Here is a 56988-nt window from a genome sequence, read left to right as displayed (position 1 = left end):
TTTTACGTTTGCGGCCCAGCAGGAAGCGGGTGACGGGGGACCAGCCCAGCACGGTGGCGTGGGCGAGGTGGAAGATGTCGTGGAAGCGGTAGTCGTCTTCGACGTGGGAGGCGCTGGTGAGGGGGTCACCGGCGGGGGTTCCGTCTTCCCGGGTGAGGACGACGACGGTGCGGCCGTCGTCGGTCGTGGTGGGCGTGAAGGTCAGTGTGGTCTGCCGGGGCAGCTGTTCGTGGGCGGGAGCGCCAGCATCGAAGGGGGTGTGCTCGTCGTGGGGGGTGAGGCGCCAACGGTCCTTGGTCTTCTCCAAGTTGGCGGCGGCGACGTCGTCGAGGTCGAGCCCGAAGCGGTGGGCGAGAGCGGCGACGTACCACAGGACGTCGCCGAGTTCTTCGCGTAACTGGTGCTTGCCCTGCTCGAAGGCGGGTCCGTCGCGCAGGAATTTCTTGTAGGCGGTGGTCAGGGACCCGACTTCGCCGGCAAGGCCGAGGAGAGGGACGAGGACCGGGTCGGTGCCCTCGGCAGGGAGTTGGAGGGTCTTGACGGCCGCTTCCTGGTAGCACTTGAAGTCCACACTCACACCTGTCTGATCTTGGGACAACCCCGTTGGCTTTCCCGACAGTATGTCGTATGCTACGACAGCGTCGTTGGAAATGCAGACGATTGGGGAGAGTTGTCGAACACGGACACACCGAGCATGGACGACATCACCTCGGTCGTCGTCGACTTCCTCGCCGAGTACGAGGGCGTCTCACCCGACGAGCTCCGCTCTGAACTGGAGCAGAGCGGTCGGGAGTTGCCCGTGGACTCGCTGCTGGTGGTCGAGATTCTCACGCGCATTGAGGAGCGTTACCACGTCGCCATTCCCGCAGACCGGGAAGCGGCCCAGGCCACCCGGTCCGTGCGGGCATTCGCCGCGGCGGTACTGGACGCCATCGTTGAAAGGCAGCAGTCATGACCCCTCCTTCGGACAGCCGTGACCGTGATCCTGAGCTGGTCCGGCTCGGTGAACGGCTGAAGAAGACCCGCGACTACCTGAACATGTCCCAGCAGTTCGTCTCGGACTCGACCGGCATCCCCCGCTCGGCCATCAGCGACATCGAGCGCGGCGAGCGGCGGGTGGACAGCCTGGAGTTGAAGAAGCTGGCGCGCCTGTACCGGCAGCCGGTCGCCTACTTCCTGGCCGAGGAAAAGGACGCCGACGCCGGCGAGTACTCCCTGGCCGGTCTGCCGCGGGCACTGGCCCAGCTCACCGACGGGGACGCCAAGACAGTGCTGGAGTTCGCCGAGTACCTCACCCTGCGGCGGGCGGCAGAACGCGAGGAACAGGAGACCGAGGACGGGAGTCCGACGGCGTGAACTGGGCCTTAGCACACCGGATCGCCTCGATCGCCGCCGTCCAGGCACACCGCGACCTCGGCATCGACCGCACGCAGTACGTCCACGTGCACCGGGCACTGGGGGCAGCCGACGTGATCGGGATGGCGCAGCCGATGCCCCGGCTGTTCGGCGTGTACTTCTCCCCCGCCGACAAGGGGCCGGCCGTGATGCTGAACGCCTCGCTGAATGCGGTCACCCAGCGGCACACGGCCGCACATGAGCTGGGGCATCACCGACTGGGCCATCGCACCGCAGCCGATGAGGAGCTTGATCCCGCGCTGCGCTGGGGCAACGGCAGCTGGCCCGAGGAGGAGAAGACAGCGGAGGCGTTCGCAGCGTGGTTCCTGATGCCCCTGCCGGCGGTGCGGGCGGCCCTTGAGCGGATCTGCGGCGGCCGGCCGTCGTCTCCCGAGCACGTCTACCGGGTGGCGCGCGAACTGGGTACGTCGTACGCCGGGACGGTACGCCACCTGGTGAACCTCCGGCTGCTGGATGCCAGCCGGGCCGACCAGTGGTCCAAGATCCCTCCTGCCGGCCTGCGCAGTTCGCTGGCGGGCGGGACCTCGCTGCCCGCGCACGCCCAGGTACACGTGATCACGGCAGCCTCTGCGGGGCAGACGGTGTACGCCGACGCGGGCGATGTGCTGGTGCTGCACCTGGAGAACGCGGTCTTCGACGTCCTGCCCAAGGGGCTTCAGCCGTGGACCAGTGATGGCGCGACGCCGCTGGCGAGCGCCGTGGTGAGCGACGAGCTCCCGCCGGGCGGACAGGGCCTGATCGAGGTCGCGGTGCCGACGCACGGCGCCGCGCTGCGGCTGACGGTGGTGCGCGAAGCCCCGCGTGCCGGGGTCGACGAGACCTGGCCTGCCTGAGCCCGGCTCCCCGGATCACACCCGTATGTGTCAGGAGGACTGATGCACACCTTCACCGTGACCGAACGCGACGTCACCCAGGCCTGGGTCGCCGCCTGCAACAAGCTGGACCGCAAGGACAACCCGGACCGGACCGGCCTGCACACGGTGGTGCGCATCGCCGACCCGACGAACGACGACCCGGTATTCCGCGCCGAACTGGACCGGCTGCGCACCGCTCGCGGGCTGTGGCCGCTGGAGACCGTGGCCAGCACCCTGTTCCCCGCGGCCCTGGCGGCACGGAGTGCCGGCCCGGATGACCTCGCCGAGCGCTACCGGCAGATGTATCCAGTGATCAAGCGGTACCCGGGCAACCACCGCGGCACCTACTTCGGCCGCCTCGTGTCCTACCCTGCGGTGTCCAAGAGCGGCGTCGACCAGCTCGGCACCGTCATCAGCCGCCTGCGGGCCCAGGCCTCAGGCACCAAGATAGCCGCCGCCTACGAGATCGACATAGCCGCAGCCACGGACGCGGAGGAGGCCAGCGCGGACCTGCTGGTCCACACCGCCGGAAAGGACAACAGCTACATCGGCTTCCCCTGCCTGAGCCACATCTCCCTCCAGCTGGACCGCGAGCGGCGGGTGCACGCCGCGGCCCTGTACCGCAGCCACTTCATGTTCGAGCGCGCCTACGGCAACTACCTCGGTCTGGGCCGCCTGCTGGCCTACATCGCCCAGCAGGCCGAACTGGCCTGCGGGACCTTGACCGTGATGGCCGGCCACGCCCGGCTGGACGGTCCCATCACACAGCTGCGCCCCCTGCTGACCGGCACCGGCCGCCTCGCGGCATGACGGCAGCCCGCCGCACGGCCGCCGGCGTCACATGCGGCAACCTCATTGCTCCGGCGGGCCGTTGAGCTGCCACTTGGGCGGGAACCAGGCCGGCATCACAACGGCCTGCCGCCGGTAGGTCTGCTTGATGCGGCTGCGGCCGCTGATCCCGGCGATGTCCGGGTGGGCGACCCGGGCGTACTTGTCGACCTCGCAGAAAAGGTTCTGGCAGTCGATCAGCTGCAGTGGGCGCCCGCGCAGTCCAGCGAAGGCAAGCCCCAGACGGGCGAAGTGCTCGTCCTGCGTGTCGGCCATATAGCGGATGACGTCCGCCTCGATGCCGTCGGCCGCAGGCCCGAAGCACTTGCGGATCCCGTCGCGCGCTCCGGGCCCGGCGACGACGAAGTCCATCTCCGAAAACGGCATCTCGGCCGCATAGTTGAGGTCGATCACGAACTGGTAGGCCAGGAACGGCCCGATCGCCGGGAATCCCAGCAGAACCTGGTAGGCGTCCTGCAGCGTCGGCGCGGACAGCACACGCTGCGGCGCGTCCGCCTTCATCATCATCTCCAGCAGCCGCAGATGGTTCTGGTGCTTGCGCTGCTCGCCGAGCTGCGGCGGGGGCACGATGTAGGCGGCGGAGTACAGCCGTTGCCCTGCGGTGAAGGCCTGTGAGAGCACCCGGTCAAAGGCCCGGTAGTCGTAGGCGTCCCACCGCACCTCTCCCAGTGCGCCGTTTAGCAGCCGCCACGTCGAGGTCTTGTTGAAGATCTTGAACAGCAGGGTCCGGAAGAAGACTTCCTCCCACGCCTGCTCGCCCCGGTAGATCACGCCACCGATCAGGTCCTGGCTGACCCGGTCGGCGGCCCGGAAGCAGTTGGTGAAACGGTATCGCTGCAGGATCGGATCGTCCGTGAACGGTCCCGCTCCCCCGGCAAGTCGCGCCTCGTAGACCTTCTGGCGCGCCGCCGCGAAGCGCCAGTAGGTGTCGAACACCGGCGTCAACGTCAGCGTGCGGCCTGCCACACGGATCTTCCTCACAGGGCCGCGGTCTAAGACCCTCTGCCCTGAACGCTCTTGCAGCACCGTCACCATGGGCTCAATATATATTCAATATAGATCGGTGTCAGCGAGGGGGACGTGTGGAATTGCTGTGGCAGCGTCCACGACGCAAGACGCTGGTCGACTGGCCGGAGGACGTGGACACAAAGCTGGACGTCCTGGTGCGGGCCGCGGCCGCAGCCGGGGAGCAGACGTCGCGTTCGCAGGTGCTGGCCGCACTCGTGACGGCGGCCGAGGTCCGTCCCGCCGTCGTAGCCGAACTCCTCCACTCCTACCGCCAGATGCCCGCCGACGCCCTCGAAGCGGACAACACGCGCGAGGACCTGCCGTCCGTGCGCTCACCCGGACGCACTCGCGGCAGGAAATGACGCCGAGTCAGTTCCGCTTTCTCACTCGAGTCCCTTCGCTAACCCGGTCAACGCCGCCAAACGACATACGGTCACGGCTGCGTTCGCCGTCCCTCGACAGGCGGCCGATCGGATGTCCCGCAGACCTGGGCCGATTACTCGAATGCCCTGACCAACGTCGCCGGGAACAGACCTAGATGGGCCTCAGGGATGACGAGCTCGGCGCCTGGTTTGCTCCGGGCGACGCGGTGCCGGTACAGGGCGAGACGACATGGTCGTTCCTGCATCGCGTCGCCGTCTGCTACGGCCTTGAGGCCGGCGAGCTGCTGGCGTGGGGGTGGTGGCAGTGGGTGAATCCGGTCACCCAGAGCCGCGGCCGCCGCCCGGACGGCGATGTACTCCTGAACGTCATGGCACAAGCACAGGTCGCGGCGTGGGCCGGGGTCCCGGTTGCGCATCTGGCGCGGGCATTGCCGTCGTGGACGGCCGGGCCAGCGTCCCTCGGTGAGCGGGCCCGTGCGGATCGGGGATGGGCACGGTGGCGGGTGGGAGCTCAGGCATGGGGGCCGGTGTCTTTCGGCTGCCGGCTGTGTGCCGCCCGGCGCAGCGGCCGGAGCCAGCGGGTATGGCGGTACGGGCAACGGTGGAATCGGGTGTGTTCCCGGCACGGGCGGTGGCTGCTGGACGTCGGCGATGGCCACGACCTGGAGTATCTGGACGTGGGCGGGTGCCAGGAGCTGGCTGCCGCCCAGGCGCGGTGGCCGCGGGTGGCCCGACGGGCCGTGAGCACGGGAGCGGAGCCGGGGGCTGTGTTCGCGGTGGCTCGGGCGGTGGTGTGCGGATGGTGGCAACAGGAAGCTTTCTGGCAGCGGGAGCATGTGTGGGGCCAGCGCCTTGAGCGCGTCACTCTCGACACAGCCGCAGAAACGAGGCGGCGGCGCAGTGGCCGGCGGCGTGGTGGCAGCTGGTCGCGCGGGACGCGGTTGTTTTCCCCGAGGTGGTAGCGGTGGCGGCCGCATTGGTGGATCCGGCCCTGCGGCTGCTGGTAACGGATGAACGGCCGCTTGTCCGCCGGTCTCGGCGCCATGACCGTTTCATGACCGCGCTCGGAGACCGGTTGGAGCGCGGCTGGCTGAAAGAGGTGGAGTGGCCGGAGAGGCCGAGCGCCCTGCAGACATGGATGAGGGGTGTGGCCCGCGAGCTGCGCTCACCGTCGCGGTCCGCTTCGCCACACAGCGGGATCTGGTGGGTGCCGGCGGCCCACCAGCCTGCCGAAGTGGGAGCGGGGCTACGTCTGTTGGCCACCACTCCACCAGTCGCCTTCCGAGGGCACGCCGGGGTGGCGGGGTGGCGGGCCGAGCTGTACGTGCCTCGACGCGTGGGGCGGGGCGCCGGGTTGAAGGCCGTGTCCGAGGAACGGTTCTGGGAGGGCCTTGGTCACGCGCGCAGGTATGTGGTCCGGCATGGGCATCTGGCCGTCCCCCACGCCGGCGCCCCACAGGGTGGGTTCGACCTGGGCCGATGGCTGGCGAATCTGCGCGCCGCCTCTGCCGGCTTGCCGCCCGAGTTCGTGCGGGCGCTGGCGGAGCTGGACGTGTGGTGGAATCCGCCCTGGCCGATCAGCTGGCAGCGAGCCTGGCACCGGGCCCGTGCTCACGCCCTCGCCCACGGCCTCGTCAGCGGTGATGACAATCTGGCGGGGATGCCGCGCTGGCTCGAGCGGTGGCTGCGCCAGCAGATCGCCGAGTACTCGCGGCTGGCCGCCGAGCAACAGCAACTGCTCGCCCAACTCGGCCTCACAGCCGCAGAGATCGACCGCTTCCACGCCTGGCCCGCGCGGCGCCGCAGCGTGCTGCACGGCCTGGAGGCTGCTCACGACTACGCCGCCCGCCACGGCCACCTGGCCGTCTCCCAGCCCACCTCTCATGACGGGTTCGCCCTGGGCAAGTGGCTCAACCAAGTGCGCCACCGTCAGCGCGCCGCCACCCAACCCACGCGTCTCGGCCGGCGGCTCACTGCCCTGGACACCTGGTGGAACCCGCCCTGGCCACTGGACTGGCAGCGGTACTACTGGGCCGCCCGCCATCATCTCCATGGCCTGCCCGAAGGTGTGGTGTGGTGGACCGGCGCACCGGACGAAGACCAGGCCCGGCAGTGGTTGCACGCGCAGCAGGCATCATGGCATCTCCTCCAACCCGGGCAACAGGAGCTGGTGAGCGGCGCTGCCCGCGGCGGGGTGGCGCGCTGTCGCTTCAGCAGCGGTGCCTCCGCGCACGAACGCGACACCTGAGCCCGTGTACCGGGCTCATCCGAGGCCTCAGAGATCCCGGTCGAGCACGGGGTTCCAGGCAAACCAGTCCAGCGCTTCGGCTCCCAGCTCGTACGGTGCGTTCAGGAGCGCTCGTTCCACCTCAGGCAGATCGTCATGAACGATGGCAGGGGCCCGTTGCAGGATCTCGGAGAAGTCGATCTTGTAGACGGCCCTGAGGCGTTCCACGAACGCGGGATCCTGTCCGCGAAGTCGGTCCATGGCGGCACGTACCCGTGGCTCCCATGCGGGCATCCCGAAGTGGTCAGAGGCACCGAAGCCCTGAAGCGCGGCAAGGAGGAGGAACTCCTCAGAAGAGAAAGTCTCCTGCAGGTACATCAGGTAGTCGATGGACTTCTTGACGTGCTTCTTGATCTCGCCGAGCGCGCCGTATCCGAACTGGGTCAGCGTGCCGGACGTGCCGGGCCAGACGAGCTCGCGGTCGAGGATGCGCTTCTCGAACCGCAGCAGCGCGTACTGCTTGGGACTGTTCACCGCTTCGAGGGCCTGGTGGTAGACCCAGGTGTTGCGGGCGAACATGACGCCATCGTGCAGCTTGTTGCGCCGTCCCCTCGCTCCCGCATGAGCGTCTTCGATGGGCCCGTTGCGCCAGACGAACTCGGTGATACCGACCGCGGCGGCGTTGGCGAGGTTTCCGCTCTCTGCGGTCACGCCCAGTGCGCTCAAGCGCTCCCGTGCATACGTCATCGCGGCTACGTAGTCGTAGTCCCCCACCAGCTCTCCCATCCGCTCCGGCAGGCTCCGCCCACCGCCCTACTCCATCTTCTCGGAGGAACGGGCTCCCAGTGCCGCCTTTCAGCGGTCTGCACACCGCGTTAGTGCCAGTCCGAGAGGGGTTCTCGGCTCAATGAGGCAAGGAGAAGGTGGATGGGGCCTGTTGCAGTCCTCATGGTGGTGCCAGCGGCCGAGGCGGACGGCGACGTGACGCGCTGATGCGGTATGACCGGCATCACGGTGAGAAGGCGCGATACACAGGCCGGGCTCACGGCTGGGTGCGGCTTTTGCGCGGCGGATGGCATGCTGGGCAGCGTTTACCGGTCCCGCCACGGCGGGACCGCTGATCAGGCGTGGCTTTCCACCGTCCCGGACAGCCAGGCTTCGAGCAGGCCCACCGGCACAGTTTGGTGGAGCTCGGTCTGAGCTCCTTCGCGGTCAGGTTCGGCTCGTCGATCACTTCGACAAGCTCGTCGGCGAGGGCAGGGTGCACGTCCTGCAGGGATTTGCCGGGCTTGGGGCGGACCCTGGCTGCGATGGTGCGTCGGCGGGCGCATCGGGGGCATCCGCTCGACTGACCTGTGCGGCGGTTTGGAGGGGCGGGGTACTCGAAGCGGCAGTGTGGTTCGGGGCACCGCCACTGGCATGTCTTGTTCGACGTGGGGAGCAGGTCGAACGCGGTCCAGCCGGGGTGGCCGACGATCTCGATGAGTTCTTCGGCCATCGTCGGGTTGACCTCGGCGAGTGATTCACCAGGGCCGGGCCTGCTGTTGGCCGCGCCGACCCGTGCGTGACCGCACCGGCTGCAGCCGCGGCCAGCAAGTGCCCGGCTGTGCAGTACGGCCTTCCATTCGTAGCCGCACTCCGGCTTCCCGCACCGCCACAGGCACACGTCGTTGCAGCCGGGCGGCATCCGATCAGGCGCCTTGCCCGGGTTGGTGAGGTTCGCGATGAACTCCTCCTCAAGGTGGGGCGCCACGTCCACCGCCGACACCTCTGGGCCGGCCACGGCCTTCTGCCACAGCTGCGCACCCCTCGTGAGCGCCGCGGTGACCTCGGCCGGTGTGAGCTGCCGCCAGGAAAGGCCGCGGCCCCGCAGTACGGCACCCACCGCCTCCGCCCAGCCCTCGGGGTTCACCCCCGGCCCGGCCTCATGGTGGACCAGGCCGGGCACCGGGACGGGCGGCAAACCGCGGCTTCGGATGCGTTCCACGTCGAGTCCAGCGGCGATCGCTGCCGCGGTCTTGGCGGTGTCACGCTCCAGGCTTCCTGGCCTGTTGTGGGTCCATTCCGGGTCCAGGTCGATGAGCAGGGCCGGCTCGGGTAGGTACAGGTCGAAGCGGTCCTGACGGCGCCCGAGCAGGCGGAGCCGGTGGTCCAGCTCCACGTCAAGCCCGCAGGCGGCCTGGACGAGCATGGCGACGTTGCATTCGAACGGGGAGCGGCCATGCCCGGTGCAGTCCGAACAGCCACGCCCATTGGTGCGATTGGCGAGCCTCGCCGGCCAGAAATGCCCCTGAGCGCACTCCCACACGCACAGGTCATGGGACTGCGGGCGCAGGGTGTCCGGCCCACGGTTGGGGCGGCTGAGATTGCGGCGGAACTGCCGTGCCAGCGCAGGATTCAGATCGGCCAGCGATTCTCCCGGGCCAGGAGCCCGGTTGCGGCGCTTCCAGCACTCAGGGCACCCCGAGGGTTTGACGGTTCGGGTGCGAAACTGCAACCGGGCGGGCCACTGGTGACCGCATCCTTCCGCCGAGCAGCGCCACTGGCACCGGTCCGTAGAAGACAGCGGTATGGCCTCCAGCGCCATATCCGGGCTGGACAGGTTGGACACGAACTCGGCCTTCAGCCGAGCCCGAACTGCAGCCACCTCGGTAGCACTTCGCCGTTTACCCATGACGGCAGATCCTGACAGCCGCCACTGACAACGGCCCTTCATGGGTCCAGGCTTCCCAGACCAGCTCCCCCGTCATCACCGACGCCGTGCCCGGTGACACCACAGCGGCGCACCCCATACGGGCGCCCGGGCTCCCGGCGGTTACTCAGAGTATGGTGCGAGTCGGGACACCCCGGCAACGACGAGGGCATCAACTACCCGTTGCCAATCGTCAGCCAGGCCCGCGTCGGCGACAACTCGGCGCAGTTCGATCAGCCATGGTGTCAGGAGATAGGTGCGGTTAGCGATATGGCTGGGATCGGCGAGGACAAGGCTCGCCACCCACGGAAGGCCGACGCGTGCCTGTTCCTCGGCCGGCAGGGGCTTGATGAAGGCGATGAGCTGATCCACGCATGCGACGTGGCCCTGAGCATGGGGCAGCCAGTGGGCGACTGTGTCCTGCCAGGCCAGCGGATCCCACCAGATGATGGGCTTCCCCTGAACTTCCCGGTAGAGGTAGGCGGTTTCGGGGACAGGGTTGGGCAGGAGCGAAGCCAGAGCAGAGTGGTAGTCGCTCCGTCCGGCGAAGGGCGTGTGCCCGGAAGTCTGCAGGGCGATGACGTGGGCGACCACCGTCGGCCACATCCGCCGTGCCGTGGCTGCTCTGTCCGCTGACTCCTCGGCAGCCGAGGACAGCGCGCACAAGAAGCTTTCCAGGCGCGTCGCGTCGTCGGCGTAGGCGTCGAGGTGCTGGAAGACGGGCGCGTCGTCGCCCGTGCCTGCCACCATAAGCAATGCCCGCGCCGCGATCAGGGCGTGGGTGCCGCGACTGTCCATGTCTTGTTCGGCAGCGAGCAGCGCGCGGCGGTGCGCGGCGAGGAGTACCGCGAGGAGTTCGCGGGCCGGGGTCGAAACGCAGATCGACGCCGTCGCTGCCGCGCCGAGGGCCCTGATCGCTGCGTCGAGGCGGTCTACGTAGATGGAGTCGTCGGTGGCTTCGTCGAGTGAGTGCGCGACGGGATCGTCGAGCGCGACGACCCTCCGCCGACTGGTCTGCGGATCCCAGTTACCGAGGATGCAGTCGCGCATCGTCTCAACTGTCAGCTGGAAGGCCGTTTCGTGATGGCAGGCGATGTTTCCGGCTGGGCACGCCGCATGCCAGACAGGGTCGAGGCCGCGGGCCAAGTGCACACGAACCTCGTTGGGGAGGGAACGCGCCAGCTTGCCTGCCGCGGCAGCGGCCTGGCGGTACGTCGTGGAGCCGTCCGTGCCGTCGATCTGGGCGCGGAGCTTCGCGGCGGCGGGCAGAAGAAGGAGCGGCAGTGCCTCTGCGGCAATGCGGTCAGCCCCCTGTTCGAAGTAGGAGTCCTCGGCTTCGAATCGGCGTGGCGATGCCGCGCCCTCCCCGATGCGCAGGAGTGTGTCGACGGCGAAGCGCAATGCGTCGGCGGGCAGTTCAACGCCGTCCACGATCTCCGCGGTGAGTGCCGTCGCGGCCACGACGGCAGGTACGTCCCACTGGCTGGCGGGATCAGGGTCTGGCGGGTTCGCAAGGAGTTCTCGGGCCGAAGCCAGGTCGGAGACCAAGTCGTCCGCGCTGATGTGTTTGTCTGTGCCGTTTCGGGGATCGATGTAGTAGCGGACGCTCAGCCGGATGGCTTCCTGGGCGCGTGCCATTTCCACGTTCCTGACCTGCAACGCTTCGACGACGTCGCTGGGAGGCGAGCTCTTGATCTCCAGGCCGCCTTCCACTTGCTGTGCTTGGTAGGTGTTGCGGTCGAGGCTGCTAGCCCAGGCACGCACAGCCGCGAGTTGTTCTTGGACGGCCGGCTCATCGAGTTCGCCAGGTTCTTCCTCAGCCAGTCGCCTGGCCGTTGCAACAAGTTGTTGCCCGATCAGTCGCAACTCGTCACTGCGCTGGTCGTCAGCGCGTAGCACCATCATCATGGCTGCCTCCCGCAGCGACCAGCGTCGGCGCTCGGGAGCCGCCAGTCCGTCGGCGGATGCCCGCAAGCCGCTCGCTTCTTGGACGACACGCGCGAACTCCAGATGCCAGATCACCGGCTCGGCGAGATAGCGGTCCAGCAGGCGGTCGGCGTGCTCCAGATGGCGAACGAGCAGGCCGACGACCAGGCCGACCATCGCCAGGTTCTCGCAGTCCTCAAGCAAGGTGGCGACCAGTCTGTCCAACGGGACGCCTGCCTCGACCAGTTGGTCACACACCCGTTCCAGAGCTTGCAAGGCGCTCATACAAGGATATGGACCGACGCCGGTTCCGCGGTACCAGAGCCAGACGTGCTCGTCTCCGACGTAGGTCCGGCGAGCCCCTGCGACGTCAAGTTCTGTCCGGTAGGCGTCGAGGTCGTGGTCCTCGATCCGGACACCGTAGGGACGGTGATGGCCTGTGAGGGTGCGTGCGCGCGCCAGTGCGGCGTGGTTGAGCATACGGTTCAGCACCGAGACGCCGTTGCGGAAGTCCGATTGGAACAGCGGCATGAACGGGCCGCGGTACCAGGCCGCAAGGGGAGTCACGCCGAGCCCGCGAGCACCATGGCGCCGGATGCCCTCCTCGTGGAATCCTGACCCGTCTTCGTCCTCGTTGAGGTAGTAGGCCTCGGTCAGCTCGGCAAGGAAACCACGCCGATACATGGCCAGAGCCCGGCCGGTCAGCACTTCCTCGACGGCGGGACCAGCCCATGCTGGCGCGTCGCGCGCAACGCGGCGCAGAATAGCCTCGCCGTCCTCACCGAGATCCGGGCCGAGCAGTGCCAGCAGTTCGACCATGAGCTCATCGGTGATCTCACGGGGGAGCTCAAGACGCCTGCGACGGCGCTCGCGCCTACGGCTGTCTCCCATGAAGACCAGCCGCTGCCTCTCCAGGAACTGGCGCTCGGCTTCGGCTTCCTCAGCTGGCTGGGCTGCCTTGGCCGCAGCCGCGGCTGCCTGCTCGTCGTTGAACCGGCGCTCGGCAGCGGCGCAGGCGGCAAGCAGGCGGTCGTGCAGCCTGACCCGGAGCGGATACCCAGCGGGTGTTTCCGTGATGATGACGGCGTGGAGCCAGTCCCGCAGCATGTCCTGCACGTACTTGCCCTGTTGCCAGGGTTCGTCTTCATCGAGGAGCAGGGCGATGAGGGGCTCGGCTGCGGCGATCCGCACCAGGCCCGCTTCGTTGTGTAGCCGCTGGTGCACGAGACGGATCAGTCGCCGCAGGCCGGTGCCAGGCTCAGCGCGCAGCATGGGCCAGGCCTCGCGCAGGACCGGGTCGGGCGCTCCGAGCGTCAGGAGCGCTTCGCCGGGCACGTCGGCCCAGCGGTCCCCGTGGCCTGCCGTGACCAGGTCGTCGAAGGCCTGCTGCAGGCGGGCGAACCTGCCGCGCAGAGGGGCTTTCGGGGTGTCGGGAGCGGCAAGCAGTGCCTGGCAGGCAAGACGTGCGGCACCGAGCGCCCAGCGCGGCACGCCGGCCTCGACCAATTTCGCCGTGAGGTGGCCGGCTGAGAGGAAGAGCCGGGCGATCGCATACCGGCGCACTTCGTCGTGGGCGAACTGCGGGCCGATGGCGAACGGGTCGTCCATGTCCGTGCGCAGCACCCCGTCCTGGCGCAGTCCCGCAAGCGCCGTGGGATCGATTGCTCCGACGACCTCCAGGGGGTCTCCTTGGCCGAGTTCCAGGGCGGCCAGGCGGAGAAGGGCAATGTTTCGGGCGTCCGGGGTCCCGCGTTCAGGACGCCGGCGGAGCACCAGTCCCGACCACACCTGCTGCATGGCATCGGCGTCGCTGAGAGGGGTGCTCTTCACGCCTCCTCGGACGAGCAGGTCCACCACCACAGGTCGGCGCAGCAGCTCACGTGAGCGCGGGTCTGCCGCGAGAGCCGACAACTCGTTAAAGACTGCGACGATTTCGGCTACCTGGGCATCGGTCAACGGTGGTACCTCGAAGCTGGCGACCTCCCCGACGCAGCGATCGTTGATCGTGTCACGGACCACTTGCTGGGCGTCGTTCGCTGTGACGGCGACAACTTTGACGTCGACCTGGCCAGCCGCGTCCATCAGATAGAGGAAGGGGTCCAGCATGCCCTCGGCGAGCGCATCCGCGCCGTCGATGACAAGGAGGCGCCGGGGGGCGCTCAGCTCGCCGAGTAGCGCGGTGAGCGAGGTGCCGAGTACGGACTCCAATTCTACTGTGGTCGGGGGAAGGTGCCGCAGGTTGATGCAGGCCACCTGCGTGGAATCGGGGTCCTGTGCGGCTTCGGTGAGCGTGCGGACGACGAGGGCGCTCTTGCCCACGCCGGAGTCACCGTGCGCGACGACCGCCGCCGCTGGGGACTCCACGAGCTGGAGCAGCTGACTGGCCGTATCGCTCCGGTCAAGATGCACCGTGCGACTGTCCTCGGTGGCGATCTCGTTGCGCACCGAGGCAAGCGCCCGTTCGTGAAGGTGGCTGAGGGCCTTCCATCCCTGCCGGTGGCGGCGTGTGGTCGAGTCGAGGACCTGGTGCGCGTCGCGCCGCAGAAGACTCAGGTCGACGGTGGCTGCCTTCGGCGGGTACTCGTCAGCCAGGGCAACGAGCCTTTCCAGCAACCGTGTTGCCCCGTAGAGGTCAGTGCCGCGGGCCACAGGGATCAAGGAGTTCGTTACTCGGGCCCAGTCCGATTCGTCCGGTGTCTCGAGTCGAGGCATGAGTACGGTCAGCCGTGACAGCAGTTCCCAGGTACGCTGTTCGACGAGCTGCGGGCTGGGATCGGCGGTCCCGAGCGTGGCCAGGGCGAGTTTGACGAGTTCTTCGATGTGCGTGAGCCGTGTTCGAACGCCGGCCAGGAACTTTTGGTGCGTCCGAATGAGGCCGAAGAAGCTGGGCGCATCCTTTTGCGCGACGGCCTCGGCGGCGAGTGCTGCCAGCTGCTCCGCGTGCTCTTGCGGACCGGCGACAACCAGAGCGGCTCGGTATTCAGGCCCCTCGGCGGGTGCGTTGACGACCTCCTGCACGAACGTGCAGATGAGCTTGGCGCTCGACTCGTTGCTCTTGACGAGATTGGGTGCGCGGCGCATGGCGAGGGCGAGCACCAGGGACGGCTCCGGCTCGTCGGCACGGGCCGCGCGGATGACGAGGTCGTCAACCGAGTGTTCCGGTGCTTGCTGAAAAGCCACGCTGACGACCGACCGACTGTCGCCCAGCTCGGCCGCACCCTCTCCGAGGAGCAGATGGGCAAGGTATTGGACGGCGACTTTGCGCTCGAAGGTGACGCCGCCGCCACCGGTCGCGTACGGGCTCATCCCGGTGGGAGCCGGAGCGTCCGCGGCGCTCACCCGGGTCTCCTCCAGCCACGTGCGCAGCACGTCCTTGTCGGTGTTGAGGCGCCACTGCTTGGCACGCCCGACCTGGCTTGAGGTGGCGAACCCGGCCTCTCTGAGCTTGCCCAGCGCCGCTGTCGCCGTGGTCGGAGACACGTCCAGAGCCCTCGCGACCATCCGGCCGGACATGGGCGTGGCCGTGCTGGCCAATGCCTCCAAGGCCCTGTACGCGCTCTCGCCCAGCATGCCGCGGAGCAGGTCGGCGGTTGAAGTCACACCACCACCATAAGCCTTGATATCCAGAGCAGTTGGACATCAAGAGGGTTTGCGCGGTTGTGAAATCCGGCGAGCGGGCGAGACCCCGCATGGTCTCAGCCCTGGCCGCAAGCCGTGAAGATCTCAGCGGCCAGGCGCACGACCGCCAGTTCCCGCTTGACGCCAAGTCGTATGCCGGTGCCCTGTTCGCCGGTTCGATGCGACACCGCTGCGCGGGACAGCAGACCGCCGGATACCTGCCGCTCGACTGCAGCGACACCTGCGGCATCAACCACACTGGCCTCTACCTCTCCCGACCCGGCATCCCGATCGCGTGGCCCGTCCTGAGTTTCTCAACGCCCTCGGCGCTGACACACCGCTCCCCTAACGATGCACCATCGCCGTCGGGCGAAGCACTCGCCGCAGTCGCCGACGGTGTGGGGGACGCTGAGAGCCAGGGATCCAGGAAGGCGGCATCACGAGGGCCAGGGCGGATGGGACAGCCATCACGGCAAGGTGCAGCTCGCGCGGTTGGAGCGGCGCCCATCGCCCACCAGTTGTGCTCAAGCCACGTACCGAACAGGCAGCCTCACGGGCTGGTCAGAGGAGAGAGCTTCGGTGACGCTCCAAGACCCGTCAGCAGACTGATCCTGGGCACGGCCTTTCCGGCGCGCAGACGTCCCCGGCGTTCTTCGGTGAGCGCTTCAATGGTCGTGTCTGCCCACTGCGTTTTGGCGGTGGCCATGATGAGACCGGACGCGCCGACAGCTGCGCACCCCTCCATGAGCTTGCTGGCCTCGTTTCGCCGCTGGCCAGGGCTCCTGCCGAGAGAGTCGTTGCTCTTGGCCTCCCCCAGCCACAGTTCCTCCGTGGTGGCAAGAGCGAAGTCCATCTCGACGAATCGCTTGTCGTCCTTGAGGAGTTCGAACTCCTCACATACCAAACCTCCTCGCGCCCAGTACTGGTTACGCAGATACTGCGTGGCCAGCAGTGGCACGTCTCCATCGTTCGTGACGAGCTCCAGCACGGCCGGGTGCAGGTCGTAGAACCAGCGGGGCTCGTCTGCGGCTGGCTTCCAACGGTTCTTGGCGAGCTGGTTGTCCCCTCCGCAGCGCCTGCAGCGGTAGCTCTGACTGATCTCGGCGAGGGGATAGAACTCCAGAATGGGGCAGTGATCGCAGCCAAGGATCAGCCCGCGCCGCAGCACACCTTGTGACGTCCACTGGTCGATCTGCTCTCTGCGAGCGGCCAGTTCCCAGCTGCTGTCGTCATGCGCTTCGATGGCCTCCCAGGACAGCACGACCGCAGACTTCAGCTTCCACCAACTGCCTTCCGGGCAGCCGGTGTTCGGGGCGTCGGAGGTGAAGCGGTGCAGGAGCGGCCAACCGGGGCTGGCGGCCAGTGCCTCCAAAGCGGCACGGGACCCAAGGAGCCGCTCGGTGATGGCAGCACGTCTGCCGGCAGGGCTGGGCAGAATGGTGATGTCGTTCGCTGCGGCGGCGACCTGCAGGATGCGTTTGATGCCGGGCCAGGCCAGTTTGGGAGACGCCAGCGAGCCAGCCAGCGAAGCCCCGCTCGGTACGAAGTCGTAGCGGTGCGACCAGTAGGTGATGCCTCCGTCGGCTGCGCGGACGAAAGTCTCCCATGGGCTTTGGCCTGTTGCCGTGACGGTGGACGAGTCCAAAACGACGAGAGGCGGGACCGGGTGGTTGGCGGCGGTGAGAGTGACCTGCCAGCGGTGCTCATTCGGGTTGAGGCCGCGTGGGACCTCCGCAGCGAGAGACAGCGATGTCTGGAGTGAGCCGTCCGATTCCACGGTCGCGGGAAGAGAACGCGGTTGGTCCCAGGCGTTCTTCAAGACCACCATGAACGGATGGGCCAGGTCGATGTTGCCGGGCTCAACCACGTCGAATGAGCGCTTCTCCTCGTCAGGATCAACGGACCTGACAGGCCGCCTGTCCCACCGCGTGTTGATGCGTTGCTGCGTCTCCTCCAAGCTCAACGACGCGCTCGTCACCAGCAGCCGCTCCGATGCGCTGCCGGGAAACAACCACATGTCGCTGAGGCCTGCTTCTGTCCAGGGGATCCAGGTCACCGCGCCTCGGATCTGCCGGAGGGTCTCGGCCAGTGCGAAGTCTTCGGGCCGGTTTCCCAGGACGGCAATGCGCTCCCGGTGCTGGAAGGCTCTCGTGATCGGGACGCACAGCGCTGCCTCGTGTGACCGGGCCGCGTGGGCTCCATCGGCTTCATCTGGGTGCAGTTGCGACAACAGTGCCGACTCGGCGCCGCGGAGAGCTGCCTCCCGCCACTGCTCAGCTGGAATATCTCCGCTGGCGTCGGATGCCTCGATGCCGACATGCATCGCGTAGGCCAGAGCCTCCGGGGTGGTCACGAGAGTCGCCGGAACACCCATGACAGGGGTCGTGGCCACCGCAGCCAGCGGCGTCAGTTCACGTGCGTTGTCGTAGTCAAACAGATGGCTGCACTGGACGTGGTCATCCCGTCGGTTCGCGCCCAGGCGTGAACGAAGGCTGTCGGCAGCCGCCTCAGCCTCGTGCACGACTGTTCCGTTCCACGGTTCCTTGCGCAGCATCTCCTTGAACTGTGCTGCGATGGAATTGTCAGAGATGTTCTTCTCGGCCAGCAGCCGGTCGATAGTGCCGGGGTACAGGGCGTCGAACGTGGTCCACGACGGACCGTAGGCAACCACGTGATCGGGGTGCAGGCGTGCCAAGCACCGGTCTACTGCGGGATGTCCGACCGCGCTGGACGGCACCACCACACTTCCACTGCAGCCCCACACCCACGACAGCCGGGCAAGGCCCGCCGCCGTCCACCGAACCCAGCGCTCATCGTCGTGTGGCACCACCACAACGATCCGAGGCGGCCTGGCCGCATAGGACAGCGGAAGGAAGACGAAGGGCTGTTCAGGCACCCGCCCAGTTTGACATCTCGCAGGCATGGGCTGACATCCGACGGGCCTGATCAAAGCTGTACGCATGGCCGGAGGGCGTCATCAGCGGGCGCAGATAGCGGCACATTCGTGGGGCACGGATGACGGCCGTCGCGGCGTACGCACGGTAAGCGATCTTGGGATGGATCACCCGTACACGCTCACCGACCGGACCCGTCAAGTGCCGGTAGCCGCCCCGCATATGGGTCCGGACCCTCCCCCACCACCGCCCTCTCATAGAGGTTCTCAGTCTAGATGCAGCAGTCTTATCCAACCTGCAAGACCGCAGGTCAAACAGCCCGTCGTGTCTCTAGAACCCGTCGCGATGTATGTGCGGTACCGCAGGTCAACGACAGACGGTCACAGCAACATCAATGAGACCTCACACTCGCGCCATAGACACGGTAGTTGGCCTCGAAGACCTCGCTGATGTGCTCCTTCAGCTCGGCGTCCCGCACGGTCCTGGCGGACGGCGTGACCTGTCGTTTGTGGTGGGCGTAGTAGGTGGCAGGGGCGATCTTGCAGTCGTGCGTCGTCAGCACTCGGCAGATCGGCTCGACGCCGCCGAAGCGGTCCCGGTGCTCGTCGATGAACGCTACGAGCGCGTGTGTGGCCGGTCGAGCTCGGCCGCGAAGAAAGACGCCGCGGCCTTGAGGATCTCGTTCGCCCGCTTCAGCTCGGCGTTCTCCTTCTTCAGCCGCTTCAGCTCGGCCGACTCCTCGGTCGTGGTACCCGGCCGGGTACCGGCGTCGATCTGGTCCTGCCGCACCCACTTGCGCAGCGTCTCGGTCGTGCCGATCCCGAGCTTGGACGCGACCGCTTTCATCGCGGCCCACTCGGTGTCGTAGTCGGGCCGCACCTCGGCGACCATCCGCACCGCACGACGGCGCAGCTCAAGCGGGTACTGGGAAGGACGTGCCATGACTCGATCCTCTCAAACGATCGAGTCCCTACCGAACCCGGAACGGTTCAGGGCGCCCGGAATCCCTCGTACCCGTCCCGCTTCCACGGCCCGGCCGCACGCGCGCGGGACGGGCCGCACGGCGGTCAGGCCGACGCCGGCTCCGACTGCGGCTCGGCGGCCGGGACCAGTTCCGCGACGGCGGTGAGGACGGCCTGCGTCCGGGCCTCGAGGTCGGGTGTGGCGCGGAAGCGACCCTCGCCGTCGGCGTGGTCGTCGATGGCGGGAATCGACAGGGTCGGCTCGGCCGCGCGCAGACCCACCATGGCGAGCACCGGGCGGAGCATCTCGATGGCCGGTGCCCCGCCGGAGGTGCCGGCGCTGTAACTGATGAGGCCCACGGGCTTGTTCTGCCACTCGTGGTGAAGGTGGTCGATCGCGTTCTTCAGCGCGGCGCCGAAACCGCGGTTGTACATCGGCATGACGAAGACGAAGCAGTCCCCGGCGTCGATCGTGGCGCTCCAGTCCTTGGTGTGCTGATGCGCGTAGATCCCGCTCTCCGGATGCTCGGACTCGTCCATGAAGGGCAGCGCGACGTCCTTCAGGTCCAGCAGCTCGACGTCGAACCCGCCCTGCCGGGCGGCGAGTTCGGTGACCCACCGGGCGAGGGGACGGCCGGCCGAGGTGGAACGGACGCTGGCGGAAATGACGTAGAGACGGGGCACGATGCCGATTCCTTCGTCGAAGAGGTGCCGGATCCGGACGGGAGACGGACGGACCCGGGCGGCGCGGAGTGGTGGCGGACGCCGGTACCGACCGCACGGGGCCACGCGGTGCGGGGCGCCTCGCGGCAAGGTGGTTGACATGTCAGCAATTACCGTAGGACAGGGTGGGTGATACGTCAATCACCCTCGGTAGAGTGGTGACGTGACCGAGGAACCCCGCTGGCTGACCGACCGGGAACAACGGGCCTGGCAGGCCTACCGCAGGATGTTCCTGCTGCTCAACGCGCAGCTCGCGCGCGATCTGAGCCGCGACAGCGGCCTGTCCGAGCCGGACTACGACGTGCTGTCCAGTCTCAGCAGCACGCCCGGCCACCAGCGGCGGGTCAGCGACCTCGCGGCCCACATGCTGTGGTCGCGCAGCCGCCTCTCCCACCACCTGGGCCGGATGGAGCAGCGGGGGCTGGTGGCGCGCGAGGAGTGCGCCACCGACGGACGGGGCGCCGTCGTCGCCCTCACCGAAAAGGGGCTGCGCACTATCGAGGCAGCGGCCTCCGCGCACGTGGCGTCGGTGCGCCGGCACTTCGTCGATCTGTTGGCGCCCGAGGACCTCGACGCGTTCGCCGCACTCGGTGAACGCGTCGTGGACCACATCAGGCGCACGGGCGACGGTGTCTGATCCGGACTGGGCGCCCGGGCCGGATCAGGGCGACTCGAAGGCCAGCCGGACCGCGAAACCGATCAGCAGCACTCCTGTGACCTGCTCGATGCGCGCCCGCACCCGAGGCCGGCGCAGCACCCTGCCGAGCCGGTCCACGCTGGACACGTACAGGGTGAACCAGAGCAGGTAGAGGACCGCGAACACCAGGGACAGCAGCAGGGCTCGGGGCAGCACGCTACCCCGCGACGGCAGGAACTGCGGCAGGAAGGTGACGAAGAACAGCGCCACCTTCGGGTTGAGCGCGTTGGACAGGAACCCCTGGCGCAGCATCCGGCCGCCCTCGTCCACGGGGGGCGCTTCACCGTCCCCGGCGGTGTCGTCCCGCGCGCCCTCCCGCACGGTGCGCCGGGAGCCGCGCAGCGTCGCGATGCCCATCCACACCAGGTAGGTCGCCCCCACCACCTTCAGCACGGTGAAGGCGGTGGCGGAGGCCAGCAGCAGGGCCGAGACGCCCAGCGATGCGGCGGAGACGTGGACGCTCAGGCCGAGCACTCCGCCAATCATGGTCAGCAGCCCCGCCCGGCGTCCGCCGGCCAGCGCGTTCCGGGTCATCAGGGCCTGGTCGGGGCCGGGGATCACGATGAGGACCAGGCAGGCCGCGACGAAGGTCAGCACGGTGTGCCCCGCTCCGCGGAGCGGACCGTGGCGAGGGCCGCGGCCAGCGCCCTCTGCACGGGCGCCGGCCGCTCGCGCAGGTAGAAGTGTCCGCCGGGAAAGCGGCGGACACTCGTCCCGGCCGCGGTGTGCTCCCCCCAGGCCTCGAGTTCGTCCGCCGTGATCCGGTCGTCCTCGCCGCCGAACACCGTGAGCGGCACCGGCAGCGGATCCCCCGGGTGCCAGACGTACGTCTCCAGGATCCGGTAGTCCGCGCGCAGCGCACCCGCGGCCATCTTGCGCAGCTCCGCCGAGGCGAGCACCTCCTCCGGCAGCCCGCCGTGCAGGCGGGAGACCGTGTCGAGCAATTCGTCGTCGGGCAGCCGGTGAACCAGTGTGGCCGGATGGGGCAGGTGCGGTGCGCGGAAGCCCGACACCACCAGCCGGCCCGGAAGCGGACGTCCGGCGGTCGCCAGGGCGCGCGTGACCTCGTAGGCGAAGAGTGCGCCCAGGCTGTGCCCGAAGAAGACGAACGGCCCCGTGGCGAGCGGCGCTTGGGCGACGAACGCCTCGACCAGCTCCCGCATCGAGCCGGGCACCGTCTCGTCCAGCCGCGGCATGCGGCCCGGCAGTTGCACCGCGTGCACCCGCGCCGACCGCAGGTCGCGGGCCCAGCGCAGGTACTCGGCGGCCGTGCCGCCGCCGTGCGGAAAGCAGTACAGGTCACAGGCGGCGGCGCGGGGTGCCGCGCTGAGCAGCCAGTTGGGCACGGGACTCACGCTCCCGCCGGCTGCGGTGCGGTCAGGTGGCGGACCAGGGCGTCGACCGTGAAGTTGTCGAAGACCTCCCTGGGCCGCAGCGGGACGCCCAGTTCGTCGCGGGCCTTGGCGCAGATGACCAGGGTGGTGGCCGAATCGACGCCGAGCAGGTCCAGGCCGGCGGCCGGGTCGATCTCCTCCGGGGTCACGTCGAGCAGTTCGGCGAGGAAGCCGGTGAGCCAGTCGGCGACGGAGGCGGGGGTGGGTGCGATGGCGGTGGTGGACGTGTTGCTCACTGTGCTCACCTTTCCTCGGTGACGGGCTCGGACCGGCCGAGGAGCTGTTCGAGATGTCCGTCGAGCGATTCGACGGTGGTGTACTCCAGGACCGTGCGGACGGGAACGGGGATGCCGAACGCCGACTGCAACTGGGCGGCCAGGCGGGCGGCGAGCAGGGAGTCGCCGCCCAGGTCCAGGAAGTCGTCGGCCAGGTCGATCTGGTTCAGGCCGAGCACCTCCTTCCAGATGTCGACGAGCTTGCGCTGCCGGTCCGTACGCGGCGGCCGGGCCGGCCTGCCCCGTACGCTGCCGCGCCGGCCTGCCTGGGCGAGCGCGGTGCGGTCCACCTTGCCGGTGGGGCTGAGCGGCAGCTCGTCCAGCGCGAACATCTGGGCGGGCACCATGTGCCGGGCGAGTCGTTCGGCGGCGAAGGAGCGCAGCTCCTCCGGTGCGAACCGGCGCCGCACCGCGGGCCCCCGGGCGACGAGCACGTCGAATCCGACCGAAGCGGGCCCGCCCGAGGTGGTCAGGAGCGCGGACTGCGTGAACCCGGCCGCGGTCAGCTCCTGCTGCCACTGGGCGCGGTCCAGCAGGCAGTGCGTGCCGCGCAGGTCGGTGTCCTCGAAGTTGTCGAAGCCCTGCTGCAGGCCCATGACCAGGTCGAACCACGGGTGGAAGGTGGTCTGTTCGACGAGCAGCAGGACGCCGCCGGGGGCGAGCACGGAGCGCAGGGCGGCCAGCGTGCGCCGCAGATGCCGCATGTCGTGCAGCACGCTCGCGGCGATGACGAGGTCCGCCGACTGGCCGTCGAAGCCCTGGGCGGCCGGCGGCCGGTCGAGGTCGAACAGGTCGCAGCGGACGAACGGGTACGCGGCGAACTCGGTCTCCGCGCGGTCCAGGAAGTAGCGGGAGACGTCCGTGAAGACGTACTCCGTGCGGTCGGCGGGCAGCAGGGGCAGCAGGTGCCGGGTGAGTGAGCCGTAGCCGGCGCCGACCTCCAGGACGTTCAGCGGCCGGTCGGCGGGCCAGCTCCCGACCATCTCCCGCACCGCGGCGGTCGCGGCGGCGTACGTCGGGCCGAAGAGGCGGGCGTAGACACCCGGGGTGCGGTCGGAGGCGTACAGCTCGGCGGAGTGGACGCTCTGCGTCAGCACGCCCGCCAGGTTCCCGGCGAGGCCGAGCATCCAGTCGGTGACGTCGTCCGGGACGCCCAGTATCTGTCCGAGGGCATGGCGGGCGCGTTCGCACAGCGCCTCCGGGAGCCTCTCGGGCAGTTCGCGGGCCACCTCCAGGCCGCCGCCGGTGCGCCGCAGCTGACCCGACTCCTCCAGGGCGGCCACGGCGCGGGCCAGCCAGCGTCCGTAGCGGGGGGCCACCCCGGCGCCGCGCAGGGCCGCCGGGTCGAACGGATCGCCCGGAAGGTGAGGCAGGCCGAAGGCACGGAAGGCGCTCGCGGTGGCGGTGGTGTACACCTCGTTGAGCGCGTCCCAGACAATGCGCAGCTCCTCGGGCGAGGGACCCTCGGCGGGCCGGCCGGCGGTGCCGGCGAGCGCCTGCCACTGCGCCGCGCTCTGCATCTCGTCGGCCCGCTCCGTCACGAAGAGGGTGTCGTCCTCACGGGCCGGCACGACGTAGCCCAGCAGGCGGGCGGCGCCGTCCTGGTCGGCGGACTTCACCACGACCGCGCTGTCCACGCCCGGATGCCCGGTGAGCGTCGCCTCGATCTCGCCGAGCTCCACCCGGTGTCCGTTGATCTTCACCTGGCCGTCCCGGCGGCCCAGGAACTCGATCGTGCCATCGGGCCGGTAACGCCCGAAGTCGCCGGTGCGGTATAGGCGTTCGCCGGAGCGGGGGTGCGTCACGAAGGCCGCCGCGGTGCGCTCCTCGTCGGCCCAGTAGCCGCGGGCCAGGCCCACCCCGCCGATGTACAGCTCGCCCGGGGTCCACACGGGGCACGGGTCCATGCGGGCGTCGAGCACGTGGAAGGTCTGGTTGCGCAGCGGAACGCCGTACGGAATGCTCTTCGCGCCCCGCTCCACCTCGTCGACGACGTGGTGGATGGACCAGATCGACGCCTCGGTCGCGCCGCCCAGGGAGATGATCTCCGCCTCGGGCCACAGGCCGTGGATCCGGTCGGGCAGGTCGACGGGTATCCAGTCACCGCTGAGCATGACCAGCCGCAGCCGCTCGGGCAGGGCGCCGCCCGCCTCCAGATGCTCGACGAGCATCTGCATCTGCGCCGGCACGGAGTTCCACACCGTCACGCCGTGCTCGCTCATCAGCTTGACCCAGTGCGCCGGCTCCGCGCGCAACTGCGGATCGGGCAGGACCAGGCCGGCGCCCGTGCCGAGCGCGCCGAAGGCGTCGTACACCGACAGGTCGAAGCCGAGTTCGGCGAGGCCGAAGATCCGGTCCGCGGGTCCGACACCGAACCGCTCGTTGATGTCGACGACGGTGTTGAGGGCCGCGTGGTGCTCGATCATCACGCCTTTGGGGGTGCCGGTCGAGCCGGAGGTGTACAGCACGTACGCCAGGTCGCCGGGGGCGGCGGGTCCGGACGGCCGGCGTCCGGCCTCCGCGTCCTGGGGACGCACCTGGTCGGCGAGGATGCGCGGCAGCCCCTCGGGCCAGCCCACCCCGTCGGTCCCGGCGTCGGTGAGCACCGCGACCGCCCGGCCGTCCCGCAGCAGCCCGGCCCGGCGCCGCTCGGGCAGCGCCGGGCCGACGGGCAGGTAGGCGCCGCCGGCCATCATCACGCCGTACGCGGCGGCGATCTGGTCGGCGCCCTTGTGCAGGCCGATGCCCACCAGGCGGTCACGCAGGCCGTCCGTGCCGAGCGCGGCGACCTCGCGGGCCACCGCCTGGGCCTGGGCGGCGAGTTGTCCGTAGGTCAGGACATCGTCGCCGGCCAGCACGGCGGTGCGTTCCGGGTGCCGGGCGGCCTGGTCGAGGAACGCCTCGTGCAGCAACCCCGGGGGGCGCTCGGCGCTCGTGTCGTTGGCGCGTTCACGGGCCGCGAGCTGGTGCGGGGGCAGCTCGACGGTGATCTCCTCGTCCCACATCGAGTCGTCGTCAGCGAGTCGGGTGACCAGGGAGGTGTAGGCGGCGAACATGTCATCGAGCATCCCCTCGGGGAAGAGCTCCTCCACGCAGTCCCAGGTCAGGTCGAGAGAGCCGGTGATGTCGACGACCTGGTGGTCGAAGAACACCTGCGGGGTCTGGCTCACCCGGTAGGAGATGTCGCCGAAGTAGCTCAGGGGCCCGGAGACGTCGGCGGCGGTGCCCAGTCCGCTGGTGAAGACCACGGGCATCGTCTCGAAGCCGCTCTGCAGACCCAGGCGGCGGCGTTCGCGCAGCGCCTCCAGCGCGCTGACCTGCCGGTGCCGCAGGTCCTGCTGCAGTTGCACCTGGGTGGCCTCGACCCGTGAGGTGAGCGTACGGCCCGTCGAGGCGTCCGTCTCCAGCAGGCAGATGGAGGTGAAGTCGCCGACCATCCGGCGCAGATGGGGGTGGACGGTGCGTTTGCCGTTCCCGGCGTCGGCGAGCAGCAGCGGCAGCCGGTTGAAGAGCGTGAGGTTGAGGGTGAAGCGGCGGGAGCCGCCCCATACGGCGAGGACTTCGGAGAAGAGGGCCGCCAGTACCGCGGTGGGGGTCAGCCCCCGGTCCTCGCACCGTTCCTGCAGCGTCTGCCACTTGTCCTCGGGCAGGTGGAACTCACGGTGCGTGAAGCGCGGCCGGTGCACGCTCACCGGCGACTTGGCCAGCGGCAGTTCGGGGGGCGGGGCGAGGGTGGCGGCCCGCGAGGTCCAGTAGGCGAGTGCCTTCTGATAGCGGGGGGCCTGCGAGCCCCGCTCCAGTTCCAGGGCGTAGTCGCGGAAGGTGACCTCCACCGGCGGCAGTTCGAGGCCGGGATCCTGGCACAGCGCACTCCACTCGCTGAACAGCAGGGTGAGGCTGGCCAGGTCGACCATCAGCAGGTCGACGCTGACGTGCAGCCGGTCGTGGTCGGGCAGCCGGCTCAGCCGAAGGTCGAACAGCGGCCAGTCGGCCGCCGAGTACACCCGGTGCGACATCTCCTCCCGCACCTCGAGCAGCGTGCGCTCCCTGTCCTCCTCGGGGGCGGAGCGCAGGTCGGTACATCGGACCTCGAAGGCCGGGACGGTCTCCAGCACCTGCTGACGTCCGTCCGGGCCGACGACCGCGCGCAGCATGTCGTGCCGCTCCACCAGCCGGCGCCAGGCCGCGGACAGCACATCGGGATCGAGGCGGCGGCCCTCCAGTTCGAAGTACGCGTGCGGCGCCACGTTCCCCAGCACGAAGTTGGGGCCTCGGCCGACCCAGTAGGCGTACTGGATCTCGGTCAGCGGGAACGGCTCGAACCGCTCCGCTCCAGGGGCATTGGTTTCATTTCGGACCTTCATGAAGCTCCGTTCCTCCGTCGGGCACAGGTGAGGCGTGCCGGAACCGGCACGATGGGGGTGACGAGGTGGGCGGAGGGTGAGGCGCGGCACTACCGTGTCTTCACGGCCGCCGGGGCCGGCCGCTGCCGCATCTGTCTGCCGGTCAGCAGGCCGGACATGGAGCCCAACACGGTGCAGCCGGCCGCGAGGCCGAGCCAGACGACCGTGGCGCTGCCGGAGGCCGCCAGTGCGACGCCGATCGAGGGCCCGGCGAACTTGCCCGCGCCCATCATCGAGTTGGCCATCGCGGCGGCCCGGGTGAGCTCGCGTTCGGACACCATGGAGATCAGCCAGGGGTGGAACGAGCACGAGTATGCGCACTCACCGAGCCCGAACAGCACGGCGTACAGCAGCAGACCGGCCAGGCGCGGGCCGTACGGGGCCAGGGCGAACAGCCCCGCGACGACATACGACGCGACCCACAGGCCGACCGCGACGCGCAGACCGGTGCTCTCCGGCCGGTTCTCCAGGCGGCGGGTGACCGGCCGCTGGCAGACGACGATCACCACCACGTTCACGAAGATCATCAGCGAGACCAAGAACAGCGGCATCCCCATCAGCCGGGTGCTCACCAGCGGCGCGGTCGCGTCGAACTGGCTGAAGACGAACAGGGCCGCGGTCAGTTGGAAGACGGCGACCGGAGCCATCGCCCGCCACAGCCGCAGCACCGGCAGCGGCGGCCCGTCCTCGTCGTCCTCCGTGCCTGCGGAGGAGCCGGGCATGTGGCGGCGCACCCGCCACAGCGCCGCGGTGAGCGGCAGGATGCCCACCGCGTTCGCCATGAAGAAGTACGGGATGACCGACCGGGGCAGCACCAGCGTCAGCAGGCCGGCCAGCAGGGAGCCCCCGGCGAGGGTCGCGTTCAGCACGGCGTAGCGCCGGGCGAACACCCGCCGCCGCTCCTCCGCCGTGATCAGCGCGTTGACCAGAGGCACGATCGCGGCCATGAAACCGCCCTGCCCTGCGCCGACGGCCATGCCCGCGGCCATCACCGCGGGCAGCGAACCGACGCCGGGCACAGTGAGGTAGCCGGCCAGCCAGAGCAGGGTGCCGGCGATACCGAGCGGGATCCGGCCGACCTTGAGCGCGCCGGTGGACAGCAGCAGGGCGACGGCCAGGTTGGCGCCGCCGCTGAATCCGTAGAACAGCGCCACGCCCGCGGTGCCCACGCCCGGCTGGCCGGCGAGGTACACGGAGGTGTAGGGCATGGCGAGGCCGAGGCAGAACGACGACAGTCCGTGCGAGCCGATCAGCCCGTCGACCGGCCGCCAGCGGCTAGGCCACCGCATGGGTTCCCACCTCTCCGAGCGGCTCGACCTCGGCCGTGACCAGGGGTACGGCCGTCTCCAGAGCGTGGGCACAGGCCGCCTCGTCAGTCCCCGAAGCAACCAGCACGGCCAGCCGGGGGATGACCTGCCTGGGCGGCAGCAGCAGCCGGGTGCCGGGCGCGGCCAGCACCTCGGCGTGCGCGATGCCCGGCACGGCCGCGGCCCGCTCCACGTCCACCCGGCGCACCGTACCGTCGTGGGGCGGATAGCAGAAGCGGACCTCGGCGCAGCCGTCGCGATCCGGCCGCAGGTCGGGGGTGCGGCCCAGGGCGAGTTCGGCCGCGGCGACGACGAGGTCGACGCCGGTGGCCAGCCGGGAGGCGTACGGAATGAGGTCGCCGCCCAGGCGCCCGTTGAGCTCCACCAGGCGGGGCCCGGCCGGGGTCAGCCGCAGCTCGGCGTGGGTGACACCCATCTCGATGCCCAGAACCTGGTGCGCGGCGGCCACCAGCGTCCGCACCTGCCCGGCCCACGGCTCGCCTCCCCAGCCGGTCACCAGGTGACCGACCTCCTCGAAGTGCGGGGCGAAGCCCAGCCTCTTGCGGGCGACGTGCACCGGCGTCGCGACGCCGTCCTGCACCACACTGTCGACACTGATCTCCGGCCCCACCAGGTACTCCTCGACGAGCACGCCGACACCCGAGGGCAGGTCCCCGTAGGCGGCACCCGCCGCCAGCGCGAACCCCTCCCGCACCGCCGAGGGGTCCGCGGCCAGCACGACGCCGATGCTGCCGGCCTGCGCGCGCGGCTTGAGCACCACCGGGTGGCCGATCGACGCGGCGATCCGCACGGCCTCGTCGGCGGTGTGCGCCAGACCGTGCCGGACCGCGGAGACACCGGCCGCCGCCAGCAGCGTGCGGGTTTCGTACTTGTCGCGGCAGCGGGCCGCCGAGCGGGGCGACATGTGCCGCAGGGACAGCTTCCCGGCGGCCCGCGCGGTGCTCTCCAGTACGGTCTCGCCCCAGGTCAGCACGGCCGGACCGGACCCGGTCAGCTCGGCCAGCGCCCCGGTCAGGGCCGCCTCGTCGGCCGGGTCGGCCACCCGCCAGTCGGCGAGATACGGGCGCTGCCAGGTGGGCTCGGCCGGCAGCAGCGCGGACAGCCGGTACCGCTCGGCCAGCGACTGCAGCGCGTAGCGGCGGTACGCCGCGCTGCCACTGCCCACGATCGTCAGATGCGGGGGGCCTTCGGGCATGGCCGTCCTTTCCGTTTGGCGGGCGAGGTGGGGGCGGGGGAGGACATCAGGCCGGGAACCAGCCGTACGCGTGGTCGACGCGGAAGCCGACGGCCAGCCTGCGGTCCGCGACCATGGCCGCCCGGTACTCGTCCCAGTCGGGGTGCTCGCCCTTGACACCCCGGTAGACGGCGACGAGCTGCTGCACGGCCGCGTCGTGCGGCTCCGCGGCGACGGCGGACAGCGTGGCGACGCCCTCGAACACCGGGTACGCGCCCCCGTCGGGGGTGGTCACATGGAGGCTGACCCGCGGGTCGCGGCGCAGGTTGCGCGCCTTGGCCCGGTCGGCGGTGGTGGACAGCCGTACGGTGCCCGCGGCGGCGGCGTACCAGTAGTCGACGGTGGACATCTGCGGTCGGCCGTCGGCCTTGAGTGTGCACAGCACCCCGCGCCCCCGCTCGCCGAGCAGGGGCAGGTAGTGGTCCGGGCCGGTGGAGTGGGGCACGGGTGGTTCCTTTCGCTGTGTGCGGTGGTTCAGCGGTGGTGCAGTTCCAGCAGTTGGAAGTCGAGTGTGGTGTCGGGGTCCGGGCTGCGCCGCTCGCTGCGCACCAGCTCCACCGTCAGGCCCGCCTGCTCGCACAGGGCGCGCAGCAGCGGGGCGTTGCCGATGCTGCAGAACCCGAGGAAGAGCCGCCCTCCGGGGGCGAGCCGCGCCGGGGCCTCCGCCACGTACCGGCGGTGGGCCTCGTACCCGGGGTCGAAGAACGCGTGGTGCAGGTCGGTCTCGTTGACGAACTCCGCCGGCGCCTCGGCGAAGTTGGAGTTCCAGAAGATGACGTCGAACCTGTCCTCGGGGCCGAGGACGGAGAACAGGTCGCTGTGCAGCACCCGAACCCGGTCGGCGACGCCGTGCCGGACGACGTTGCGTCGGGTGTTCTCGACGGCGGCGGGGCTGATGTCCAGCGCTGTCACGGCGCGGCAGCCGGACAGCGCCGCGGTCACGGCGGTGACCCCGGCGCCGGAGCCGACCTCCAGGAACGACCCGTCCTGCGGATAGGGCAGCCACGACGACAGCAGCTCGGTGATGGGCGTGTAGGTGGGGCTGAACACGTCGTCGAGCAGCTCCCATTCGCGGCCCAGCAGGCTGAACGCGGCCGGGCGGGTACGGTCCTCCTGGTGCCGGCGCAGCAGAGCGCTGCCGCGCCGGAATCCGGTGTCCTCCACCGTTACGCTCCTTCCGGGGTCTCGACGAGGGCCAGGACCCGGGCCGGGCTGCCGGATCCGCCGACGATGGGCAGGGGGCTCGCCAGCAGCAGCGCGCCGGTGGGCGGCAGCATGGCGAGGTTGCGCAGTTGGGTCAGGCCGTACTTGCCGGCGCCGTGCAGATACCAGTGACACGGGTACGGCGGTTCGAAGTCGCCCGCCAGCCCGGCGTCCGTGCCGACCGTCTCCACGCCGAAACCGGCCAGCGAGGTCTCCTCGGCCAGCCAGCGCGCGCAGTCCGGGGCGACGCCGGGCGTGTGCCGCTCGTTGATGAAGCGCTCCGGGTCGCCCGCCCGCGCGTCCCAGCCGGTGCGGTACAGCAGCCACCCGTCTTCGGGCAGCGGCCCGTGCTCGGCCGTCCACGCCTCCACGTGCTCGCGCCTGAGCAGGAAGTCCGGGTCCTTCTCCGCCTCCGCGCTCATGTCGATGACGGCGGCCGGAGCGACCAGGCGCCCCGGCGCCACCTGTCCGACGTCCTCCCCGCCCCGGCCGGACAGCCAGTGCGCGGGGGCGTCGAAATGCGTTCCGGTGTGTTCGGAGAGCCGGATGTTGTTCCAGTACACCGTGGGGCCCGGTTCGTCGAAGTTGCTGATCACCTCGCGGCTGAAGGGCCACGGCTGACCGCGCTCCGGCGGCAGGCAGATGATCGGGGTGTGCTCGGACAGCGGCGCGGTCAGGTCGACCACCGTCACGGTGCCGCCGCGCAGGGCCGTCCGAAGTGCGGCGAGCACGCTCATGCCGCGCTCCCCTCGGGCGCGGCCTGCCCGGCCGGCGACGCCGTGCCGGCGGTGACCGGGGTGCACCACTCCGGGTGCTTCCCCCGCGCGCGCACTGCGTCGTCGTAGTGACGCTGCAGGGTCCGGGTGAGTGGGCCGGGATGCCCGTCCCCGACCGTGATCCGGTCGATGCTGGTGACGGGCAGCAGCTCGGACATCGTGCCGCACAGGAACAGCTCGTCGCAGACGTAGAGTTCGGTGCGGTCGATCTCCCTGCGGTGCAGCGGCAGGCCGAGGTGCTCCTCGGCCAGGGTGGCGACCGTGTCGACGGTGAGCCCTTCCAGTACCCCGCTGGTGCCCGGCGGGGTGAACAGTTCGCCGTCGCGGACCATGACCACGCAGGAGCCGGGCGCCTCCGAGACGGTGCCGCGTGCGTTGAGCAGTAGCGTGGTGTCGTAGCCGTTGCGCAGCGCCTCGTGGTGGGCGAGCCGGCTGTTGTGGTAGTTGGCGCCCGCCTTGATGCGCGGTGGCATGGCGTCGTCGCTGATGCGCCGCCAGGAGGAGATGCAGGCGGCCACACCCCGGTCGTGGGCGAGGGAGCGCGGGACCGGCGTCGAGGTGATGTGGACGCCGGTCTCGACAGTCGTGGTCATCGGGTCGAAGTTCGGCCCCATGCCGAAGTAGGCGACCACGCACACATGCGCGTCGGTGCCGAAGTCGTTGGCGAGCACCAGGTCCTCGCATGCCCGTGCGAGCTCCTGGGGCGTGTACTCGATCTCCATGCGCAGGCTCTTCATGGAGCGCCACAGCCGGTCCAGGTGGTCCTGCACGCGGAAGGCGTGCAGCCGCGCGTCGTCACCGGTGTAGACACGGATGCCCTCGAAGACGTTGGCGCCCCAGAAGGCGCCCTGGCTACGGGCGTGCACCAGGCACTGGTCCCAGGGGACGAGCCGGCCGTCCAGCCAGGCGAACGGCGGGGGGGTCGCGGACATCAGCGGGTTCCTTTCACGAGGGGCCGCTCCCCCGCCGGGGAGCCGACGGCCCGGTGCAGCGCGGCGGTGAACTCGGCGCCGGTGCGCCCCCGGGCGGCGAGGTGGCCGTCCGGCCGGGCGAGCCACCAACGGCCGGCATCGGCTCCGTAGGCGGCGAGCAGGTCCGTGTCTCCGGTGCGGGCCACGATGGCGCCGGACGGCGGCGGGCCGGCGGCGGTCACGGGCAGCATCACCACGATCCGCACGGGCGGCTGCGCCGGGCGGGCGCGCACCTCCGCCACCAGGTCAGCGGCGGTCGCGGTGTCGGGAGCGAAGCACAGGGCGACGAAGCCGTCGCCGAGCAGCCGCCGCAGCCGGGTGCGCCGCCCGTCCGCCTCGACGATCCCGTCGCGCGCGAAGGCGCCCAGCAGCGGCTCGCCGGGAGCGGACTGCACCAGCGGGGAGTCCGCGTAGACGTACGGCTCGGCCATCCGGCCGCTGTTGACCCGGTCGCGAGCCCCGCTCAGCCGGTGCGACAGCGCCAGGACCGCCGAACGCGCCAGGCGGCGCATCCGGCTGGGCGGCACCATGAACCGGATGGTGGCCTCGGTGACGCGCAGGTTCTCCAACGCCGCCGCGTACCGCTCGGTGTGGTACGACTCCAGCAGTTCCTCCCCGCCCTGGCCGGCGTGGACGAGGGCGAGCTTCCAGGCGAGGTTGTCGGCGTCCTGGATGCCGCTGTTCATCCCGCGCGAGCCGTACGGCGGCAGGGCGTGCGCGGCGTCGCCGGCGAACAGGATACGGCCGACGCGCAGCCGCTCCACCACCCGCTGGTGGAAGCGGTAGGTGCTGACCCAGTCCACCTCGTAGGGGATGTCGCCGATGACGTCGCGCACCCGCCGGTCGAACCGGCCGTCGGCGCGTTCGGCGTCGATGTCGGTGTCCGGCGGCAACTGCCAGTCGATGCGCCAGATGTCGTCCGGTTGCGGATGCATCACCAACTGGCGGCCCGGGTTGAACGAGGGGTCGTAGTGGAAGTGCCGCTCCTTGGCCAGCGGCAGTTCCGCCCGGATGTCGGTGATCAGGAACCGGTCCTTGTGGGTGTAGCCGGTCCAGGCCACGCCGACCAGTTCGCGCAGGGTGCTGCGCACCCCGTCGGCGGCGACCAGGTGGCCGAAGCGCAGGGTGCGTTCGCCGTCGGCGGTGCGCGCCCGCACGGTGACCGCGTCCTCGTCCTGTTCGACGCCGGTCACCTCGTGACCCCAGCGGATCTCGCAGTCCGGGTGGGCCTCGGCGGCCTGCAGCAGGATCTGCTCGATGCGGTACTGGGAGATGTTCACGAAGGGCCCGAAACCGGGGCCGTGCGGGTACTCGGCCGACCTGATCACCTTGTTGCGCACATAGGTGCGGGCGACCGTCCAGGTCACTCCCTCGTCCTTGACCGGTTGGCCGCAGCCGAACTTGTCCAGGACTTCCAGGACGTCCCCCTGGATCAGGCAGGCCTTCGAGCCCTGCTTGAGCAGGCCCGGGTCCGCCTCCAGCACCATGCAGGGCACGCCGAGCGTCGCCAGGCGCAGGGCGGCCACCAGGCCGATCGGCCCGGCTCCCACGATGCCCACGGGCGCGTCCAGTCCGGTCACGATGTCGTCACCACCCCTTCGCTCTGCACGACGCCCGGCGCGTCGACGTCGACACTGCGGAAGACCGGGATGTCCCGCACGGACCTGAGGTACGGGGTGCCTTCGGTGTAGCCGGTGCCGCTGGCCGTGCCGAGCATGCGCACGGCCAGGCGGTAGTGGGTCTGCCGCCAGCGCATCAGGGTGCGGGCGAACTCCGCCATCACCCGGCGCAGCCGCTCGCACTGCTCCGGCGTCAGGTCGCCGGACCCGCAGGCCTCCTGGTAGGCGTCGTCGAGCGTGCGCGGCGTGCCCAGCACCCGGGCCCGGACGTCGGGCACGGAACGGTAGGCGGGGGAATCGACGCGCTCGCCGTCGGGCGTGCGGCACAGCGACTCCACGATCTTGTAGTTCCGCGACTGGATCGCGCTCGCCCCCTCGGTGAACTCGCGGAACGTGCGGAACGACTCGATCTGCATCGTCGCCAGCATCGAGAACAGGGGCGCGGACTCGCGCAACGCCGTCTCCGAACCGTCGATGAAGTGCAGGGCGCGTTCCTCGCGGCGCTCTCCGAGCGCCTCGATCGCGGCCCGCAGTTGCACCGCGAGCAGCGCGAACGTCGTCTCGAACGCCTGCAGCACCCGCAGGAAGAGGTACTCGTCGTGGCAGGTGTCCACGGGCAGCACACCCAGCCGGACGGCCTGCCGCTCGGCCAACGACATGTCGGCCGTCACCATCGAGCAGGCCTGGCGGACGACTTCCACGGGGTCGGCGGCGACGAGGCCGCCGTCCAGGGCCATGCGGCCCAGGGCCGGCCGGATGGCCCGCAGTCCGTGCCGGCACCGCTTGCCCACCAGTTCGGGCGTCGGCCGCATCCGGGGCAGCAGGGTGGTGGTCTCGTCCAGCGCGGCCAGTTCGAAGGCGAGCGCGTCGGTCACCAACTGCGCCACCAGCCGGTCGCAGCGGGAGCGGGCGAAGGGCGCCTGTTCCTGCGGGTCGTCCACCGCGGGGAGCTGAAGCAGACCCAGCGCCAGGTAGGTGGGGTAGTCGTAACGTTCGTCCGCCTTGTCCAGGGCGGTGCTCAGGAAGGACGCGAGCATCTGCACCTGCGGCCAGGGGGCGCGCAGCGCGGGCAGCCGCTCCCGTACCTCGTCCAGCAGGCGGAGCACCTTCGGGTCGACGAAGTGCTTGCCGACCTGGTGGTAGTGGCGGACCACGGCGTCGTAGGGGAACTTCATCGGATCGGGTTCGTGGAGCCAGCACTGCAGTTCTGCTTGTGGCATGGGACCTGCCGTTCGACCGGTGATCGGAATCGGTGGGGTTCGTGCTGTGCAGCAACCGCGGGCCGCCGCGGGGAGCCGTGCGCGGTCAGGCGCGGGCCTCCGCCGGTGCGACCGTGAGGCCGTCGAGTGCCGCGCACAGCGCGTCCACGTCGTCGGCGTTGTTGTAGTAGTGGAAGGAGAGGCGCACGACGTCACCGCGGGGACTCACCGCGATGCCGCGATCGGCCAGCCGCCGGGCGAGGCCCACGGGGTCCGCGGCGAGGAGCCCGAGGTGGGCGCCGCGTCTCTCGCGGGGCAGGATCCGCACCCGGTGCCCCTGTTCGGCCAGCCGCCCGGCCGCCAGGTCGGTGAGGTCGAGGACGTGCGCGTGGACCGCGCCGGCGTCCAGGGAACGCACCAGGCCGAGACCGGCGCCTGCGGCGTAGCAGGCGGGGACGGCGGGCGTGCCGGTCTCGAACCGGGCCGCCGTCGGTGCGAAGTCCAGGACCCTGGGGTCGAAGGCGAACGGGTCGACGCGGCCGAACCAGCCGGTCAGACGCGGCCGACGGGGCATGCGGTCCGGGTCACGCACGTACAGGAAGGCGAGCCCGGGCAGGCCCAGCAGGTACTTCATCGTGCCGGCGACGAGGTAGTCGCAGTCCAGCCGGGTCACGTCGACGGGTGTGACACCGACGGCCTGGTAGGCGTCGACGAACACGTCCGCGCCCGCCGCGTGGGCCGTCCGGGCGATCCGTTCGGCGGGCAGCCGTTCAGCGTCCTGGTAGCCGATCAGCGGCACGGACACCAGCCCGGTCCGCTCGCCCGTCAGTTCCTCGTACTGCTCGGCCGTTTCGGCGTGTACGACCTCGGCGCCACGGGGGCGCTGGGCGAGCCACACGTGCGCGACGGACGGGAACTCCAGCGTGGAGGTGACCACTCGGGGGCGGTCCCGCCATTCCAGCGCGGACGCCACCTGGTAGGCGCCCACCGAGGCGTTGGGCACCACCGCGACCTGGTCGGGGCGGGCGCCGATCAGTGCGGCGAACGCCTCGCGGGAGCGCCGCACCTCCTCCTCGAACAGTTCCCAGGGCGCGCCGCCGTCCGCCATGGCATCCAGCATTCGCGCCATGGCCTCGTCCAGGTCCAGCGACCGGGGGCCGAGACTGCATCCGGCCAGGTGCACGCGCCGCTCCAGGACGGGAAAACGTCTGCGGAAGGCCGCGGGGCCGGCGGGCCGGGCCGGGCTCATGCCGGCTCCGTCTCGTGGGATCGGCCCATCGGGCCCGTCAGGGTCAGCTCCGTGCGCACGGCCCACAACTCGGGGAAGAACTTGTACTCGATCAGCCGGGCCAGGACGTCCACCGGAGTGCCCTGCGTGCCGACCACCTGCGTGCCGATGATCCTGGTGGTGACCTTGTAGTGCCGCACCCGCCACAGCGAGACCCGCTCGTCCCATTCGACCAGGGCCTCGGCCAGCCGGTGTTCAGGGCTGCCCTGCCGGTCGCGGTACAGCTCGGCGAGGTCGATGTCCCGTTCCTTGACCAGGGCGGTGAAGTCCCGGTCGAGGGCGCGTCCGCAGCGCTGGACCGATCGCCAGCCGGGTGAGTCCGCACCGGAGCCGTGCCCCAGCACCGTACGGATGGTCTGGAAGTCCCACGGTGACAGGTGGCGCATCATCTCCAACTGGTCCGTGACGAGTTCGATGCCGAGACCGGCCCGGCGCAGCAGGCCGACGGCGGCGTCCAGCTCCCGGGCCCGGATCCGCGCGGCGGCCTCCTGCAGCTCGGAGCCGGCCAGTTTCAGCCACAGTTCGGTGGACTGATGGACGACCTGGAAGAGCAGTTCGTCCCGGTGGATGACCTCGTCGGGGCGCCGCTGAAGCGACAGCAGGGTGTCGGTGCGCATGTAGCGCGCGTAGTCGTCCGCGCCTTCGCCGTCCAGGATCTGTTCGGAGTAGTCCCTCATCGTGACACCTCGGGTATGCGTACGGTCATCGGCTCTACGGGTTCGGCGCGCACGCGAAAGCAGGACGCCGTGGCGGTCAGCGCGGTCTCCACCTCGGCACTGGAGGTACCGCGGAAGCGGAACCGGCCGCCGACGTGCTCGTAGTAGGCGTCCGCGGCGGGCAGCACCTCCCCGGGGCGCAGCAGGGCCTCCGCGTACGGCCCGGGGCTGCGGCCGGCCATGGACGTGGCCTCGGTGATGACACACGGACGGTCCGCGGGCGCGGGCACCAGGAGCCAGCCCGCGACCTCGCCGTCCTCCGCGGGGGGCGGGTCGGCCGGCCGGCGGCCGAGCTGGAGGTCGCACGCGGCCCGCATCAGGTCGTATCCGTGCACCTCGCGCCAGACGAAGGGGATCTCCGCGCCGCCGACCCGGGCGCCGACCTCCAGGAACGAGCAGGAGACGGTGTCGTCCCGGCGTTCGACGAACAGCTCCAGGTGGAAGGGGGTCGCGGTGGTGGTCAGCGCCCGCAGGTAGGCGGTGGTGGCCTCCGCGACCGCCCGGCGGACATCGGGGTCGTCCTCCTCCACCGAGCCGAGGAAGGTTCCGTCGTCGCGGAAGCCGAGGCAACTGTTGACGTACCGGGAGGTGCGCAGGCACGTGGGGGTCCGGCCGTCGAAGACGCCGTCCACGTGGTGTATCGGGTGCGGGTTGAACGCCTGCGCCAGCAAAGGCCGTTCGGCCGGATCGGGCAGGTCGGCCAGGTCACCGGGGCCGCGCAGGACGACGACGCCCTCGCTGGAGCCGCCGACCCGTGGCTTGACCACCAGCGGCCAGCCGGCCCGGCGGGCCAGGGCGAGCACCGACTCGGGCCCGGACACGGCGGTGAACGCGGGCACCGGCAGTCCGGCGGCGGACACCGCGCGGCACATCACGTACTTGTCGCGGAACGCCACCAGGTCGGCGGTGCGCGGCCCGGGAAGGTCCCACTGCTCACGCAGCCGCGCGCCCGTCATCAGGTCGCCCTCCTTCAGGGCGACCACCCGGTCGGGCCGGCCGTGCCGCCGGGCGAGTACGGCCACGGCGGCGCTCACCTCGGCGAGGTCGTCGGTGGCGGTGACGGTGACGACGTCCGTCGCGGTGGGCGGGACGCTGCCGTGTCCGACGCTGGTGCTGACGTAGCTCACGCGGTGGCCGGCGTGATCCATGTAGCGGGCGTAGTCGGCGTACTGCTTCTGCCAGCGATTGACGACCACGATGTGCGGCCGCTCATCGGCATCCGGATGGTGTCCGGTCATGCCGCAGGCTCCCTTCACACGGCGCGGGGGGTATGGCGCCGTGATGCGGCCCGGGATCATGTGTGTCCCGGACCGGGGTGGACACGGAGTTGGGAGAGGGGGGATGGAGGGGGGCGGGCATGGCCGCGCGCGGCCATGCCGGGGACTCGGCGGTGCCCGGACGGCGCCGTGCGCCGCGGGAGTCAGGGGGTGGTGAAGACGCAGGTGCCGCGGGTGCCGGGGTTGGCGTAGGCGACGACGGCACCGTCAGCGGGTTGCAGGGCGCGCACGAACGCGCCCGCGTACCCCTCGGTGTCGAAGAAGACGCCCCAGTTGGCGACCCAGTCGCGCATCTCCCCGGTGTCCGCGTCGAGCACCGCCTCGGTGGCCGGGCGGACCCGTTCCTGCACCACGTGGTCGCCGTGGGCGCGGGCGCCGAGAGCGTCCCGCCACTGCTCGTCGGTGACCTCGTGGCCGACGACGGTGCCCACTCCGCCGTGCCCGACGCCCGGCTTGAGGACCAGGTTCACCCGGTCGGACAGGCAGCGCTCCAGCAGTTCGGCATGGTCGTCGGCACGCCGGTCACGGTCGCGGTCGTCCAGAAGCCTGGTCCAGGGGACGGCCCGGTCGACGACCGCGCACTCCGCGGCGGACAGGCTGCGGCGCACCAGCGGGTCGTGCAGCATCGCCAGACTGCCCTTGCTGGCGAACATGGCGCCCTCGAGTGAGGTGTACAGCACCGTGCGGCCGGCCCGGTGGGCGGCGAGCAGCAGGTCGAGGGTGTCGCGGGCCGACGGGTCGGCGACGATCTCGCTCGCGACGAAGTAGCGCAGGACCACGTCGAGGGGGGTGCCGTACAGGGTGATCCTGCCGTTCCGCTCGCCGAGTTCACCGATCTCGCCGAGCAGCAGCCGGACCCCGTGGCCGAGCATCGCCTCCTGCAGCGCGGCGAAGACGTGCCGGTAGGCGGCCAGTCCGCCGTCGGCCTCGACGAGCGCCACCACGGGCTCGCCCGACGTGAGCGGTGCGGCCGCGGCGCGCAGCGCGCGGGCGAGCCGCTCGACGGTGTCGACGTGGCCGAGGCCGTGCCGCTCGGCGAACTCCCGGAAGGCCGGCGCCTGGAGGAAGGCACGGTTGAGCTGCGCCGAGTCGGTGCCGCCGAGTTGGCTGCCGATGTTGAGCTCCAGCAGCCGGAACGAGGTGCCGTCGTGGTAGGCGTCGGCCCTCGCGTACACCGGCGGCTGCCCGGTGGCGCCCCGGGACATCAGCCCGGCGACCTCGGGATCCATGCCGAGGGCGGCGCAATAGCGCAGCGGATCGCCGTCGTAGAGGCGTGCCGGCAGGGACACCAGAATGTCGAATACGGCCCTCAGGTCGTCGGCAAATGCGGAGATCTCCGCTTCCGGGACGAACAGCGGACGGTCGAGCAGCAGCTTTCCGTAGGAATTCGCGTAGGTCTCGGGCAGGGACAGTTCACGTGCCGTGCGGCGAAGTCGTGAATCCTCTCCCATGCATGCGCCGAGGTATTTTTCCGTGACGCGGTTGGACACCTGTGGAGCTCCTTTGCAGCAGCGTGAGGGCAGAGTCGACGTCGGAACTTCCGCAGCGCGATGCGAACGGCACCGGCCTGCGGGGGGAGGCGACATGCCTCAGACGTCGGCGCGACGCGCGAAGGAAGGAGCCACGTGGATACACTCCCTGGAAATTACCTGCACGTTCATATATCCCCCGTTGAACGAACCCGGCCGTGCAAACGAGCAAAGTGAAACCGCAGCCGCCGAAGAACGTCAAGTGGACCAGGTGACACCGGGCGGGCCGTGGCTCAATTCCACCACCGCCCGAAATCGGATATTCCCCCCTTGTTCTTGGCTCCGGTACGGCCGGCGGACCGCCGACCCGAGGGCTTGGTCGCGGACAAAGCGCGGCGGGTCGCCCGGGCGGCCGTTCCGCTTCTGTGCGGCCGCGCGGGAGCGGCCGTGCTCCTTGGGGCAGCCTTTGCCCGCCTGCTGGCCGAAAACCACCCCCGCTCGAGTACCGCCCGAGCCCCGCTTCAGCGCCGCCCGAGTCCCCCTCGGGCACCAGGCTGGAGGCACGTGCGGACGGGCGCGCGCCTCGGCCATGTCCGGGAACGGACCGCGCCGGTTGCTGGGTACATGACGAACACAGCACACGCGCCCCGCAGGCCGGCCCCGACGACTCATGCTGCGCGGCCGCGCCCCCGGAGCAGGTGATCCGTTTCCTGGCCGGGGCCTCGCCGCGTAGCCTGCGGGGGCTGATTGCTCCGCTGGAGCGCAAGGACGGCTGGACGCTGACCGAGGAGGCCGGTCACGACGGCCCGGACCGGCTTCCAGAAGAAGGGCCTGCGGTCGGCCGGGGTGCAAAGGCAGTACTCCGGAACCCCTGGCCGCACCGAGAACTGCCAGATCGGTTCCTCGCCTACGCCACCGGCCGCAGCCGCACGCTGATCGACCGGCGGTTGTATGTCAATCCCCTCGCAGCGTGGAGACGATCTATGCGGCCAGTCCCTGGCGAGGGGGGCTCGGTATTCACGTTCGTAGTCGATCGGGCTCTTGAACCCGCATACGCTGTGTAGCCGCCTGGCGTTGTAGAAGTCGGTGATCCAGGTGGCGATCCTGATCCGGGCCTCGGTGCGGGTGGCGAAGGTGTGCCGGTGGACGCACTCGACCTTCAACGCGCTGTTGAACGCCTCGCTCACGGCATTGTCGAAACAAGATCCGACTCTGCCCATGGACTGGGTGATGCCCAGCTTGCGGCAGGCCCGCTGGAACTTCCGGGAGCAGTACTGACCAGGTTCAACCAGTCTTAGCAACACCGGCTCATTTCATCGATAGTGGATGGTCGTTGAGGGCCTCGGCGGGCGTCTTCCGACCGAAGCTCTTCCGGGGCCGGCTGTTGAGCGTGGCAGCGACCGCCTCGATATCCTCAGCCGCCCATCGAGAAAGGTCGGTTCCCTTCGGGAAGTATTGGCGCAACAGGCCGTTCGTGTTCTCATCGGTGCCGCGCTGCCAGGGGCTGTGCGGGTCGGCGAAGCAGGCCGGGATGCCGGTCTCGATCGTGAACTGGGCGTGTGCCGACAGCTCCTTGCCACGGTCCCAGGTCAGCGACCGCCATAGTTGCCCGGGCAGGGTGCCGGCCGTTGCCGCCAGCGCGTTCTTCATCGGCACCGCTCCGTAGCCGGTCGGCGGCGGACCGTTCTCGGTCCGGGGAACCGTGCCGTAGCCGTCCTCGCGGGGAAGGTGGACGGGCAACGTGAATTCGGGTGGTGCGCTCGACCAGCGTGCCGATCGCCGACCGCTCCAGTCCGATCAGAAGATCGCCCTCCCAGGGTTCCGGAACGGCCCGGTCGTCGGCTTCCGCCGGCCGTTCACTGATCAACACCTCGGGCGTGACGTGGGCCCACGACGTCCGCTCGGACCGGGCTCGGGGCACCCGCAGGGCCCTGCCGGTGCGCAGGCAGGCAACGAGCTCACGCTTGAGCGTTCCCCGGCCTTCGATGAACAGGGCCTGATGGATCGCCTCGTGGCTGATCCGCATGGACTCATCATCGGGGAAGTCGGCCTTCAGTCGGTTCGCGATCTGGGGACCTGTCCCCGAGTGGTGGACACCTCTGAGCCCGGCCCCGCCAGGGGCCGGGGAGGAGGGTTCTCTTATGGTGATGAAGGTCTACTCGCCCGAGTTCAAGGCGGACGCGGTCGCGCTGTACCTGTCGGACCCGAGCCATACCTTCGAGGGCATCGGCAAGGACCTGGGGATCAGCCGGGAAACGCTGCGCAACTGGGTGCGGGCCGAGCGGGCCCGCCGCGGTCCAAGCGGCGCCACGAGCACGAACACGAAGGACGTCCCGGTGAGCGAGGCCACGAGGCAGGAGCTGGAGGCCGAGATAGCGGCCCTGCGCGCGGAGCTGAAGACCGTGCGCAAGGAGAACCAGAAACTGGCCACCGAACGGGACATCCTGCGCAAGGCGACGAAGTTTTTCGCACAAGAGATGACCTGGTGAACCGCTGCCAGTTCATCGAGGACCACCACCGCGCCTGGGGCGTGAAGCGGTTGTGTCAGGTGCTGGAGGTGGCCCGCTCCAGCTTCTACAAGTGGCGGGCCGGCCGCGCGGCCCGCGCCGCGCGCGAGCGGGCCGATGCTGAGCCCACCGTTGATGAGTGGGCCGCAGCCCGGGTGCCGGCCACACAGGCGGAGAAGGCCGCCGCACAGCGCCTGCGCGATGACGCGGCTCCCATTCTTCAAGGGCAGCAGTACATGGGCGACGAGGTGACCGTCACGTTCAACCCCTCGGCGCAGACGATGTTCGTCACCTTTGGCCCCGGCACCTATCCCGAAGGGCAGAGCTACCAGGACGATGCCGCCTGGACCGACATCGTCCGCGGTCTGATGTTCGGCAGCTGCGCAGAAGCCCAGCAGGACTTCCACGACGACATCACCTGGCCCTACGGTCGCGCCGCCGTCGTCTACCGCGAGTCGATGGCCAGCCCCCTCATCGCCGACTTCCGAGAGGTCACCCACACCGACAGCTGCCGCGTATAGCCGCACGCGCCACCGCGGAAACCGCGGGCTTGTCCTGCAGGACCGCTGCAGGCGCGCCTTCATCGGTCCAGTCGCCGTCGAACAGCGCTGCGACCAGGGCAGCGACCAGGGCAGCGTGCTCAGGGACAAGCTGCCCGGCCTGGTGCGTGGTGGCCCCGGCGAGCCAGGCGCCGATCTTGACCGTGTCGCCGTCGACACGGACGCTCTCACGGGCGGCGGGGGCGCAGCCTTCGCAATGAAGGATCACCGGCCGCCGCCACCAACGACGATCTCCCTGAGCTGGTCAACAACGATCACCACGCGCTGATACGACCATCACCAGCACCTCCACAGCCGATGGCACAGCGCCGTGGTCATTACCTGCGCGGGTGGGCTCCCGCCCCTGCTCGGAGGACCACAGGACGTGAGCCCTGCACCCTTTTCCTCCCGGGGGCGGACGGTCGGATGCACCGGCCTCTCGTGCACGTACGCCGGGCTCGAGCAAGGGGTCAGGCGTACGGCGGCTGCGACGGTGTGCCGGGCGTACGGGGCTGCCCGAACCAGTGGATCGCCGAGCGCTGGGTGAGCAGCACGACCACGCCGACGGCAGCGCCGAGCGGAACGACGCCTCGAGTCGTGGTTCGCCTCGACGCCCATGCCGCCAACGCGCGGCCGGGCGTTCACAGGTATCACCGCGCAACCCGCACGAGGATGCGCTGGCCTGGCCCCGCTTCAGAGCGCCGCGCACCGCTGCGGCCGCCGCGGCGAGGGTCCAGCGTCCTCGTGGCCGGCGATCCACAGATGGCCGAGGCGTACCGGCTGTCCGCGAACCTCCTCTGCGGTCACCTGCCCGCGGACGATCGCGAGGTCCTGCGCGATGTGATCGACGCCGACGTACGTCAGACGCACGCGTACTGGCGCCCCCGGTGAACGAGGCGCGTGCAGCCGGGAGGTGGTGCGTGAAGGGGCCGTGGTCCGCTCCCGCGCTCCCGGCCAACGAGGTGCAACTGACCGGCTTCCTGACCGTGTGCGAGGTGCCCGTGGCTGCGTTCGTCAAGTGCGCCGTCCAGGGCGAGTACAGTGCCCAGCAAGCTGAGAATCCGCCTGTGGGGGACGGCACTTCGGTTTCCGGCATCAGTGCTTGGCCGACGGCTCCTCGGTCTCCTCGTCGTCGGGCTCTTGATGTTTCTCCACCAACTGCTCGATCTCCTGGGGCACCCAGTACAGCGCGTCCAGGACCAGACCCCACGCCCGGTCCCGCAGCTCCTCCGGTACCTCGTCTTCGATCTTCTCCGCGAGCCTGTCGATCTTGGACTGGGCGTCATACTCGGTGCCCGTAGTCGGCGCGGTCATCACTGCCCACACCAGCCGGCCCGCCCCGGCCGCCACTCGGCCTATGCTGCCGAGCACCGAGCCCACATCCATCTGCGCTTCCTCCCCTGGTGGTTGGTGTCCTGCCGCAGCGAGGCCCACCCCGGTGTGCGGGGCGGGCCACCGAGTTGCTTCAGGTAGTGGTGGGCCAGGCCCGCAGCAGAGCGGCGATCCTCCCGGCCGTGCAGCCCGGGTCCAGGAGCAGGTCCTTGAGAGCGATCGCATCCTCGCGGGCGGGCTTGACCGTGATTCCGGCGGCCTCGAGGTACATGACGCCGGTGGCAGCGGCGACGGCCAGGTTGGAGCGCTCCAGCCAGCGGCACCGGCCCAGGGTGTGCACCAGGGCGGCGGCCTTGGCGTAGGGGCCGCCGTAGACGGACTGCTCGAACAGCTCGGCGCGGTGGCGGGCGACCGCCGAGACGGGAACGCCGTAGTCGTCGGGGGCCGGATCGTTCGCCCCGGCAGCCTCGGCGACTTGCAGGATCCAGGGAACGTCGATGTGCAGTTCCATCAGGCCGCACGTGCTCCCCTGGGCGTTTGCTGGGCGTGTTCGGCCTCGTCGAAGACCGCCTGGTGGTCGGCCAGGAAGCGGGCGGCCGCGTCCACCGCTCGGGCGCGCAGGCCGCTGGCATCGTCCTGTACCAGCCGGGCCAGGTAGTCCCCGATGCTCAGTCCCAGGTCGGCGGCGCGTTTCTTCGCGAGTTCCGCCACGTCCTCATCCACGCGCGCGCCCAGCTGCGTCTTCGCCATACCGGCATGGTAACAGTTGTTACCATGCCAGGGGACGGCTACCGGAACGGTGGTCTTCCTCCATCCAGCCCCCGTCGAAGAGGGCGGGCGGCCAGACGCTCATGACCAGCGTCCAGGTGGCCGGCCCGGTGCTTACAGCAAGATGGGCTCCGGTCTTGCCCGTGTCGCCGCCGGCCCGGGTGGCCTCAGGAACGGCGGGAACGCAGCATTCACAGCGGCGGAAGAGCTCCCCTGGCCTGCGCGGTCCGCTCGCAGGTGCGACGCGTGCGGCGGGCGGGGTGAGCAGGCTGTCGAGAGCCGAATCAGAGAGAGATCACCAGCCGCTGCCGGCAGGATGGGGCAGCGCGCCCGGCGGTGAGCTGGCGGTGCGGTCAGGAGCCGATCTTCACCCCAGCCAGGAGGGTGTCGCGGGTGAGCGCAGCGGGGTCGGCGCCGCCGACGCAGCCGGCCTCACCCGGGAAGACGCTCCATCCAGGTCTCCAGAGTTGCTGTCATCGCTCGCAGCTCTTGAATGAGTCCCAGGACGTCGTCCTGGCTGGACAGCCGACCGGCCTCGCCGGTCACCTCGACCTCGATGTGAGGCGATCTCGGTGCGCCGTCCGGACATGTGCCGGATGTCAGGGTCAGCATGACCTCCAGCCAGCCCGCCCGGCCATGGCGGGGAACGGCAAGGCCCGGCCCCATCACCATGTGCACAACGTCCTCAAGAGACGCGACACCCGCGTCTCCTCGGTGCTTCCAGTCGCACCAAGCAGGGCAGGTAAAGGGCGGAAGGGCGGGTTGCGCGGTGGCGGTGTCCACGATCATGCATCCTGCCCGTTACGCCATTGTCTGCGCCGGAAGGCACGCCGGGATACTGCCCGTGAGCCGAGGGAGCGACATAGCCAGGACTGAGCGCGATCGGGCCGGAACTACACGAGGGCCGCTGGAGCAGCGTTCTCGTCGGTCCAGTCCCCGTCGAAGAGGGCGTCGACCAGGCGCTCGTGACCGGCGTCGAGCTGCCCGGCGCGGTGCTTGGTGCGGGCCTTGGCGAGCCAGGCGCCGATCTTGACGGTGTCGCCGTCGACGCGGATCGTCTCGCGGGCGGCGGGGGCGCGGCCTTCGCGGTGGAGGAAGAGTTCCAGGAGCTGGACGGTCTCTTCGAAGGTGCGGCGGGTGCGGCGGGCCGGGGTGAGGGGGTTGGTGTCGGGGGTGAGGCCGAGGGCGGTCATCAGGTGCTGCTGGCCGGGGTGGAGGGCGGGCCAGGTGGTCAGTTGGCGGTAGAGCCAGGAGCCGATCTTCACGCAGGCCAGGAGGGTGTCGCGGGTGAGGGCGGCGGGGTCGGCGCCGGAGGCGAGGTGGGTGTGCAGCAGATGGTATTTGCGGTGCCAGTCCGCGCCGTGCGGGAGGCGCCAGTCGGGGGCGAGGGCGGTGAGGGCGTCGGCGCGGGCGGTATCGAGGGTGTTTTTGGTGGCGAGGTGGCGTTGTTCGGCGAGCCAGGCGCCGACGGGGGTGGTGGCGGGGGCGGCGAGGTGGCCGTGGGTGCGCAGGTAGTCGGCGGCTGCGGCGAGGCGGGCGCGCCAGGCGGCGTCGTGTTTGTCCCAGATCATGCCGAGGGCGTCGAGTTCGGCGGTCCAGTCGGCTTCGAGGCGGCCGGCTTTGGCGGCGTCGCGCATGGTGGTGATGAAGGTGCCGAGCCGGTAGCCGGTGGGGTCGGTGTAGTCGGTGGGCACGTCGAGGTGGCCGTGTTCGTCGCGGTAGGACTGGGCGGCTGCCAGCCCCAGGCGGCGGGAGCGGGAGACGGCCGGGTCGCGGGGGTCGAAGGAGACCAGGTCCATCGCCTGGGCGATGCGTTCGGGGTGGACGGTGAAGTCGAAGTGCCAACGGCGCTGAATGACATCGCTGGTCTCGCGGGGGAGGCGGTTGGCCTTGTCCGGGAGGCGTTCGAGGATGCGGTGGTCGTGGCCGGCCAGTGCGCAGGCGATTGCCCACACCGGCTCGTACGCGGTGCCGAGGATGTTCTCGCCGTCGGCGCCGGGCGGGACGTAGACGGGGACGATCAGGCTGGCAGTCTTGCCGGAGACATCCAGGCGCAGGGCGCGGCCCAGGGCCTGGACGCAGCGGATGACGCTACGGGTGGGGTCGGCGAAGACGATCGCGTCGACGCTGGGGATGTCGACGCCTTCGGCGATCAGGCGGGAGTTGGCGAGGATCGCGCAGTCGGCCGCGGCGAAGGCTGTGAAGGTGTCGGCGCGCTGGGCTGGGGTGTGCTCGCCGTGGGCGAAGAACAGCTCGGGGGTGATGTCCGGGACGAGGTCGGGGTCGGTGCTGGCCAGCAGGCGCAGGGTGTGCGGGAGTTCGCGGCCGAAGCGGCGGGCGTCGGAGACGAGGTTGAAGTAGACCAGGACCTTACTCAGACGGTGTTCGGTCATGGCGCGCAGGACGGACAGGTGCAGGGCTGTGGTGCGCAGCGCACCGTCGTCCCCCTGTTCGCCGGAACCGGCGGCGGTGTTCGCGGTCGTGCCCGGGGCGGGCATGTTCAGGCGGCGGCGCAGGTCGGTGTCGGTCAGGGTGGGCACCACGATGCGGTAGTCGGCTGCGCGGCCGTCGGCCACCGCCTGGGCGAGGGGGTACTCGAAGACCTTCTTGCCGTAGACGGCCTCGTGGTCCATGGAGTTGGCGAACGCGTCCACGTCCATGTCCCGGTTCGGCCCGGTGGCACGGCGGCGGGGGCGGGTGGTGTCGGCGGACTCCGCCAGCTCCGGGGCGAGGAAGGTTCGGGGGGTGGCGGTCATGTAGAGGCGGCGGTCCGCGCGGATTTGCTGCGCGTCGTTGACGATTGCCCACTTCTTGTCGGCGCGGCCGGCGATCCGGTGGGCTTCGTCCATGACCGCGAGGTCGAACGGCGGCACCGCGTACCCGGTGCGCTGGGTCTGCTCGATCTTGTCCAGGGAGTCGTAGGTGCAGATCACCGTCAACGCACGGATCTGGTCCTCCCTCTCCCCCACCACCGACATCAGCCCGCCCAGCGCGTGCGGGTTCGTGGTCGACATGACCCGGGCCGCGACCAGGTCGTCGCGGCCGCTGGTGTCCAGGGAGGAGACGATCACCATGTGCTCCAGGTGATGGTCGCGGCGCCAGGCCAGCGCCGTCTGCGCGGCCAGGTCCAGGGTGGGGACCACGAACAGGATCAGCCGCGCGCCGAGTTCGTCCGCCACCCGGATCGACACCAGCGTCTTGCCGGTGCCCGTCGCCGAGACGAACAGACCCCGCGTCCCCGCGCGCCGCAGATGCTGTGCCAGCCGCTTGACCGCCTCGGCCTGGTCGGGAAAGAGCCGCGCGCGCTCAGGGCGGCCGGGGCGCGGCCATTGCGCCACCGTCATGTCAGCTCCTGTCTGAGTCAGAGACTCCAGTAGTCGCGGCGGGGCAGTTCGACCCACACATCGGGCGGTCCGGTCACGGCGCGCCTGTCGGTCGGGCGCAGGCCTGCGAAGGCGCAGGCGTAGGCGACGGCGTCGTGCTGGTAGAGGTAGGCGGCCAGCACCTGTGCGGAGGTGTCGTGCTCGTCCGGTCCTCCGCCGGGGTGCAGGTCTGAGCCCTCGATCGTTCCATGCCTGGCGATGCTGCCCTGGTTGCCGCTCTTGGGATTGGCGTAGAGGCCGTAGCAGAGGGTGCCGGCGGACAGCCGGGCCAGTACGCCCGGCATCTGCGGCGCGTATCCCCATGGCTGGGTGACGACGCAGCCGCCCGGCACGGACGTCACGCCGATGATGTGCAGGCTCTCGTCCATGTCGTAGGCGTAGGGGTCCTCCAGCAGTTCGTCGGTGAGTTCACCGTCCGCCGGTGTCGCCTCAAGACGGCGCACCGCCTCGGCCGCGTCGATACCGGCCACGCAGGCCAGGCCCGTGCCGTCGTAGTCGAACTCGCCCAGCGCCGTGGTGAGCCGATGGGCCTCCCGCACTGCCGCACGCTCGGTGCCGCTCAGGGACACCCCTTCCGGTACCGGGAACAGCTCGGGGGTCGGCCCGGCCAGACTCAGCCGCCCCGGTGACCAGCCGCCGAGTGACAGCCGCCAGGGATCGGCCCCGGCGGCGGCGAGCGCCCGTGCGTTGGCCGGCTTCCTGAACAGGACGGCTTCCCACAGTGCCGTCACCCCGTTCTCCAGCGCGTCCACGTCCGCAACCCGGCGGGCCAGTTCCGCGACAGCCTCCGGGGAGCCGAACACCGCTGCACGGTGCAGGGGCCGGCTCCCGTTCCAGCTCTCCGGATCGGCTCCTTGGTCCAGGCGTCGGCGGATGTCGTCGGCATCCGTCCAGTCCCAGCCCATGCCCGCCCAGCCGTCACTCGCTGCCGCCACCGCTCCCCCTTTGAACACGTCGCATGCTCTCGCACCACTTCGGTCACGCTCCCGCCTGGGAAAGGCAACGGCACGAGCGCACGCGCGCTCCAGGCCGCTCACCCGAGGTCCGTGACAGGACGCTATCACCCCGAACACCATCCGTGCGCTGAATGTACGTTATCCGTACGCTGTTCGTACGCGATGGGTGCGTTTCAGGGTAGGGTGAGGGGTGGAGGTGTCCCATGTCCGAGTTGTTCGACGCGGTCGACGCGCTGGTCGCGTCCCGTTCCCCGCTGCCGCCGCCGGCCGAGCGCAGGCGGCTGCGCCAGGCTCACGCACTCACCCTGGACGAGGTGGCCGCTGCCCTGGACGTGCGGCGGGCGACCGTCGGCGGCTGGGAGTCGGGCAGGACCGAGCCCCGCCCGCCGGAGCGGGAGGCGTACGCGCGCCTGCTGAAGCAGCTCGCCGAGCTCTACCCCGCCCCCGAGAGCACCGGCACCCCGCCGAAGGACACAGACACCGCGGCGGCACAGGCCGTCACCCCCGCCCCGCCCGCGGCATCCCCGCAGCCGACGGGCGGGGCGCCGGAAGCCGCCGTACCGGTGGCCGAGGAGTCCCCGGCCGCGGTCGGCGCACCGGCCGCCGTGCCGCTGCCGCCGCGCACCGGACGGGCCGCCGGTCCGCGTCGCCCCGCTGCGCCGAAGGCCGCCCCGGCGGACACCCCCGCCCCCGGCGGGGCGTACGCGCACGGTCCGCTGCTCGTCCTCGATGCCGACTCCGAGCGGAACGTGACGGGCTACGGCGTCGGCGGTCTGATCCTGGACGTGCCCGCCAAGTCGCTGCCCGCGCTGGTGGAGTGGACGCTCACCGAGGCGCAGTTGGGGTCGCAGAGGCTGCACGGCTCGGGGAAGGACGGCGACCCGCTGCTGGTGCTCACCGAAGCGGCGTGCAAGCGGTACGGCCTGCCCGCCGCCTTGTCCGAGTCCGAGCGGCTTGCCGGACGGCTCCCGGAAGGACACAAGGTCATCAAGCAGCTCCAGCGCGCCGACTGGCAGCTCACCAAGCGCGGGCTGGGGCCGTGGGCGCGGATCTACCGCCCCGCCCAGGGCGGCCGCCGCAGGTGCGTGCAGTTGTGCATCCCCTCCTGGCGCGCCCTGGACGAGCGCTCCTGGGGCCATGCCGCGCAGCTACCGCCGCCGGAACTTGCCCGGGTGCTGGGCGTGTACGCGGCCCGGGTGATGACGCCGGTCGGATCCACCGCCGTCACGGGACTGCAGCTGATGACCGCGCTCGGCCCGCCCACCCGCGCGAGCGAGCCGGATGCCGACGGCAGGCGGCATCGCGAGCACCGGCCCGGCTCGCTGGGTACGGAGCCGATGGATCCCGCGCCGTGCGAGGCGACCGACGGCCACCCCGTCCTGGCCCACCTGCCCCGCTTCCACGTACGCGGCCCCGGTGAGCGGCTGTTCGAGGAGGCCTACGACTGGGCGCGGGATCTGACCGATGCCGAGTGCATGCGGCGGCACCTGGTCGGCATCGACGTCAACCTCGCCTTCGGTGCGGCCGCCAACGGCGCCGTCGTCGGCCTGGCATCGCCGCCCGTGCACGTCACCCGCCCGGTCTTCGATGCGGCACTGCCCGGTTCCTGGCTGGTCGACCTCTCCCACGTCGACCTCTCCCGGGTGAAGGTCGGCAAGCAGTGGCGCGACCTCGACGCCGCGCTGCTGCCCAGCCCGTTCACGCCGACCGGCGAACGCCCGACGGGGCCGGCCTGGTACGCCACGCCCACCGTGGCGTACGCCGTCGAGCTCGGCTACGACGTCGCACCGCTGGAGGCCTGGGTGCGCGAGGACAGTGGCCGGTTCCTGGACGGCTGGTACAAGCGGCTGCGCGATGCCTACGTCGCCACCATGGCAGACCTCGGCATCGCGGAGAAGCTCTCCCCGGCCGAGTTCCTGCAGGCGATGGACGGCTACAAGAGCCGTAATCCGGAGCTGGGAATCGTCGTGGACGCGGTCAAGATGACCGTCAAGGGCGGCGTCGGCAAGCTGCAGGAGAAGGCGCGCGGCGGCGGCTGGAAGCCGGGGCAGGCGTGGCCCGCGCTCGCCCGGCCGACCTGGCGCCCGGACATCCGCGCCACCGTCATCTCCCGGGCGCGGGTCAACATGCACCGCAAGATGCTGAATCTGGCGGCGGCCACCGGCCGTTACCCGGTCGCGGTCCTCTCCGACTGCGCCGTGTACGCCGCCGACGGGCCCAGCCCGCTGGATGTCCTGCCCTACGACCGCGACGGCAAGACGGTGCCGGGCTCGTTCCGGCTGGGGGTGTCTCCGGGGATGGTCAAGCACGAGGGCACCCAGAGCATGCTGTGGGGTGCGGACGTGCTCGAGCAGCTCAGCGCCGACGGCCATGTCGCCAATCTCGCCCGCTACATCAAGACCGGCGTGGTCACCGCCAGGGACACCGGAGAATAGGGAGCGTTACAGGCGATGGTCACGGTCGGGGAAGAACTCGACAAGGCGGTGCAGACGGCGTTCACGCGTCCCGTTCCCAAGTCCGCCGGGGCGCAGATGCGCTACCTCGTCAAGAAGCACGGCGGCCGGACGATGCCGGTGGCCGAGCTGCTCGGCATCAGCCGGCGCACGGTCGAGCGGTATGTCAACAACCAGTTCAAAAGGCCCCGGCCGGAACTCGCCGGCCGGCTGGAGCGTGAGGTCCGCGCACGCTGGCAGCCGCAGATCCGGGCCAGAGCGAAGCGGGCCGCGGCCACCACGAGCGGCATCATGATCGATGTGCAGGCCAGCTTCGGCTACACCGCCGCCGTCGGCAGCACCGACCAGGCCCGCGTGCGTCACCTCACCCTCGCCCTGCCGCCCCATCACGCCGCCCGCCTCCTTGCAGCCCAGGAGGCCGGGATCGACGAGGACGACCTCCGCGAACTCGCGGCCGAGGCGCTGGGTGAGGTGTACTTCCGCGACGGCGGCCGCCGCGCCCACGGCCTCGAAGTGGAACTCAAGGACATCGTCGACCTGCAGTTTGAGCTGTAGGCGGTCAGTGCGCCGCGGTGTGGGGGAGCAGGAACGGATGCCGGAGAGAATTGTGGCAGCAGGAGCGTTACGGACCGTGCCGCTGGCCGGGGAGCTGACCGCGTCCCTGATCAACCGGGCCGCGGACCGCTACGGTCTGCCGGCCGCCGGGCTGCTGCGGCTGTGGACGTGCCGCAACTACCCCGCCCGGCACGTGGGCGGCGGTGCGCGGGCCGACTCGAAGATCGTCCTCAACGCGGCCGGACGGGCTGTGCTCGCCGAGCTGTGCGGCGTCCAACCGGCAGTGCTGGCGCGCGCGCTGCCCGCCTTCACCCTGGACGATCCCAAGATCAGCACCGGCCGGGACGCCGCCCTTGCGCAGGCGCGGTGGCGTTCGGCGGGCGCGGCAGCGGGCGAGGCGGCCTTCGCCTGCCGGTCGTGCACCGCGCGGCGCACCGGGCAGAGGGTGCGGGCGGTGCGGTATCTGCCGCGCTGGCGGCGGGTGTGTGCCCGGCACGGGCGGTGGCTGCTGGACGCGGACGCCGACCAGCCGCTGGAACACCTCGACCTGCGCGGTGTCCCGGAGGTGGCGGCCGCGCAGCGGCGGTGGGCGGGGGTGGCGCGCCGTGCGCAGCGTGCCGGGGCAAAGGACGGGGACGTGTTCGCCCTGGCACACGCGGTTGTGGCCCGGTGGTGGGAGGAGGCCCTGCACTGGCAGCAGGAAGAGATCTGGCCGCACCGGCTGCACCAGGTGGCGGGCGGCAACGCCGGACCGGATCTGGAGCGGTGGCGGATCGTGGGCCGGGACGCGGTCGTCTTCCCCGAGGTGGTGGCCGTGGCCGACGCACTGCTGGACCCGGCCATGGCCGAACTGGTGTGGACGGACAGCGGCGCCGGGCGGCCGCGGCCGCTGCCCGCCGACGGGGCATTCTGCCGCCGGCTGGGCGAGCGGGTGGGACGCAACTGGCTGGGGCCGCTGGTGGCGGTGGACCACGGCGGGCCTCTACTCGCCTGGATGGGCGCCGTCTTCCGCCGGCGGCGCAGTGCGGGCGGGCCGCCCGGATGGAGGGACGATCCCTGGCGCCTGCCCCGGGAACAGCAGCCCGCCACCATGGCCGGCCGGCTGCGCGCCCTGACGGCCGAGACGCAAGAAGGCGGCTCGGGCACCTCATGGCGTGCCACCGTGTCCGCCGAACACCGCTTCCACATCACCCAGTGGGTCAAGGAAGCCGGCGAGCAGCTGGTGGAGCTGCGCGGCGTGCACAACGGCACCACCGCCGAGGTGGCCCGCACGCTGCTGGAGCACCTCGGCCCCAGCGCCGCCCTGATCGACCAGGCCCTCGTGCACACCGCCGCCGCGGCCGTCGCCGCCGGGGTGGCGCTGGAGGATGTCGCGGCGTGGTCACGCCTGCCCGCGAGGGAGCTGGCGGAGATCCTCACCGCAAGCCAGGATCAGGACCGGCCCGCTCAGCGGCCGGTGTGACGTCTCGTCCGGGCCGGCCGCCCGGCACAAGCCGGCCTCGACCGGGCGGCCCGCGGTGAGCCGGTCCGGAAAGTGCAGAGATGCGCACTGACACCGGCACGTCTCAGAAAGCATCCTGGCCCCGCGCGCGTTCCAACCGGCTTGTGGCGCAGTGCAGTTGTGGTTACCGGCCGGTTTGCCTGCGCGCCATGGCCAGTATGACGTTGTCTGGAGTACGTGATCATCGACAGCAGCCAGGACGGCGTACGGTCCGGCTTACCCACCGTCGTGCCCGGCGCCTCCCCCGTGCCGAAACCGGGCACCGTGGAGGCGGAGTTCGCCGGGGCGGACGGCCAGCTGGTGCAGCGCCGCTGGACGCAGGCCGCTGTCGCGGTGCGTTTCGAACAGCTCCAGCCGGTGGCGGCGTTGCCGGTGGTGCCGGGGCGCCGGTGGGGGCCGGGCTGATGGTGGTCGGCCACCACCGGGCTGCACGTCACGCACGGCTCGCAGGCGATGTGCACGCAGCTGATGGCCTTGGACCGCGACCCGCGTGTGTTGGGCCTGGCGGCGCGGCCGGTGCGGCCGATCTGGGGTGATCCCGGCAGCGGGCGTGTGCTGACCTGGGTGCCGCAGCTGTTCGCCCGCTACACCGACGGGGGTGCTCTGCTGGCCGACTGCCCCGCCACGTGCGAGCCCGCTGGGGACCGTGCTGCGCGCGCGGCCGCGGTACTTGGGGCGGCGTGTGCGACGGCGGGATTCACCTACCGGCGCCTGATGCCGCCGGACAAGGCGGTGGCGGCGAACGTCGTGTCGTGCCGCGGATCTGGCCGTCGTCAGGCTCGCGCTCCTGGGGTGTCTGCGGCCTCCGCAGCGGGCTTGGGCGCTGGCGGCATGGGCGGCTTCGGGGCCGTCTTCGGCAGCCAGCGTATGGCCAGGGCTGCGGAGAGCAGGGTGACGCCGACAGCCACGAGCATGGTGACCTGCATGCCCGACAGGTAGGTGTCGACGGCTTTGTCGATGAGTGCGGGTGCCTGGTCTCCGAGTTTCGCGGCGTCGATCGCTCGCAGGGTACCGCCGATAGACCCGGCCGCCTCCTCGCGCAGGGCTTCCGGAAGCGCGTTCGCCGATTCCTCCATCCCCGAGCGGTACACCACACCGAGGATGCTGCCGATGACAGCGACGCCCAACGCTCCAGCGACCTGACGGATCGTCTGCGACACGGCCTGCCCGGCGCCTGCCTTGACGGGGGGTACTACGGACATCAGTGAGGCGGTAGCCGGAGCCATGATGCAGCCCCAGCCCAGACCGAGGATCAGCTGCGCCACGGCAAGCAGCCAGATCGGCGTGTCGGCGGTCAGCTGGCTCGTGATCAGGAAGGAGAGCGCCATGACCGCCGACCCCGCGGCCACAACAGCGCGCGGTCCGAAGCGCATCACGAGCTTGGGAGAGCGAGCCGACATGACCATGGAGCCCACGCCCATGGGGAGCATCAGAAGGCCAGCTTCCATCGGGGAGAAGCCGAGCACCGCCTGGTAGTAGAACTGCGTGATGAAGATGGCTCCAATGAGAGCGAAGAAGCAGAGCGCGATGACACCCGAACCGGCCGAGAACCGGGAGTTGCGCAGCAGGCTGACGTCCAAGGACGGTGCCGCCATCCGCGCCTCGATCACGACGAGGAGCGCGATCAGCATCACTCCGCCGACTATGGCGCCCAGTGTGTCCGCGCTCAGCCAGTCGTTGTCCTCACCGCCCGTCACGACGCCGTAGACCAGCAGACCGACCGCCGCAACGGAGAGCACCACACCGGCAGGGTCGAACTTGGCCGGGGCAGGGTTCTTGGACTCGGGGACGAGCCACACCATCAGAGCGATGGCTACGACGATCAGTGGAGCGTTGATGAGGAAGATAGACCCCCACCAGAACTGTTCGAGAAGGACACCGCCGAGCACCGGCCCCACGGCGAAGGCCACACCGGCAGCCGACGCCCAGGCCGCGATCGCCTTCGGACGCTCCATGGGCGGAAAGACGTTCATGATGATCGCCAGCGTGACGGTCGGTACGACTGCGGCCCCCACGCCCATGACGCTGCGCCACAGGATGAGTTCCGTGATGCTGCCTGCGTACGCACCCAGCACCGAGCTGATCCCGAAGATCGCCAGTCCGACGACGAGCGTCTTCTTCCTACCGAAACGGTCCGCACACACACCTCCGGTGAACAGGAAGGCCGCGAAGGTGATCAAGTAGGAGTCGAGGGACCACTGGAGCTCGGCGTTGGTCGCATCAAGGCTCTGCTGAATCGGATTGAGCGCCACATTGATGATTGTGAGGTCCATCACCACGATCAGTACGGTGATGGCGAGCAGAGCCAGGATCGCCCGGCGACGCCCGCTGCTGACTTTGGGATTCATAACTATCCTTGGTGGAGTTGCGGTTGATATCTGGCGTCTCCGGCTTCGCGCTCACGCCGGGACAGCGGAACACAGCCCGGAGCAGCGAACAGCCCGACCAGATCCAGCGGGGGTTGGCCTGGTCGGGCTGTTCAAGAGAGTGATCTCACTCCGCCCAGGCAAGCGGGATCTTGTTGTCACTGCCCGGCATCATGGCCTTGCCCCCGACGACCATGGCGACCAGTGCCTCCGCGGGGCCACTGACAGCCTTGAGCTGCCGCACGACACCCGCAGGAAGGATGAGCGCCTGGCCGGCCTTGACCTGTTCGGTCTTGCCGTCCACCTCGACCTCGAACTCGCCCGACAAAGGCATCCATACCTGCTCGCGGTCGATGATGTGGACCGGGGTGGACGCATCAGCCCCGAGCTCCACGCGCCAGGTGCTCACCTCCGCACTGCCCTGGCTAGGACCTGCCAGTCCGAACATCGAGCCAGCGGGTGTGATGGTCGTCCGCTGCTCGCTCTCGCTGACTACGTACATGGATCCTCCTGTGTAAAGTTTCTTTACTTGTGAGCGAGTAAAGCAACTTTACAGGGGTGTGTCAAGATGAAGCGATGGAGACACAAGACCCCCTCGCTCGCACCGAGCTCACCTTCCTTCTCGGGATGGCCTTCCAACTGGTCCTCTCCGAGTTTGTGAGCCGCCTGGACGCCTCCGGCTATGCCGAACTCCGCCCCATGCACGGACTGGTCTTCCGGGTGCTCAGGGGCTCCGGGGCCACGAGCAGCGAACTCGCCGAGCGACTCGGGGTCACCAAGCAGGCCGCCGGCCAGATCATCGGCGACCTTGAGAAGCGGGGATATGTAGAGCGTCAGCCACACCCCGCCGGTGGGCGACGCAAGCTCGTCGTGCTGACGGCGAAGGCACTGGAGCACCTGGTCATAGCCGGAAGAATCCTGCACGAACTGGAAGCGCAGCTGACCAAGCAACTTCACGAGGCCGGTCTGCAAGTTCCACGAACCGAGCTCGCGGCCATCATCCGAACCTTGGCAGGAGACTCGATCCCGCCGTGGCGTCCAGTCTGGTGATGAGGCTTTCCCGGTTTGGTCACGTCCGCTGGAGTGGTGTATCGACGGCCACTCGGTGATCTCGTCTTTGAGGCTATGCGGTGTGAACCGTTCCGGGTTCGGTAGGGACTCGATCGTTTGAGAGGATCGAGTCATGGCACGTCCTTCCCCTTACCCGCTTGAGCTGCGCCGTCGTGC

At 70.3% G+C, this 56988-nt stretch carries 47 protein-coding genes and 5 pseudogenes (1 of these 52 only partly in view); 17 read left to right on the top strand and 35 right to left on the bottom strand.

What is annotated here, in order from left to right:
* A protein-coding gene (locus ACH4ZX_RS35105) for a nucleoside triphosphate pyrophosphohydrolase family protein (RefSeq protein ID WP_398281976.1) crosses the window boundary here: on the bottom strand, window positions 1-571 show its 5' portion. It extends 308 nt beyond the left edge of the window; 571 of the gene's 879 nt are visible here — the first part of the coding sequence; it begins with the start codon at window positions 569-571; its stop codon lies off the left edge, out of view.
* 123 nt (window positions 572-694) lie between these two features.
* On the opposite strand from ACH4ZX_RS35105, the gene ACH4ZX_RS35100 reads away from it, so the two are divergent.
* The 4 genes from ACH4ZX_RS35100 to ACH4ZX_RS35085 are packed head-to-tail and all read left to right on the top strand — an operon-like array spanning window position 695 to window position 3080.
* Complete coding sequence (locus ACH4ZX_RS35100; RefSeq protein WP_093686008.1) at window positions 695-955, top strand: acyl carrier protein; 261 nt, start codon at window positions 695-697, stop codon at window positions 953-955.
* A complete protein-coding gene (locus ACH4ZX_RS35095; RefSeq protein ID WP_190216019.1) occupies window positions 952-1356 on the top strand; it encodes a helix-turn-helix domain-containing protein in 405 nt (134 codons plus the stop codon). The genes ACH4ZX_RS35100 and ACH4ZX_RS35095 overlap by 4 nt, the downstream gene beginning before the upstream one ends.
* On the top strand, window positions 1353-2249 hold the full coding sequence (locus tag ACH4ZX_RS35090) for an ImmA/IrrE family metallo-endopeptidase (RefSeq protein ID WP_398281972.1): 897 nt from the start codon (window positions 1353-1355) through the stop codon (window positions 2247-2249). Before ACH4ZX_RS35095 ends, ACH4ZX_RS35090 begins: the two co-directional genes overlap by 4 nt.
* Window positions 2250-2291: 42 nt before the next feature.
* Complete coding sequence (locus ACH4ZX_RS35085) at window positions 2292-3080, top strand: hypothetical protein (RefSeq protein ID WP_202539786.1); 789 nt, start codon at window positions 2292-2294, stop codon at window positions 3078-3080.
* A gap of 42 nt (window positions 3081-3122) precedes the next feature.
* Here ACH4ZX_RS35085 and ACH4ZX_RS35080 read toward each other — a convergent pair whose 3' ends face one another.
* Window positions 3123-4154, bottom strand: a complete 1032-nt coding sequence (locus tag ACH4ZX_RS35080) for a nucleotide kinase domain-containing protein (protein ID WP_202539785.1) — start codon at window positions 4152-4154, stop codon at window positions 3123-3125.
* Between the two features lie 47 nt (window positions 4155-4201).
* Here ACH4ZX_RS35080 and ACH4ZX_RS35075 point away from each other — a divergent pair, with 47 nt between their 5' ends.
* Together ACH4ZX_RS35075 and ACH4ZX_RS35070 are read left to right on the top strand one after the other, a co-directional pair.
* Window positions 4202-4489 carry a hypothetical protein gene (locus ACH4ZX_RS35075; protein WP_093686003.1) on the top strand — a complete coding sequence of 96 codons (288 nt, stop codon included), beginning with the start codon at window positions 4202-4204 and terminating at the stop codon, window positions 4487-4489.
* A 1075-nt stretch (window positions 4490-5564) separates the two neighbouring features.
* Entirely contained in the window at window positions 5565-6758 is a 1194-nt protein-coding gene (locus ACH4ZX_RS35070; protein WP_398282001.1) for a helicase associated domain-containing protein, read from the top strand.
* A 27-nt stretch (window positions 6759-6785) separates the two neighbouring features.
* Here the strand turns inward: ACH4ZX_RS35070 and ACH4ZX_RS35065 are convergent, their stop codons facing one another.
* From ACH4ZX_RS35065 to ACH4ZX_RS35035, 7 genes and pseudogenes are all read right to left on the bottom strand, one after another.
* The gene (locus tag ACH4ZX_RS35065; RefSeq protein ID WP_398281968.1) at window positions 6786-7523 is read right to left on the bottom strand and encodes a hypothetical protein; all 738 of its coding nucleotides are present in this window, start codon (window positions 7521-7523) and stop codon (window positions 6786-6788) included.
* 256 nt (window positions 7524-7779) lie between these two features.
* Window positions 7780-9348, bottom strand: coding sequence for a zinc-ribbon domain-containing protein (locus ACH4ZX_RS35060; RefSeq protein ID WP_398281965.1), 1569 nt, complete (start codon window positions 9346-9348; stop codon window positions 7780-7782).
* Window positions 9349-9552: 204 nt separating this feature from the next.
* Window positions 9553-14955 carry a hypothetical protein gene (locus ACH4ZX_RS35055; protein WP_398281962.1) on the bottom strand — a complete coding sequence of 1801 codons (5403 nt, stop codon included), beginning with the start codon at window positions 14953-14955 and terminating at the stop codon, window positions 9553-9555.
* A gap of 95 nt (window positions 14956-15050) precedes the next feature.
* Window positions 15051-15230 (bottom strand): hypothetical protein, encoded by a 180-nt coding sequence (locus ACH4ZX_RS35050; RefSeq protein ID WP_190216024.1) that lies wholly within the window; start codon window positions 15228-15230, stop codon window positions 15051-15053.
* 293 nt (window positions 15231-15523) lie between these two features.
* Window positions 15524-17869, bottom strand: coding sequence for a hypothetical protein (locus ACH4ZX_RS35045; RefSeq protein ID WP_398281958.1), 2346 nt, complete (start codon window positions 17867-17869; stop codon window positions 15524-15526).
* A gap of 425 nt (window positions 17870-18294) precedes the next feature.
* A pseudogene (locus ACH4ZX_RS35040) lies at window positions 18295-18809 on the bottom strand (transposase); the annotation flags it as partial.
* A gap of 125 nt (window positions 18810-18934) precedes the next feature.
* Complete coding sequence (locus tag ACH4ZX_RS35035) at window positions 18935-19513, bottom strand: NADPH-dependent FMN reductase (RefSeq protein WP_398281955.1); 579 nt, start codon at window positions 19511-19513, stop codon at window positions 18935-18937.
* Between the two features lie 202 nt (window positions 19514-19715).
* Here ACH4ZX_RS35035 and ACH4ZX_RS35030 point away from each other — a divergent pair, with 202 nt between their 5' ends.
* On the top strand, window positions 19716-20189 hold the full coding sequence (locus tag ACH4ZX_RS35030; RefSeq protein ID WP_398281952.1) for a MarR family winged helix-turn-helix transcriptional regulator: 474 nt from the start codon (window positions 19716-19718) through the stop codon (window positions 20187-20189).
* A 24-nt stretch (window positions 20190-20213) separates the two neighbouring features.
* On the opposite strand, the gene ACH4ZX_RS35025 is transcribed toward ACH4ZX_RS35030, so the two are convergent.
* From ACH4ZX_RS35025 to ACH4ZX_RS34950, 16 genes are all read right to left on the bottom strand, one after another.
* Window positions 20214-20846: a LysE family translocator gene (locus ACH4ZX_RS35025; protein ID WP_398281949.1), complete on the bottom strand. Its 633-nt coding sequence runs from the start codon at window positions 20844-20846 to the stop codon at window positions 20214-20216.
* A complete protein-coding gene (locus tag ACH4ZX_RS35020; protein WP_398281946.1) occupies window positions 20840-21595 on the bottom strand; it encodes a thioesterase II family protein in 756 nt (251 codons plus the stop codon). Before ACH4ZX_RS35020 ends, ACH4ZX_RS35025 begins: the two co-directional genes overlap by 7 nt.
* Window positions 21596-21600: 5 nt before the next feature.
* The gene (locus tag ACH4ZX_RS35015) at window positions 21601-21879 is read right to left on the bottom strand and encodes an acyl carrier protein (RefSeq protein ID WP_398281943.1); all 279 of its coding nucleotides are present in this window, start codon (window positions 21877-21879) and stop codon (window positions 21601-21603) included.
* Between the two features lie 5 nt (window positions 21880-21884).
* Window positions 21885-26282, bottom strand: coding sequence for an amino acid adenylation domain-containing protein (locus ACH4ZX_RS35010; RefSeq protein ID WP_398281940.1), 4398 nt, complete (start codon window positions 26280-26282; stop codon window positions 21885-21887).
* Between the two features lie 89 nt (window positions 26283-26371).
* Window positions 26372-27610: an MFS transporter gene (locus ACH4ZX_RS35005; RefSeq protein ID WP_398281937.1), complete on the bottom strand. Its 1239-nt coding sequence runs from the start codon at window positions 27608-27610 to the stop codon at window positions 26372-26374.
* Window positions 27597-28844: an ATP-grasp domain-containing protein gene (locus ACH4ZX_RS35000; RefSeq protein ID WP_398281935.1), complete on the bottom strand. Its 1248-nt coding sequence runs from the start codon at window positions 28842-28844 to the stop codon at window positions 27597-27599. The genes ACH4ZX_RS35005 and ACH4ZX_RS35000 overlap by 14 nt, the downstream gene beginning before the upstream one ends.
* Before the next feature lie 46 nt (window positions 28845-28890).
* Window positions 28891-29328, bottom strand: a complete 438-nt coding sequence (locus ACH4ZX_RS34995; RefSeq protein ID WP_398281933.1) for a PPOX class F420-dependent oxidoreductase — start codon at window positions 29326-29328, stop codon at window positions 28891-28893.
* A 29-nt stretch (window positions 29329-29357) separates the two neighbouring features.
* Window positions 29358-30047: a methyltransferase gene (locus ACH4ZX_RS34990; protein WP_398281930.1), complete on the bottom strand. Its 690-nt coding sequence runs from the start codon at window positions 30045-30047 to the stop codon at window positions 29358-29360.
* 2 nt (window positions 30048-30049) lie between these two features.
* Entirely contained in the window at window positions 30050-30823 is a 774-nt protein-coding gene (locus ACH4ZX_RS34985) for a cyclase family protein (RefSeq protein WP_398281927.1), read from the bottom strand.
* Complete coding sequence (ilvE, locus tag ACH4ZX_RS34980; protein ID WP_398281924.1) at window positions 30820-31794, bottom strand: branched-chain-amino-acid transaminase; 975 nt, start codon at window positions 31792-31794, stop codon at window positions 30820-30822. The genes ACH4ZX_RS34985 and ilvE overlap by 4 nt, the downstream gene beginning before the upstream one ends.
* The gene (locus ACH4ZX_RS34975; protein ID WP_398281921.1) at window positions 31794-33413 is read right to left on the bottom strand and encodes an FAD-dependent monooxygenase; all 1620 of its coding nucleotides are present in this window, start codon (window positions 33411-33413) and stop codon (window positions 31794-31796) included. Before ACH4ZX_RS34975 ends, ilvE begins: the two co-directional genes overlap by 1 nt.
* On the bottom strand, window positions 33410-34672 hold the full coding sequence (locus tag ACH4ZX_RS34970) for a tryptophan 2,3-dioxygenase (RefSeq protein ID WP_398281918.1): 1263 nt from the start codon (window positions 34670-34672) through the stop codon (window positions 33410-33412). The genes ACH4ZX_RS34975 and ACH4ZX_RS34970 overlap by 4 nt, the downstream gene beginning before the upstream one ends.
* Window positions 34673-34757: 85 nt before the next feature.
* Window positions 34758-35900 carry an aminotransferase class V-fold PLP-dependent enzyme gene (locus ACH4ZX_RS34965; RefSeq protein ID WP_398281915.1) on the bottom strand — a complete coding sequence of 381 codons (1143 nt, stop codon included), beginning with the start codon at window positions 35898-35900 and terminating at the stop codon, window positions 34758-34760.
* A complete protein-coding gene (locus tag ACH4ZX_RS34960; RefSeq protein ID WP_398281912.1) occupies window positions 35897-36616 on the bottom strand; it encodes a tryptophan 2,3-dioxygenase family protein in 720 nt (239 codons plus the stop codon). Before ACH4ZX_RS34960 ends, ACH4ZX_RS34965 begins: the two co-directional genes overlap by 4 nt.
* Window positions 36613-37893 carry an acetyl-CoA carboxylase biotin carboxylase subunit family protein gene (locus tag ACH4ZX_RS34955; protein WP_398281909.1) on the bottom strand — a complete coding sequence of 427 codons (1281 nt, stop codon included), beginning with the start codon at window positions 37891-37893 and terminating at the stop codon, window positions 36613-36615. Before ACH4ZX_RS34955 ends, ACH4ZX_RS34960 begins: the two co-directional genes overlap by 4 nt.
* Window positions 37894-38075: 182 nt before the next feature.
* Complete coding sequence (locus ACH4ZX_RS34950) at window positions 38076-39422, bottom strand: hypothetical protein (RefSeq protein ID WP_398281906.1); 1347 nt, start codon at window positions 39420-39422, stop codon at window positions 38076-38078.
* A gap of 677 nt (window positions 39423-40099) precedes the next feature.
* On the opposite strand from ACH4ZX_RS34950, the pseudogene ACH4ZX_RS34945 reads away from it, so the two are divergent.
* Window positions 40100-40357, top strand: a pseudogene (locus ACH4ZX_RS34945) (transposase); the annotation flags it as partial.
* Between the two features lie 123 nt (window positions 40358-40480).
* Here the strand turns inward: ACH4ZX_RS34945 and ACH4ZX_RS34940 are convergent.
* Together ACH4ZX_RS34940 and ACH4ZX_RS34935 are read right to left on the bottom strand one after the other, a co-directional pair.
* Window positions 40481-40621: pseudogene (locus ACH4ZX_RS34940) on the bottom strand (integrase core domain-containing protein); the annotation flags it as partial.
* A gap of 88 nt (window positions 40622-40709) precedes the next feature.
* Window positions 40710-41472 (bottom strand): annotated as a pseudogene (locus tag ACH4ZX_RS34935) (IS30 family transposase); the annotation flags it as partial.
* Window positions 41473-41542: 70 nt separating this feature from the next.
* Between ACH4ZX_RS34935 and ACH4ZX_RS34930 the strand changes: the two are divergent.
* The 3 genes from ACH4ZX_RS34930 to ACH4ZX_RS34920 all read left to right on the top strand — a co-directional run bounded on the left by ACH4ZX_RS34930 (window position 41543) and on the right by ACH4ZX_RS34920 (window position 43338).
* On the top strand, window positions 41543-41890 hold the full coding sequence (locus ACH4ZX_RS34930) for a transposase (protein ID WP_398281903.1): 348 nt from the start codon (window positions 41543-41545) through the stop codon (window positions 41888-41890).
* A complete protein-coding gene (locus tag ACH4ZX_RS34925; protein ID WP_398281901.1) occupies window positions 41887-42429 on the top strand; it encodes a hypothetical protein in 543 nt (180 codons plus the stop codon). The genes ACH4ZX_RS34930 and ACH4ZX_RS34925 overlap by 4 nt, the downstream gene beginning before the upstream one ends.
* A 762-nt stretch (window positions 42430-43191) precedes the next feature.
* The gene (locus ACH4ZX_RS34920; RefSeq protein WP_398281898.1) at window positions 43192-43338 is read left to right on the top strand and encodes a hypothetical protein; all 147 of its coding nucleotides are present in this window, start codon (window positions 43192-43194) and stop codon (window positions 43336-43338) included.
* 204 nt (window positions 43339-43542) lie between these two features.
* Here ACH4ZX_RS34920 and ACH4ZX_RS34915 read toward each other — a convergent pair whose 3' ends face one another.
* The 6 genes from ACH4ZX_RS34915 to ACH4ZX_RS34890 form a co-directional block, all read right to left on the bottom strand.
* On the bottom strand, window positions 43543-43833 hold the full coding sequence (locus tag ACH4ZX_RS34915) for a hypothetical protein (RefSeq protein WP_398281895.1): 291 nt from the start codon (window positions 43831-43833) through the stop codon (window positions 43543-43545).
* Window positions 43834-43912: 79 nt separating this feature from the next.
* Window positions 43913-44290 (bottom strand): fic family toxin-antitoxin system, toxin component, encoded by a 378-nt coding sequence (locus ACH4ZX_RS34910; RefSeq protein ID WP_398281893.1) that lies wholly within the window; start codon window positions 44288-44290, stop codon window positions 43913-43915.
* Window positions 44290-44529, bottom strand: a complete 240-nt coding sequence (locus ACH4ZX_RS34905; RefSeq protein ID WP_398281890.1) for a hypothetical protein — start codon at window positions 44527-44529, stop codon at window positions 44290-44292. The genes ACH4ZX_RS34910 and ACH4ZX_RS34905 overlap by 1 nt, the downstream gene beginning before the upstream one ends.
* 450 nt (window positions 44530-44979) lie before the next feature.
* Window positions 44980-45336 (bottom strand): DUF6907 domain-containing protein, encoded by a 357-nt coding sequence (locus ACH4ZX_RS34900; RefSeq protein WP_398281888.1) that lies wholly within the window; start codon window positions 45334-45336, stop codon window positions 44980-44982.
* A 104-nt stretch (window positions 45337-45440) separates the two neighbouring features.
* Entirely contained in the window at window positions 45441-47891 is a 2451-nt protein-coding gene (locus tag ACH4ZX_RS34895; protein WP_398281885.1) for a Helicase associated domain protein, read from the bottom strand.
* Between the two features lie 17 nt (window positions 47892-47908).
* Window positions 47909-48865 carry an ankyrin repeat domain-containing protein gene (locus ACH4ZX_RS34890; RefSeq protein ID WP_398281882.1) on the bottom strand — a complete coding sequence of 319 codons (957 nt, stop codon included), beginning with the start codon at window positions 48863-48865 and terminating at the stop codon, window positions 47909-47911.
* A gap of 224 nt (window positions 48866-49089) precedes the next feature.
* Between ACH4ZX_RS34890 and tap the strand changes: the two genes are divergently transcribed.
* The 5 genes and pseudogenes from tap to ACH4ZX_RS34865 form a co-directional block, all read left to right on the top strand.
* Window positions 49090-51321 (top strand): telomere-associated protein Tap, encoded by a 2232-nt coding sequence (tap, locus tag ACH4ZX_RS34885; RefSeq protein WP_398281879.1) that lies wholly within the window; start codon window positions 49090-49092, stop codon window positions 51319-51321.
* A 15-nt stretch (window positions 51322-51336) separates the two neighbouring features.
* Window positions 51337-51894: a telomere-protecting terminal protein Tpg gene (tpg, locus tag ACH4ZX_RS34880; RefSeq protein ID WP_398281876.1), complete on the top strand. Its 558-nt coding sequence runs from the start codon at window positions 51337-51339 to the stop codon at window positions 51892-51894.
* Between the two features lie 37 nt (window positions 51895-51931).
* Window positions 51932-53356, top strand: coding sequence for a DNA-binding protein (locus ACH4ZX_RS34875; RefSeq protein ID WP_398281873.1), 1425 nt, complete (start codon window positions 51932-51934; stop codon window positions 53354-53356).
* A gap of 216 nt (window positions 53357-53572) precedes the next feature.
* Window positions 53573-53800: a hypothetical protein gene (locus tag ACH4ZX_RS34870; protein WP_398281870.1), complete on the top strand. Its 228-nt coding sequence runs from the start codon at window positions 53573-53575 to the stop codon at window positions 53798-53800.
* 12 nt (window positions 53801-53812) lie between these two features.
* Window positions 53813-54145: pseudogene (locus ACH4ZX_RS34865) on the top strand (hypothetical protein); the annotation flags it as partial.
* Window positions 54146-54168: 23 nt separating this feature from the next.
* Here ACH4ZX_RS34865 and ACH4ZX_RS34860 read toward each other — a convergent pair.
* Window positions 54169-55743 carry an MFS transporter gene (locus tag ACH4ZX_RS34860; protein WP_398281867.1) on the bottom strand — a complete coding sequence of 525 codons (1575 nt, stop codon included), beginning with the start codon at window positions 55741-55743 and terminating at the stop codon, window positions 54169-54171.
* Window positions 55744-55888: 145 nt separating this feature from the next.
* Window positions 55889-56263 carry a cupin domain-containing protein gene (locus tag ACH4ZX_RS34855; protein ID WP_398281864.1) on the bottom strand — a complete coding sequence of 125 codons (375 nt, stop codon included), beginning with the start codon at window positions 56261-56263 and terminating at the stop codon, window positions 55889-55891.
* A gap of 74 nt (window positions 56264-56337) precedes the next feature.
* Here ACH4ZX_RS34855 and ACH4ZX_RS34850 point away from each other — a divergent pair, with 74 nt between their 5' ends.
* Entirely contained in the window at window positions 56338-56811 is a 474-nt protein-coding gene (locus ACH4ZX_RS34850; RefSeq protein WP_398281861.1) for a MarR family winged helix-turn-helix transcriptional regulator, read from the top strand.
* Window positions 56812-56988: the final 177 nt, after the last annotated feature.

Origin of the sequence: Streptomyces sp. NPDC020490 (genome assembly GCF_044335305.1) — a bacterium.
In the GTDB taxonomy this organism is placed as follows: domain Bacteria; phylum Actinomycetota; class Actinomycetes; order Streptomycetales; family Streptomycetaceae; genus Streptomyces.
Note: the sequence above shows the minus strand (reverse complement) of the source record. Positions and strands in the feature narration are given on the sequence as shown.

Coding starts and splice junctions, on each gene's coding strand:
- ACH4ZX_RS35100 (WP_093686008.1), top strand. CDS start 695: ATGGACGACATCACCTCGGTCGTCGTCGACTTCCTCGCCGAGTACGAG.
- ACH4ZX_RS35095 (WP_190216019.1), top strand. CDS start 952: ATGACCCCTCCTTCGGACAGCCGTGACCGTGATCCTGAGCTGGTCCGG.
- ACH4ZX_RS35085 (WP_202539786.1), top strand. CDS start 2,292: ATGCACACCTTCACCGTGACCGAACGCGACGTCACCCAGGCCTGGGTC.
- ACH4ZX_RS35080 (WP_202539785.1), bottom strand. CDS start 4,154: ATGGTGACGGTGCTGCAAGAGCGTTCAGGGCAGAGGGTCTTAGACCGC.
- ACH4ZX_RS35070 (WP_398282001.1), top strand. CDS start 5,565: ATGACCGCGCTCGGAGACCGGTTGGAGCGCGGCTGGCTGAAAGAGGTG.
- ACH4ZX_RS35065 (WP_398281968.1), bottom strand. CDS start 7,523: ATGGGAGAGCTGGTGGGGGACTACGACTACGTAGCCGCGATGACGTAT.
- ACH4ZX_RS35010 (WP_398281940.1), bottom strand. CDS start 26,282: ATGAAGGTCCGAAATGAAACCAATGCCCCTGGAGCGGAGCGGTTCGAG.
- ACH4ZX_RS35005 (WP_398281937.1), bottom strand. CDS start 27,610: ATGCGGTGGCCTAGCCGCTGGCGGCCGGTCGACGGGCTGATCGGCTCG.
- ACH4ZX_RS35000 (WP_398281935.1), bottom strand. CDS start 28,844: ATGCCCGAAGGCCCCCCGCATCTGACGATCGTGGGCAGTGGCAGCGCG.
- ACH4ZX_RS34985 (WP_398281927.1), bottom strand. CDS start 30,823: ATGAGCGTGCTCGCCGCACTTCGGACGGCCCTGCGCGGCGGCACCGTG.
- ilvE (WP_398281924.1), bottom strand. CDS start 31,794: ATGTCCGCGACCCCCCCGCCGTTCGCCTGGCTGGACGGCCGGCTCGTC.
- ACH4ZX_RS34970 (WP_398281918.1), bottom strand. CDS start 34,672: ATGCCACAAGCAGAACTGCAGTGCTGGCTCCACGAACCCGATCCGATG.
- ACH4ZX_RS34965 (WP_398281915.1), bottom strand. CDS start 35,900: ATGAGCCCGGCCCGGCCCGCCGGCCCCGCGGCCTTCCGCAGACGTTTT.
- ACH4ZX_RS34960 (WP_398281912.1), bottom strand. CDS start 36,616: ATGAGGGACTACTCCGAACAGATCCTGGACGGCGAAGGCGCGGACGAC.
- ACH4ZX_RS34955 (WP_398281909.1), bottom strand. CDS start 37,893: ATGACCGGACACCATCCGGATGCCGATGAGCGGCCGCACATCGTGGTC.
- ACH4ZX_RS34930 (WP_398281903.1), top strand. CDS start 41,543: ATGGTGATGAAGGTCTACTCGCCCGAGTTCAAGGCGGACGCGGTCGCG.
- ACH4ZX_RS34915 (WP_398281895.1), bottom strand. CDS start 43,833: ATGGATGTGGGCTCGGTGCTCGGCAGCATAGGCCGAGTGGCGGCCGGG.
- ACH4ZX_RS34910 (WP_398281893.1), bottom strand. CDS start 44,290: ATGGAACTGCACATCGACGTTCCCTGGATCCTGCAAGTCGCCGAGGCT.
- ACH4ZX_RS34905 (WP_398281890.1), bottom strand. CDS start 44,529: ATGGCGAAGACGCAGCTGGGCGCGCGCGTGGATGAGGACGTGGCGGAA.
- ACH4ZX_RS34900 (WP_398281888.1), bottom strand. CDS start 45,336: ATGATCGTGGACACCGCCACCGCGCAACCCGCCCTTCCGCCCTTTACC.
- ACH4ZX_RS34895 (WP_398281885.1), bottom strand. CDS start 47,891: ATGACGGTGGCGCAATGGCCGCGCCCCGGCCGCCCTGAGCGCGCGCGG.
- tap (WP_398281879.1), top strand. CDS start 49,090: ATGTCCGAGTTGTTCGACGCGGTCGACGCGCTGGTCGCGTCCCGTTCC.
- tpg (WP_398281876.1), top strand. CDS start 51,337: ATGGTCACGGTCGGGGAAGAACTCGACAAGGCGGTGCAGACGGCGTTC.
- ACH4ZX_RS34875 (WP_398281873.1), top strand. CDS start 51,932: ATGCCGGAGAGAATTGTGGCAGCAGGAGCGTTACGGACCGTGCCGCTG.
- ACH4ZX_RS34860 (WP_398281867.1), bottom strand. CDS start 55,743: ATGAATCCCAAAGTCAGCAGCGGGCGTCGCCGGGCGATCCTGGCTCTG.
- ACH4ZX_RS34855 (WP_398281864.1), bottom strand. CDS start 56,263: ATGTACGTAGTCAGCGAGAGCGAGCAGCGGACGACCATCACACCCGCT.
- ACH4ZX_RS34850 (WP_398281861.1), top strand. CDS start 56,338: ATGGAGACACAAGACCCCCTCGCTCGCACCGAGCTCACCTTCCTTCTC.